This window comes from Allokutzneria multivorans (assembly GCF_039537405.1).
In the GTDB taxonomy this organism is placed as follows: Bacteria; Actinomycetota; Actinomycetes; order Mycobacteriales; family Pseudonocardiaceae; genus Allokutzneria; species Allokutzneria multivorans.
Map to the genome: position 1 here is coordinate 172,025 of NZ_BAABAL010000006.1, position 54,342 is coordinate 226,366.

Consider the following 54,342-nt stretch of genomic DNA (forward strand, 5'->3'; position numbering starts at 1 on the left):
CGTGGCTGCTGGACGGGTTCCGCTCATCACGGGCGCGCTGGGACGTGCTCGGACAGCAGGTGTTCTTCTCGCAGCTGGACTCCAAGCCCGGCGAGGGCGAGCTGAACAGCATGGACGCGTGGGACGGCTACGCGGCGAACCGGGACCGGATCGTGGACGGCTGGACATCGGCGGGAGTGCGCAACGCGATCGTGCTGACCGGTGACGTGCACGCCGCGTGGGGTGCGAACGTGCACCAGAGGTGGAACGACCCGGCATCGCCGTCCGTCGGCGTGGAGCTGGTGACCAGCTCGATCAGCAGCGGCGGCGACGGCTCGGAAACGCGCGCCGACACCGAAGCCGTATTCAAGGAGAACCCGCACATCCAATTCTTCAATAATCGGCGCGGATATGTGCGGACGCGGTTCACCCCGCACGAGGTACTCGTGGACTACCGCGCGGTGCAGAAGGTTTCCACGCCAGGCGAGCCCGTTCAGACAAAGGCCTCGTTTCGCATCGTCGACCGAATTCCGAAACTGTTCAGGCGCGTTTAGCCGAACGTCAGGGAATGCGGCCGACAGATCACTAGCTTCACGCGCAAACGATTCTGACCGGTTGGAGACCCCGTGAAAATCGGAAGAAGTCTCGGAATGGTCGTGCTTGCGCTGAGCACGGCGCTCGTCACGCCGCCAAGCGCGAGCGCGGCGAACAACCCCAAGCTGTCCTGCTACAAGAAGGTCGTCTGCCAGCTCGAGTTCGGCGGCTTCCCCGGGGGCACGTTGAGCGTCGACGCCGACGCTCTCAACGGCCCCAACAAGATCATCCTGCTGCGTGTGCAGACCGACACCGGGCAGCGGTGCGTCACCGAGTTCTGGGCCGCCGATCCACCTCGTTCCTGGGTGTGCCACAACCTCCCGTCGGGCAAGATCCGGGTCACGACGACCGAGGCGTACGTCAACGAGTACGACTTCCACGTGGGGGCACGATGGTAAAAGCAGGAAAATCTCTCGCAATCGCGGCGATCGCCGTCGCAATGGTGTTCGCCGCGACTCCCAGCGCATTCGCCGGGGGCAGCGGGAAGGACTGCGGACGCGACCACGTCTGCAAGCTCGAGGGTGCAGGCTTCCCCGGCGGCACGGTCGCCATCGACGTGGACGTGATCGGCGGCGCGAACAGGCTCATCGAGTGGCGGTACAAGGGCGACAACGGGTTCCGGTGCAGCGACAAGTTCTGGGTGAACGAGCCGCCCCGGACCTGGGTCTGCTACGGCGCGGACCCGGGCGGCTACCGGCTCATCGTCTCGGACACCGAGAACCACGACGGATACCGGCTCGGGATCCGCTGGTGAGCGGCGCGTTGAGGAAGTCCCTCGCCGCCGCGCTCGCGGTCGGAACCGCCCTCGTGACGGCGCCCGTCGCGAGCGCCGGGGGCCACGACAAGACCTGCACGTCGGACAGGGCCTGCCTGATCGAGGGCCACGACTTCCCCGGCGGAACGCTGAGCATCGACGCGGACGTCGTCGGCGGTCCGAACACGGTCGTGCACCTGCGCCACAAGGGTGACCACGGTGAGCGCTGCGTCGCCGACTTCTGGGTCAACGACCCGCCCCGCTCATGGACGTGCCCCAACGTGCGCCCGGGGCACTACCGCGTGGTCATCGACGCACCGGACCGGCACGACGCGCTCATGGTCGGCGTGCGCTGGTGAGGGCTCAGCTGCCGTAGACCAGCGGTAGCGAGGTGTCGGCGGCGAGGGTGGCGGGTGAGGGCTTGGCCCCGCTCGCCACCACGTGCGCGCCCAGCGCCGCGATCATCGCGCCGTTGTCGGTGCACAGCCTCGGCCGCGGGACCCGCAGCGTGATCCCGGCCTCGGCGCAGCGCTCGCGGGCCAGCTCGCCCAGCCGCGAGTTGGCCGCGACGCCGCCGGAGATGACCATCGTGTCGATCCCGTGCTCGCGCGCGGCGCGGATCGCCTTGGCGGTGAGCACGTCGGCGACGGCCTCCTGGAAGCTCGCGGCGATGTCGGCCAGCGGGAGCTCGGCCCCGGTCGCCTCGTGCTTCTCCACCCACCGCGCCACGGCGGTCTTCAGCCCGGAGAAGGAGAAGTCGAAGGGCGCGTCGCGCTGGCCGGTGAGCCCGCGCGGGAAGGCGATGGCGCGCGGGTTCCCCTGCCTGGCCAGCTTGTCGATGGGCGGACCACCCGGGTAGGGCAGGCCGAGGATCCTGGCGACCTTGTCGTAGGCCTCACCTGCGGCGTCGTCGATGGTGGCGCCGATCTCGGTGATCTTCTCGGTCAGCCCCTCGACCAGCAGCAGCTGGCTGTGGCCGCCGGAGACCAGCAGCGCGAGGCAGCGCGGCGGCAGCGGACCGTGCTCGATGGTGTCGGCGGCGACGTGGCCTGCGAGGTGGTTGACGCCGTAGAGCGGCTTGCCGGAGCCGGTCGCGTAGGCCTTGGCGGCGGCGATCCCGACCATCAGCGCACCGGAGAGCCCGGGGCCCGCGGTCACCGCGATCGCGTCCACAGCGGACAGTTCGAGTCCCGCGGTGTCCAGCGCCCTGCGCATGGTGGGCGCCATGGCCTGCAGGTGCGCGCGGCTGGCGATCTCGGGCACGACACCGCCGAAGCGGACGTGCTCCTCGACGCTGGAGGCCACCTCGTCGGCGAGCAGCTCCAGCGTGCCGTCGGCGGCGCGGCGGACGATGCCGACGCCGGTCTCATCGCAAGAGGTCTCGATGCCGAGCACGATCATGACGTCTTCTTCCCCTCGCGCTCGGTCAGCGACGGACGGCGCATCGTGTGCGCGTCCGCGCCCGAGGGCTGGTAGTAGCGCTTGCGCAGGCCGACGACCTCGAAGTCGTGGGCGGTGTAGAGGCCCTTCGCCGACTCGTTGTCGGTGCGGACCTCCAGGAAGGTCACGGCGTTGACGGCGTCGGCCCTGTCGAGCAGCTGCCGCAGCAGCGCCTTGCCGATGCCCTCGCCCTGCCGCTTCGGGTCCACGGCGATCGTGTGCACCTCGGCCTCGGCGTTGGGCGGAGAGCCGACCACCGCGAGCCCGGCGTAGCCGACGAGGTGGTCGTCCTCCTCGAAGGCGCCGATGTAGAAGGCGCCCGCCTCGATCTCGCTGACGAACATGGCAGGCGACCACGGGTCCTCGCCCGCGAAGATCTCCTGCTCCAGCTCGGCGCAGCGCGGCACGTCCTTGCGCAGCAAGGTGCCCAGCCGCACGGTCATGCCTGGCTCACCCGCTTGCGCGCGCCCGGCTCGACGGCGTCGGGCTGGCGGAGGTAGAGCGGGGTCAGCGGGGCGGGCTCGGCGCCCTCGCGGAGTTCGCGGGCGGCGGCGCCGACCAGGCCGACCGAGCTCGGGTAGGTCGTCGGCAGCACGGTCAGGCCGAAGAGCTCGGCGTGCTGCTCGGCGACGGGGCCGGAGACCTCGGTGACGCCGATGTCGGCCAGCTCGCCGGCGAGCTTCGCCGCGACCGCGTCCGGGCGGTCCACGTTCGGGCCCGCGACGCGCCAGCCCTGGTCGCAGTAGACCGACCAGTAGACCTCGCGGCGGCGCGCGTCGGTGACCACGAGCAGCGAGGTGTGGAACGGGGTCGCGACCGCGATGGCGTCCAAGGTGGACACCGGGTGCACGGGGATGTCCAGCACCTGGCCGAGCGCGGCGGCGGTGACCATGCCGACGCGCAGCCCGGTGAAGGGCCCCGGCCCGGAGCCGCAGACGATCGCGTCGAGCTGGTCGAGCCCGACCCCCGCCTCCTCCAGCGCGGCGGTGAGGTGCGGGGTGAGCAGCTCCGTGTGCGCTCGCGGGTCGACGGTCACCCGCTCGGCGAGCAGCTCCGGCAGGGCGTCACCGTCGAGGGCGACAACACCGGCCGTGACGGCGGGGGTTGCGGTGTCCAGCGCGAGCACGAGCACGACTGACGAGTCTACGACCGCACTGGTCAGCCGGTGAGGGCGGCCACCACGCGGGGCAGGCCGGTGAGGGAGACCTCGCGGACGTCGTCGGGGCGGCGGTCGATGCGGACCAGCAGGTGGTCCTCGGCGAGGCGCTCGGCGAAGCCCTCCCCCCACTCGATCACCACCACGGCGTCCTCGAGGTCGGTGTCCAGGTCGAGGTCGTCCAGCTCCAGGGCGTCGCCACCGAGCCGGTAGGCGTCCACGTGCACCAGGGTGCCGCGCTCGCCGGGGTGCACGCGCGAGATGACGAAGGTCGGCGAGCTGACCCGCCCCCGCACTCCGAGCCCTTCGGCGATGCCCTTGACCAGCACGGTCTTCCCGGCGCCGAGCGGGCCGGAGAGCAGCACCAGATCACCCCGGTCGAGCAGGGCGCCCAGCCGCCTGCCCAGGGCCACGGTGTCCTCGTGCTCGGCCAGTTCGGCCGTCCAGGTCGTCACGTCCACCGGGTTCACGCCCGCTTCCACCAGCGCTTCCTCTTCCCACTCCGACCGACACACCTGCCGAACAGCTCGGCGAGGCGTTCGCTGACCAGCACCGGCTGCTCCAGCATCAGCACGTGCCCCGCGCCCTCGGCGCGCACCAGCTCCGCGTCGGGCAGCTCGGCGGCGATCACCTCGGAGTGCGAGTACGGCGTGAGCCGGTCCGCGTCCGCGCCGATCACCAGCACGTGCGTGTGCCGGAGGCCCGCGAGCGCGGAGACCCGGTTGTGCGTGCCCAGGGTCTCCAGGAACTCCGTCAGCACCTGCACCGAGGTGCTGGAGATCATGTCATCGACGAGGTCGACCAGTGCCGGGCTGACCTTGCGGTCGCCGAAGGCCAACCTGCGGATGAGGCTCCAGACGATCTGCCCGCCCACCCCGCGCACGCGCTCGACGAGCCCGGGGGTCCAGCTCGCGAGCCTGCCGACGCCGAGGGTGACCGGGTTGTGCCGGGACAGCACCGGCCTCGGCAGCCCGGAGCGGCCGATCTCGCCCGCCGAGGTGCCGAGGAAGGCCACCCCGGCGACGCGGTCGCGGAACAGCTCGGGCCGCTGCTCGGCCAGCGCCATGATCGTCATGCCGCCCATCGAGTGGCCGACCAGCACCATCTGGCCCTTGGGCACCATCGCGCGCAGCACCGCGTCGAGGTCGTGGCCGAGCTGGTCGATCGTGGAGGTCTCGGGGGCTCCGCGCCCGGAGCGGCCGTGGCTGCGCTGGTCGTAGATCACCAGGCGCACGCGCGGATCGGTCAGCTGCGGCAGGTCGCGCCGCTGGAAGTGCCAGGTCCTGCGGTCCAGCGCGAAGCCGTGCACCAGCACCACGGTCAGCTCGGGCTTGCCGCCGTCCGCAGGGTTGACCTCCTCGACGTAGATCGGCACACCGTCGTCGGCGGCCACGGTCGAGGTGCGATCGGGCTTGAGCTCGCCGAGCGGCTCGTCGGCGTAGCGGTCGAGCAGGGCCGCACCCTCGCGGCGGTGCTTGATCTGGGAGCTCTTCGCGGCGGCGCCGACGGCGGTGCCCGCGACCGCCGCTCCGAGCACGCCACCGGCGACGCCGACGGCCTTCCAGACGCGGCTCATGCTCCTCCGACCGGGACGACCGTTCTGACGACGCGCGGGCGGGTCATGCCCGTGACGATCTCGTAGTGGATCGTGCCGAGGGTGTCGGCCCACTCCGTCGCGGTCGGCTCTCCCCTGGTCCCGGGGCCGAACAGGACGACCTCGTCGCCCTCGCGGACCACGTCGTCCCCGCAGTCGACCATGACCTGGTCCATGCAGACCCGGCCGACCACCGGGCGCCGCTTGCCGCCGAGGAGGACCTCCATCCGCCCGGACAGCGCGCGCGGCACGCCGTCGGCGTACCCGGCGGGGACCAGCGCGATGGTGGTCTCGTGCGGAGCCGTCCACGAGAGCCCGTAGGACACGCCCTCACCAGCGGTGATGCGTTTGACCAGCGCGACGCGGGCGCGGAAGGTCATGGCCGGGCGCAGCTCGTCGCCGCCGAAGCCGGGCGGCATCGGGTTCAGGCCGTACATCGCGATGCCCGTGCGGACCAGCTCGAAGTGCAGGTCGGGGCGGCTCAGCACGGCGGCGGAGTTGGCGATGTGCCGGATCGGCCGCAGGCCCGCGTCCACGGCGAGCGCGTGCGCCTCGGTGAGCCGCTTCGCTTGGGCGTCGATCGAGGGGTGGCCGGGTTCGTCGGCGCAGGCCAGGTGCGACCAGACGCCGATGACCTTGACCCAGCCCGTGCGCTGCGCGGCCTCGGCCGCCATGACCAGCTCCGGCCAGTCCTGCGGAGCGCAGCCGTTGCGGGAGAGGCCGGTGTCGATCTTGAGGTGGATCCGCGCGGTCTTCCCGGTGCGGTTCACCGCCACGATCACGGCATCGAGCGCGGCCAGGGAGGAGACCGACAGGTCGATCCCGGCGCTCACCGCCTCGGTGAAGTCCTCGTCCGGCACGTGCAGCCAGGAGAAGATCGGCGCGGTGATCCCGCCCGCTCGCAGCGCCAGCGCCTCTTCGAGGTGGCAGACGCCGACCCAGGAGGCTCCGGACTCCAGCGCGGTTCTGGCCACGTGCAGTGCTCCGTGCCCGTAACCGTCGGCCTTCACGACAGCCATCGTTTGTGCGCCGGAGGCCGCAGCGAGGCCGCTGAGCAGGGCGATGTTGTGCCGGAGGGCGTCGGTGTCGACGAGCACTTCGGCACGCGGCAGGTGCGGGTTCTGAGCAGCCATAACGGCGTTCATGGTGACACAGACGCCGCGGCGGCCCGTAGGACGCGGATCGCGTTCGGCACTTCCCGCAGCAAGGAGCCCGCGGGAATCGGCGCGCCGTCCGCCGCCAGCTCTCCGGCCAGCTCGTGCGCCGCCGCCGCGCAGCCCGCCGCGAGCACCGGGTCCATGCCTCCTGCCAGCAACGATCCGATCAGCCCTGCCAGCACGTCGCCGGAGCCCGCCGTCGCCGCCCACGAGGAGCGCGCCGGGTTGACCAGGACGCGGCCGTCCGGCGCGGCGACCACGGTGCTGTGTCCCTTGAGCAGCACCACCACGTCGTAGCGCTTCGCCGCTCGCAGCGCGGCGGCAACGCGGTCCTCGCCGACCTCCCCCGCGAGCCTGGCGAACTCCCGGTCGTGCGGGGTGATCACCATCGGCGTTCCGGGTTCGCGCAGGTCCCACAGGTCCTTGTGCTTGGCCAGCAACGTGATCGCGTCCGCGTCGGCGCACACGGCGACCCCGGCTTCGAGGACCTGGGCCAGCGCGTCCCGGCCGCTCGGGCCGATGCCCATGCCCGGCCCGACGACCCACGCCTGCACTCGGCCCGTGTCGCTGATCGAGGCCGTCGCGACCACCTCGGGCCAGCGCGAGCGGATCGCGTCGGCGGCCGGGCCGGTGTAGCGGACCATGCCGGAGGTCGCCAGCGTCGCGGCTCCGGCGGCCAGCACGGCGGCCCCCGGGTAGGTCGCCGAGCCCGCGGCCACGCCGGTGACGCCCTGCGTGTACTTGTCGTCGGTCGGCCCCGGCACCGGCCACAGGCGCCCCATGTCGGCGGGTTCGAGCACGGTGATGTCGGGCTCGCCCAGCTCCGGGCCAAGCCCGATGTCGACCAGGTGCACTTCGCCGCTGCGCTTGGCGCCCTCGCCCAGCACGTGCAGCGGCTTGTGGCAGCCGAAGGTGACCGTCGCGGTCGCCGTCACCGCCGGGCCGTTCACCACGCCGGTGTCCGGCTCCACCCCGCTGGGCAGATCCACGGCGAGCACGGGCGCGGTGATCAGCTCGACCAGCTCAGCGGCGGCCGGTCGCAGTGGTCCCCGCGCGGACAGGCCCACGATGCCGTCGACCACCAGGTCCGCGCGCTGAACCGCCTCGCGGCCGTCCGTCGTGACGCGTCCGCCTGTTTTTCGCAGCGCGGCAAGACCTTCGGCGTGCGCGCGCTCCGGCGACAGCAGCACGGCGGTCACCGCGACGCCGCGCCTGCGCAGGAAAGCCCCTGCCCACAACGCATCCCCGCCGTTGTTGCCCGCGCCGACGAGGAGCGTGACGCGGCGGCCGACGACGCCGGGGCCGAGCATCCGCAGCGCGACCGTGGCCAGGCCGAACGCCGCCTTGCGCATCAGCGAGCCGTCCGGAACCCGTGCCAGCAAGCGGTTCTCCGCCTCGCGCACGTGGTCGGTCGTCCACACGCCCTTCACGCTCAGCTCCTCCCGGATCGCTCGGCGACCACGAACGCGGCCGCGATGTCGGCGTCGTGGGTCAGCGAGAGGTGCCAGGAACCGACCCCGGCCCGCTCAGCGGCTCCGGCGAGCACGCCCGTGAGCCGCACGGAGGGCCGATTGTCCTGCGCGGCAACGACTTCGCATTCCAGCAACTGGTAGCCGTGCGGTGCGCCGAGCGCCTTCACCACGGCTTCCTTCGCCGCGTACCTGGCCGCCAGCGAGGCCGGGCGCCGCAGCTCTCCCTTGCGGGTGCGGCGTTCCGCCTCGGTGAACAGCCGGTCGAGCATGCGCGGGGTCCGGTCGAGCAGCCGCTCGAAGCGCCGCACGCCGACGATGTCGGTGCCAATGCCCACGATCACGCTGCACAGGCTCCCACGGTCAGCCCATCTCGACAGCCAGGAAGTTGTGCAGCGCCGCCACCAAGGTGTCCTTCTCCGCCCCGGCCTCCAGCTCGGTGACCGCGGAGGCCGACCACTCCCCCGTCACCGAGTGCCGCCACGGCCGCAGCGTCCACTTCAGCTCGACGTGCCCGCGCGAGTTCCACCTCGCGACCACGGAGACGTCGCGATCGGCGCTGTGCCAGTGCTTCTCGCCCTCCCAGCCCCGGAAGTCCAGCCCGCCGAGGAAGCACGGCAGCCCCATGCCGTCGGCCAGGTTCGTCACGCCCTCCAACCGCGCGACCAGCCCCGGCGCGACGATCTCCACCAGGAAGAACAGCCGCCCGTCGTTCGCGTCCTCCGCGAGGTGGCGCTCCGCGAAGCGCAGCGGCCCCACGCGGACCTCGGCGTCGTCCATGCAGCGCATCGCGACCTCGCGCCGCTGCCACCCGTGCTCGCACACTCCAGCCACAGCCGCACAGGGTATGGGCACGCCTGCCATCGCAGCTCGGCGGCCGATCCACTAACGTCTCGGCTCATGGCACTCACCGCCAAGCAGGCGTTCAAGGAGCTCTCTCGCCCCGGCCCGCACCGGGTGATGCGAGGGGACCTGGCGCTGGTGGGGCTCCCCGGCGCGGTGCTCACCCCGGAGTCCGGCAACGGCCTCCCGGCGGTGGTGTTCGGCCACGGCTGGCTCCAGCCGATCAAGCGCTACCACGGCTTCATGCGGCACCTGGCCTCGTGGGGCTTCGTCGTCGCAGCGCCCGCGACGCAGAACGGCCCGCTGCCCTCGCACCGGCTGTTCACCGCGGACATGCGCACGGCGCTGGACATCTGCTCGTCCGTGCGCCTCGGCGAGGGCCGGATCAGCGTGAACCCGGAGCAGCTCGGCACGGCCGGGCACTCCCTCGGCGGCGGCTGCGCGGTGCTGGCGGCGGCTGCGGACGAGCGCGTGCGCGCGGTCGGCACGATGGGGCTCTCGGAGACCCGGCCTTCCGCGCTCGACGCCGCGCGCGAGTGCACCATGCCCGCGCTGCACCTCTCCGGCGACGAGGACCTGATCTCCCCGCCCATCGGCCACGCCGAGCCGGTCACGCAGGCGTGGGCGGGCTCGGTCCAGCTGCGCGGCATCACCAAGGCCACGCACCTCGGCTTCACCGAGAACTGGCAGTGGACGGACATGCTGCTCGACGGCAAACCGCAGAGCAAGACGCAGAAGATCTCGCGCGTCCTGCTGACCGCTTTCTTCCTGCGCACGCTCACCGGCAACCGCGGCTACGACGCGCTGCTGGAGGGGGAGATCAAGGGCTGCTCGATCGACTACGCGCGCGGCCCCGCAGTGCCCAGCCTGGCCTGATTCCCTTTCAGCGCAACCAGGTCTGCGTCGAGAAGTCCTCGTCGTCGTCCATCGGCGACTGCTGCTTCGGCGGCGGCCAGCCGTTGTCGCGGCGGTCCTGGAGTCGCTCGACCACCCGGCCCGCGTGCTCGGCGATCTCCGTCGCGGTGCGCTCGGCCTCGGCAAGCGCGTCGTCGCGGCGCCTGGTCACGAGGTCCATCCGCTCGGCGTGCTCGCGCATCACCATGTCCAGCCGGTGCTGAGCCGCAACGACGTCGTTCACCTAGTTCTCCTCGTCATCGAGGCCGCCGAGCACCCTGGCCACCCTGCTGACCGCCTCCGCCGAGTCCTCCTCGACGACGTAGCCCTCGGTGCGCCAGTTGGTGCCGCTGCGCTCCTGATCACCGCCTGACTGCTGCGGCGCGGGCGGCACCATCATCCCCGTGCCCTGTGTTGGGGCGGCCGGAACCCGTTGTCCCTCACTGGGAATCGAGCCCAACCCGGCTTCCCCGGGCTGCGGCGCGGGCGGGCTCGGCAGGGGTTCCGCGACCTCTTCGACGGAGCCTTCGCCGCTCGCGAGCTCGACCTGTCCCCGGGTGAAGTCGATGTCGTAGGTCGTGGGCCTGCCGTCGGCTCCCGGCACCGTCACGCGCAGGTGCCCAGCATCGCCCGGCACGCGCTCAGCGACGATCGTGCAGTCCCCGTCGCGGATCGCGGCCTTGCCGTTCTCATCCGCCTTCGTGACCGGGTTCTCTTGCGGCACAACAGGTTGCGGAGCGTTCCCAGGCTGAACGGGGATGGCGCCCGGCTGCGGCCTCACCTCGGGCCCCGTCGGCCCGAAGTCCACCTCGTAGCTCTTCGGCTTGCCGTCCGGTCCCTCCACGGTGATCGTCACGTGGCCGTCGCGCGTGGGGCTGGTGACCGTGATCGTGCGCCCGGCGTCCTCGAAGCTCACCGACTCACGCGGATGTCCGCCTGGCACAGGGGTTCCGGGCTGTTGTGTTCCAGGCAGGCCTGAGGACTCCGTCCCGCCGCCCGGCACCTCGATCGGCGGCAGCGTGGGAGTCGGCAGGCTCGGCACGGGCGGCGCGATCGGCGGGATTCGTCCGCCACCACCGCCTCCTCCACCGCCACCGATCGGACCGCCGCCACCGCCACCGCCGCCGTTGGGTGGCGTGGAACCCCCACCCCCGGGCGGAGTGCCGTTGATCAACTCCTTGAACGGGTTGTCGTTGAGCCGGTTCAGGTGGTCGGTCAGCACCTTCCAGAGGTCGTTCACCGTCTTGCGGGTGTCGTCGCACATCTTCGCGAAGCTCACGAACAGCGCCTCGAACGCCTGGCAGAACGCCCGCGCCCACTTCAACGCCTCGGCCTCGACGAAGCGGCGGGTCTCGTCGTTGACCGCGCACTTGTCGCTCTCGGCCTGCTTCGCCGCCGCGCCACCGACCAGCGCGGCGGCCCTGCGGACGTCGGCGTCCCAGCGACCGTTGGCCATCTGCATGATCATCAGGCCTTCGGCGACGGTGCGGTCGGGCAACCGCTCGCGGTGCGTCCCGAGGGCGAACTCGGCCTTGGTCCGGCAGGCCTGAGCCACCTTGGTGGAGGTGCCGCGCATCAGCTCCGCCGACCCGCGCAACGACTCCGTGAGGTGGCCGACCTCCACCCGGAACCGGTCGGAGAAGACCCGCGAACGCTCAGCCGCCTTGCCGCTCCAGTGGCCGTAGAGCCCGGAAAGACTGCTGGAGGACTTGCTCGACGACGCCTCGACCGCCGACTTCGCGCCTTCCAAGGCCTGCGCGTGCGCTTCGATCTGGGAGAACTGGATGTCGCGCTGCTCGTCGTAGCGCTTGGTCGCCTCCGCGAACGCGTCGCCGGAGATCGCCCCGCTCCGGCAGCCCTGCGGCGCCGCCGCGTAGACCTGCCCGAAGCGCCGGAACACCTCAAGGCCGGGCTTGCCGATGTCCAGGATCTCGTTGGAGCTGCTGGGATTCCTGCGCTTCAGGTCCTCCAGCTTCTCCTTGCCGCCGCGCACACCGCCGTTGACGCGGTCCTCAACGGCCTTCTTGTAGCGCTTGTGCGTGTCCTCCAGGAGTGCAACACCGGATCCGAGGTGCGCGAGAGTGCTGGCGACGCGAGTGACCGTGCCCACGCCCAACTCCTGGGCATACCGCTCCATCGTGTCGTCGATGCCGACGAGGTTGACGCGCACGTACGCGAGGAACAGGTCCCGCTTCTCCGCCTGGTTGAGGTCGGGGCTGCCGAGCATCTCCACGAGCTCATCGCGGGTGGGCCCGGCCATCAGAGGCTCCCGACGGTGCCGGTGTTCTTGTTCTCCACCCACTGGTAGCCGCCCCTGGTCTTCTCCAGGCGCCCGGCGAAGTCGTTGGTGGCGGCCACGAAACCGCTCGCGGCGGTGACGAGCCTGCGCAGGCCGTCGGCGTAGGCCCTGGCCGATTCGGCGTGCGCCCTGCCGAGCTGAGCGCCCCCGCCCGCGGCGGCCTCGACGGCCTTGATCTTCGGCTCGGCCTCGCCGGCAGCGGCCCTCAGGACCCCGGCGACCTGCGCCATCTCATCGGTGTTGGTACCGAAACCCACCTGGTCGTCCCCCTCGCGCGTCCCCTAGGACCGCGCCGAGGCTATCGAGGGGCTCCCCCGCCCACGCGCGCCTCCACCGCGATCCACCCCATGGTGGACCAGCGGTGACGCGCGTGCGCGACGTTCGGGGGAAGTGTTCAGCGAATGCCGGAAACGACGCCCGCGAGGCGCTTGGCGGCCTGGGCGGCGGCGTCCTGACTGGGGGCCTCGACCATCACGCGGACCAGCTGCTCGGTGCCGGAGGGGCGCAGCAGCACCCGGCCGGAGCCTGCCAGTTCGGCCTCGACGGCGGCGACGGCCTCGGCGACCGACGGGGAGGCCGCGACCCTGGCCTTGTCGCTGACCTTGACGTTGACCAGGACCTGCGGCAGGCGGCGCATCACCCCGGCCAGCTCGGCCAGCGGGCGGCCGGTGGAGACCACGCGGGCCATCAGGCGCAGCGCGGTGAGCAGGCCGTCGCCGGTCGTGGCGTGCGTGGGCAGCACCACGTGCCCGGACTGCTCGCCGCCGAGGGAGAACCCCCCGGAGCGCAGCTCCTCCAGCACGTAGCGGTCGCCGACGGAGGTCGTGCGCACGGTGACGCCGTTCTCCCGCATGGCCAGGTGCAGCCCGAGGTTGCTCATCACGGTGGCCACGAGGGTGTCGTCGGCGAGCTCGCCGCCCTCCTTCATGGCCAGCGCGAGCACCGCGAGGATCTGGTCACCGTCCACCTCGGCACCGGTGTTGTCCACGGCCAGGCAGCGGTCGGCGTCACCGTCGTGGGCGATGCCCAGGTCGGCGCCGTGCTCGCGGACGGCGGCGCGCAGCACGTCGAGGTGGGTGGAGCCGCACCCGTCGTTGATGTTGATGCCGTCCGGCTCGGCGTGGATGGCGATCACGTCGGCACCCGCGCGGCGGTAGGCCTCGGGTGCTGCGGTGGAGGCGGAGCCGTTCGCGCAGTCCACGACCACGCGCAGGCCTTCGAGCGGCTGCGGGGTCGCGAGGAGCAGGTGGTCGACGTAGCTCTGCACGGCGTTGTCGAGGTCGCGGACGCGGCCGATGGCCCCGCCGGTCGGGCGCGCCCCGGCCGGGCCCTCGGCGATCAGCCGCTCGATCTCGTTCTCCACGACGTCGGTCAGCTTGTGGCCGTCGCCGGAGAACAGCTTGATCCCGTTGTCCGGCATCGGGTTGTGCGATGCCGAGATCATCACGCCGAACCCGGCGCCGAGGTCGCTGACCAGGTGCGCCACCGCGGGGGTCGGCACGACGCCCGCGCGGAGCACGTCGACGCCCGCCGAGGCCAGGCCCGCGGCGACGGCCGCCTCCAGCATCTCGCCGCTGGCCCTCGGGTCCCTGCCGACCACCGCGACCGGGCGGGCGGAGGAACCGTCGCGCTCGCCGAACACCCGTGCCGCCGCCACCGAGATGGACATGGCCAGTTCGGGGGTGAGGTCGGAGTTGGCGAGACCGCGCACACCATCGGTGCCGAAGAGGCGAGCCATGTCGAGAAGTCCTCCGTGTGACGGGTCCGGTCAGGGGGCCGGGCACAAGTGCTCCGGACGCGACTACGGGAGCAGACATCCGTAGGACGGACATCTGCTCCCGTAGGTTGTCTTGCCGCGTGCGGCCCAGGCAGGAGCGCCTGTGAGACCTAGCGCTTGCTGTACTGCGGGGCCTTGCGGGCCTTCTTGAGACCGTACTTCTTCCGCTCCTTGGCCCGCGGGTCACGGGTGAGGAAGCCGGCCTTCTTCAGCGCCGGGCGGTCGTCCGCGTCCAGCGTGATGAGCGCGCGGGCGATCGCGAGGCGCAGGGCACCGGCCTGGCCGGAGACGCCGCCACCGCTGAGGGTGCCGAACACGTCGAACTTGTCCAGCTTGTCCGTGGTGGTGAACGGGTCCCGGATCAGCTGCTGGTGCACCTTGTTCGGGAAGTACGCGTCGATGTCCTTGCCGTTGAGCAGGAACTTGCCGGTGCCGGGCACCAGGCGGACGCGGACGATGGCCTGCTTGCGGCGGCCGACGGTCTGGATCAGGCGACCGGTGCCCAGCGGCACGATCGGGGCGGCCTCCTCGGCGACCTCGTCAGAGGTGGCCTCGGCGACGACCTCGTCGGTGGCGGCCTCGTCGGCAACGACCTCGGTGGCCTCGGTGGCAACGGCCTCGTCGGCGACGACGGTCTCGTCGACGGCGGGGGTGGTCTCGTCAGCGGGAGTGGTCACGCGGTTTTCCTCTGAGTTCTGGTCGTCCGACACCGGCAGGGTCACTGGCTGACCCGGGGGAGCTCGAACGTCTGCGGCTGCTGGGCCGCGTGCGGGTGGTTCGGACCGGCGTAGACCTTGAGCTTCTTGCCCATGGCGTTGCCGAGCTTGTTCTTCGGCAGCATCCCCTTGATGGCCTTCTCGACCAGCTTGGTGGGGTACTTGTCCAGCATCTCGCCGAACGAGCGCTTCTTCAGTCCGCCCGGGTAGCCACTGTGCCGGTAGACGAACTCCTGGTCGCGCTTGTTGCCGGTCAGCGCGACCTTCTCGGCGTTGATGACGACGACGAAGTCACCGGTGTCGAGGTGCGGCGCGTACATGGGCTTGTGCTTCCCACGCAGCAGGGTGGCGGCGTGGGTCGCGAGGCGGCCGAGCACCAAGTCCTGGGCGTCGATGACGTGCCAGGCTCGCTTCACCTCGCTGGGCTTCGGGCTGTACGTGCGCACGGATCTACCTCGTCGTCACTCGCGTCTTGGGTGGCGTTGGGGCGGCAGAGTCCGGCACCTGCGGGAAACCTCCGCTTGCGCGGGGAAGCTCAGGGCGCGAAAACGCGCGGCCGACTTGGCGCCGCACGATATACCGCTTCAACAGCGATCGAGGTTACCTGTCGCTGCACGGCAGGGTCAAAACGCCCCCCGGTGACGAGCGCCATGTTCGCCATCATGCCAGGTCGCAGACTTGCGGAGGCTCCGCGACACGCCTCGTGGCACGCGAAGGGCCCCGGTCGCGGACGACCGGGGCCCCACATCGCGGGCGCGTGCTCACCAGAGGTCGGCGGCCTTGCGCTCCCCGTCCTGGTAGTTGTCGTTGGCGTGGCCGAGCGCGACGCCGACCTTGGCCAGGATCTCCTGGAGCGCCTTCGCGGCCTCGTCCCACTCGCGCTGCGCCCGCTTGTAGTTGTCGGAGGCCGCACCGGTCCAGGACGCGGCGAGCGGAGCCAGGTCGGACTTCAGCTCGCCGAGCTGGGTGCCCAGCTTGGTGGAGGTGGAGGCGATGTTGCCCTGCGCCTCGGCGAGGGATCCGAACTGAACCTTGATGTCCATGGTGATCAGAGTCCTTCCAGGCCGGCGCGGATGGTGGACATGCCCTCGGTCGCCTGCTGCTCGCGGCGGACGTAGGACTTGCCGGACTGGCCGAGCTGGTCGGAGATCACCCCGAGCGCGTTGTTGAGCTTGACGGTCTGCTCGCCCCAGTTGCGCATGAGGGTCTGGAAGGCCTTGGAGGCCTCGCCCTTCCACTGCGACTGCAGCGGCTCCAGCTGCCCCCTCAGGCCGTTGAGCTCGCGGACCAGCTGCTCCCGCACTTTGGCGACGTCACCGGAGGCCTTGCTCATGGCCTCCGCATTGACCTCGTACTGAGTCATCGAACGACTCCCCCTTCGATCGGTGCTACAGCCCAAGACCATGCCACGCGGCCTTCCGGAACCGCGACTTAATGCGGCAACTTGTTGCGCGTGTGAACGCGGTCCACCTGATTGGTGGGACGCCGCCGCAATCGAGTAGGGAAAGTCACTCTGGCATTTGCCCGTGAAATTACTCAGCCCGTGCCGGAGAGCGTGCCGACCACGCGCTCACACGCCCCGCGCACCGCTTCCCGGCCTTCCGGCGTGCTCTGGCAGCCCACGGTGAGCTGCATCGCCCCCTCGAAGACCACGTGCCACTCGACGACTGATCCGCGCAGCTCACGGCGGTACTGGGCGACGTCGCGACCACCGAAGCCGGTCGAGGCGACGAAACCCGAGTAGCCCTCCGCGCTCGCCCGCTCCACCACCGCGCGGAGTTCGCGGAGCGCGCGTTCTCGTTCCTCGGTCGCGTTGTAGGAGAGCGGGAGCTGTTCCACGCCGATGACGTCGTCGGTGTCCGGGCTCGCGGTTCTGCGCAGTTGGACCTTGCGTTTCGCGGGCTCCCCGCCGCTGTGTTCCCAGCCGTCGGGAACGCGGAATCGGTAGTTGTACTGCGCGAGTTCCTTGCCACCGCTTCCCATCGTGATCACAAATCCCGTGATCACCACCACTGCCACCGCGAGAACCGCGACCACGGCGATTCCCGCCTTTGACCGGCGCTTCGAAGGCGGTACGGGCGGCGGTGCGAGTGGCTGGACGGGAGGAGGCGGCGGGGGCACAGGCGCGACCGGGACCGCGCGCAGGGCTCCGCGCGCCACCACGGTCTCCGGCTGGTCGAGCGCGGTCGGCACCGTGCCGAGCCGGTCGTGCACCAGCCGCGCGAGCAGTGGAACCCGGCTGGAGCCGCCGACCAGGAAGACCCCGGCGACGTCGGTCCCGGACTCGCGCACGGTCGCCGCGAGCAGCTCCACAGCGCGCGTCAGCCGTCCGCGCACCAAGCGCTCCAGCTCCACGCGGGGCACGTGCGCGTCGGAGAACGGCGGCGGCATCGGGATGTCGGTGTACGCGTGCCTGGACAGGGTCTCCTTGGCGCTGCGGACGTCTTCGCGCAGCACGCGGCGACGGCGTCGGTCGGGCAGATCACGGCCCTCGACGAGCCGTCTCCACGCCTCCGGATCCTCGCCGGAGACCAGCGTGCCGACGTGCTCCAAGAGCGCTTGGTCGATGTCCGCGCCGCCGAAGCTCGGATCGCCGCGGCTCGCCAAGACCTCGAAGCCGGAGCCCGTGCGCCGCACCACGCTGGCGTCGACCGTCCCGCCACCGATGTCGAGCACGGCGAGAGCGGCACCGCCGAAGCCCGTGCTCGCAGCGTGGAACACCGCCGCCGCAACGGGTTCCGGCACCAGAACGACGCGGTTGGCGAGCCCGGCGGCAGCACGGGTGAGCACGCCGGCGCGGACCGAACCCCAGTCGGCGGGGTGGGTCAGCACGAGCACGTCGACCTGGGCGTCGCCCGCGATCCTGCGCGCCTCGGCGACCATCCGGGCGAGGACCGCGGTGACCACGCGAGCGACCGGGACGACGACGTTGCCCAGCAGCAGCTCGCCCTCGTCCATGCGGCGCTTGGGATGCGGCTCGAACCGCGCGGGATCGATCGCGGCCTGGCGCTCCGCTTCCCGGCCGACGAAGACCGTGCCGTCGACGGCGACGAACACCGCCGATGGTACGAGCGGGCTGCCGTCGACCAGCACCACCGAGGGTTCGGCGCCGTCGACCGACAACGCCGCGCACGTGCTGGAGGTGCCGAAGTCGACGGCGAGCCGGACCCGTTCCCGCACCGTCACTCGGGATCCAGCCAGGCGAGCTGCACGACCCGCTGGCCGGAACGACGGGTGACGAGCGTGCCGCGACCGGCTGGCATCGCGGAGGGCTTCACGGTGCCGACCAGCTGGCCCTCGTCCCGGTTGCCGCTCATCACGATGCCGGGCGCGGACTGCTCGCGGAGCTTGCCGAGCACCGGGTCGTACAGCGCCCTGCTGGCCCCGCCCGAGGCCCGCGCGACGACCAGGTGCAGGCCGATGTCCTTCGCCTGCGCGAGGAAATCGCCCAGCGGCGCGAGCGGGTTGTTGCCGGCGGTCGCCACCAGGTCGTAGTCGTCGACGACCAGGAAGAGCTCGGGGCCGGACCACCAGGACCGGTTCTTCAGCTGCTCCTGCGTGACGTCCGGGCCGGGCAGCCGCTTGGTCAGCGAGGCGTGGATGTCCTCGACCATGCCGGTGAACTGCTGCGATCCCGCCGCGTACGCCAGCAGGTGGTCGGAGGTGACGAAGCCCAGCATGGTGCGGCGGTAGTCGACCAGGATGATCCGCGCCTGCTTCGGCGTGAAGCGGTCCACGACGCCCCGGACGATCGTGCGCAGCAGGTTCGTCTTGCCCGCCTCCTGCTCGGCGAAGCAGACGAAGTGCGACTCGGACTCGAAGTCCAGGTACACCGGCTTGAGCTCGTCCTCGTCGATGCCGATCGGGATCGCGTGCCTGGGCAGCTCGGCGCTCGGCGCGGGCAATCTGCTGTAGGGGAAGGAATCCGGCAGCATGCGCACCGGCGGGGCGGAGCGCCCGCGCCAGGCAGCCGCGATCCTGGCGACGGCGTCGGCGATACCGGTGCCCGCGTCCTCGGCGGTCATCGGCACGCCGGAGGAGGCCTTGGCCGCGCCGTCGATCCTGGGCAGCGCGGTGAGGAAGTGGTACCGGTCCTTGGACACACCCCGTCCCGGCCGGTCTGCGGGCACGTTGACCGCGACTCGTCTGTCCACATCGGACTCACTGGGATCACCGAGCCGCAGTTCGAAGCGCGTGCCCAGCAAGTCCTTGAGCGAAGGGCGGATCTCGGCCCAGCGCGTCGCGGCGACCACGACGTGCACCCCGTAGGACAGGCCCTGCGCGGCGAGCTTCACCACGTCCTCTTCCAGCAGCTCGAACTCCTGCCGGAACGCCGCCCAGCCGTCCACGACCAGAAACGCGTCACCGAAGGCGTCGTCGACGATCTCGCCCCTGCGCTTGCGGGCGCGGAACTCCGCCATGGACTCGATGCCCAGCTCGCGGAAGCTCTCCTCGCGCTCGGCCAGCAACGTCTTCAGCTCGGCGACCATGCGCCGCACCAGGTCCGGCGAGAACCGGCCGCCGTAGCCGCCGACGTGCGGGAGGTTCTGCAACGACGCGAGCGTTCCGCCACCGAAGTCGAGGCAGTAGAACTGCGTCTCCTCGGCGGTGTGCGTCAACGCCATCGACATCACGATCGACCGCAGCAGCATGGACTTCCCGGCGCGCGGGGCCCCGACGACGGCCGCGTGACCGCCGCCCCCGGAGAAGTCCGCCCACAGGGTGTCCCTGCGCTGGTCGTACGGGCGGTCGACGATGCCGACCGGAGCGATCAGCTTGCCCGCGCCGAAGTAGTCCACAGGGGACAGTCCTCGGTCCTCGGTCGTGGAGAGGTTGGGCAGCAACAGGTCCAGCGAAGGCGGCTCGTTCAGCGGTGGCAGCCACACGGCGTGCGCCTCTGGTCCCTTGCGCTGCACGCGCCGGACCACGATGTCGAGCTCGCTCGGCTCGGTCGGCTGTTCCGGCTTCGCGGGTTCGTCCGCCGAGACGGGCAGCTCCGGCTCGATGTGCGTCTCGACGAAGTCGGGCACGAAGAGCTTCGGCCTGCGGTCGCCGGTGACCGGCGCGGTAGCCCTGACCGCCTGCATCCCCGGCGGCCGGTGCGGCCCGGAGACGTAGCAGGCTTTGAAGCGCACCAACGTGTTCGTGTCGAACTTCAGGTAACCCGAGCCCGGGACCGGGGGCAGCTCGAAGGCGTCCGGGACGCCGAGCACGGACCGCGATTCCGACGCGGAGAAGGTCTTCAGGCCGATGCGGTAGGACAGGTGCCCGTCCAGCCCGCGCAGCCGTCCTTCCTCAAGCTGTTGCGAGGCGAGGAGGAGGTGGATCTGGAGCGAACGCCCGAGTCGGCCGATCGCGACGAACAGTTCGATGAAGTCGGGCTTGGCGGACAACAGTTCGGAGAACTCGTCGACCACGATGAACAGGGCGGGCAAGGGATCCAGGTCCGCGCCGTTCTCGCGCGCCCGCTCGTACTCCCAGACGTTCTTGAAGTTCCCGCCGTCGCGCAACGCCTGCTGGCGCCGGTTCATCTCGCCCGCGATCGCGTCCTGCATGCGGTCGACCAGCGTCAGGTCGTCGGCGAGGTTGGTGATCACCGCGGCCACGTGCGGGGCGCCGTCGAGACCCGCGAAGGTCGCGCCGCCCTTGAAGTCCACCAGGATCAGGTTGAGCATCGCCGAGGAGTGCGTGGCGATCATGCCCAGCACCAGTGTGCGCAGGAACTCCGACTTGCCGGAGCCGGTCGCGCCGATGCACAGGCCGTGCGGGCCCATGCCGCCGACCGCGGCCTCCTTGATGTCCAGCTCCACCGGCTGGCCGTGCTCGCCGATGCCGAAGGCCACCTTGAAGCGGTCGCTGATCGGCCGCGGCCGCCACGCGTGCGCGATCTCGAAGCTCATCGGGTCACCGAGGCCGAGCAGCTCGAACAGCCCGGTGTCGGAGGTCAGCAACGGCTCGTCGACCAGCTCCGCGCCCGCGCCGGTGATCACCCGGTACGGCGAGATCCGCCTGGCCAGCGCCTCGGCCTCGACCACGGTCATCGCGTCCGGCCCGCCGAACCACTCCACGCCGCCGGTGCCGCTGAGCGCGCCGATCCGGTCGTCCTGGATGGTCAGCCGGATGCCGCGGCGCTTGGCCAGCGTGCCGGTGGAGTCCGACAGGTCCAGCAGCGTCACGCCGGAGAGGCCCTCGGTGAGCAGCACGTGCTCGTCGCCTGCGACCTCGCCGTCGTCGACGACGATCACGATGTGCGGCTGCTGCTCCTGCTGGCTCCCCTTGGTGAAGCGCGGGCGGTCCCGCATCTCCTCGGCCAGCCACGTCTCCACCTGCTTGAGCGAGCCGGTGATCATCCGCAGCGAGCCGATGCCGTCGGTGAGCCTGGGGTGCTGCGCGTGCGGCAGCCACTTCACCCACTCCCACTCCGCCCGCGCGTTCCCGGTGGCGACGACCGCGACCAGCACGTCGTCCGGCGCGTGGAAGGTGGCCAGCTGGGCGATCAGCGCGCGGGCCAGCGCCCTGGTCCGCGCCCGCTGCCCGTGCAGCGCGACGGCGGCGAAGGCGCGCAGCGTGAACACCGACGGCAGGTCGGGGACGATCGAGTGGGCTCGGATGAACTTGCGCAGGGCCAGCGTGGTGATCGGTTCCAGCTCGTCGACCGGCCCCGTCTCCGGTGGGCGGAGCCTGGTCTCCAGCCGTTGCGGCCCGCGCCCCATGCGGAGGTGGCAGAAGTCCGGGTCGCTGGCGCGGCGCTCCCACATCCGGCGGGTGGCCGCCAGCGACCACAGCGCCTGCGGGTCGGGGTGCACCCACTCGCGGGCCTCGCGCTGGTCGTGCCCGGCCTGACGAGCGCGTTCCCGCATCTGCCCGAGATACCGCAGGTAATCCTTGCGGTCCTCGTTCATCTCGGCCTTTTTCTTGCCGGTCCCGCCGAATCCTCCGCCCGCCATCATCCCAATGGTGGACAGCAGGAACATCCCGCCGAAGATCAGCGAGCTGGGATTCTGCCCACCGGTGATGAAGACCAGCGCCATCATCAGCACGGAAGCCACGATCATCACCGGCGGCAGCATCTTCATCAGGATGTTCGCCGGAATCACGCGGGGGACTTCCGGTGGCGCTTCCAGAAGCAGCTCACCACCTGGCATACGGGGCGGGCTCAGTCGCGCGGACCGCTTGAACTGAAGCGTGCTCACCGGAGAAGTACCTCTTAGCTCGTGTCAGGGTCGTCTCGTATTTCGGCGGTCCCCCAAGACTGCCCTACCTCCTTCTGGCGGATTCAGGAGAACCCGAAGTACCGCCCGAGGAGGCTTGGCCATACTAGGGGCGCTCATGATGACGTTCCGGTCGATTCGGTGAACGCCCACCGGGACGGGCTAACAAAGCACAGGGGGTGCTGGTGGCGACCGCGACGACGGTGTTCAGCAGGGTGACGGTGCTCGCGCCGCAGACACGGATCGACGTGGCGTTGCCCTCCGACGTCGCGGTGGCCGACCTGCTGCCGAAGCTGCTGAACCTGGCGGGCCAGGCGACGCAGGACGGCGGCGCGCGGCACGGCGGGTGGTGCCTGGCCAAGCTCGGCGAGCCCCCGCTCGACCTCAGCCGCACGCTGGCCTCGCTCGGCGTCGTCGACGGCGACCTGGTGCAGCTGCGCCGCCGCACCGAGAACCCGCCGCCCCCGCTCTACGACGACGTGGTCGACGCGATAGCCGACGCCGAACCGGGCGGGCTGCGGCCGTGGACCAGCGACACCGCGCGCAGGCTCGGCAACACCGCCTGCGGCCTGGCCCTGGTCACCGCGGCCGTCGCCGTGCACCTCGCCGGAGGGCGCTTCCCGCTCGCCGCCGCCATCACCGCCGGGGTCGCCGCGCTCGTGGCCATCGCGGCGGGCTCGACGATCACCCGCGCGCAGCGCGCCCCCGACTCCGGCGTCGTCGTCGCGGCCGCGGGCGCGCTGCCCATGGCTTTCGTCTGCGGCCTGCACGCGGTGCCCGGCGCGCTCAGCCCCGCGAGCCTCGTGCTGGCCTTCGCGGCGGCCGGGGTCGTCTCGGTGATCAGCCTGCTCGTGCTCGGCAACGGGATCACCGTTTTCGTTGCTGGAGCGGGAATCGGGAAGACCGGAGCCCTCGCGAGCCTCGTCGCGGCGTTCCTGCCCAACGCCGTTCCCGGCATCGCCGCGGGCACCGCGTCGATAGCGCTGGCCGCGCTGTCGGTGCTGCCGAGGCTGACCATCCAGCTCGCCAAGCTGCCGCTGCCGCACGTCCCCGGCAGCGCCGCCGAGCTCAAGGAGGACGACGAGTTCCCCGACTACGCCGTCATCGAGCGCCGCGCGGGCCTCGCCCACCAGTACATGACCGGCATGCTCATCGCCTCCGGCGTCGTGGCGGCAGCGGGCGCGGTGCTCGCGGCAGGCGGCCCCTCGTGGTTCGGCCCGCTCTTCGGCGGAGTCGTCGCGGCCGTGCTCCTGCTGCGCGCCCGCACCTACGCCAACGGCGGCCAGGCCATCGCGCTGCTCGCGACCGGTTTGCTCACCGCGACCGGGCTCATGGTCGGCTGGCTGCTCCGCGCGAGCCCACTGCACCAGCTGCTGTGGGTCTTCGGCCTGCTCGTGGTCCTCGCCGCGACCGCCATCACCCTCGGCGTCGTGTTCCCGAAGCAGCGGTTCTCCCCCGTGCTGCGCCGTTCCGTCGATGTGGCCGAGGCCGTGCTCATCGCGTCCGTTCTGCCCCTCGCGCTCGCCGTGATGGACCTCTACAGCGTCGTCAGGCACCTCTGATGCGCGCGCTCGCCACCATCGTCGGTGTCGTGGCGCTCGCCCAGCCCACCGCCGAGTTCACCCCCGTGCCGAGCTATCCCGCTCCCCCGCCCGTCACCTACGACATCGGGCAGCTGAAGGGGGACGCGAAGCCTGACGAGGTGTACGAGCAGGACAAGGTGTGCGTGGAAGGCCGGGCGAGCGGTGACCTCAGCGCCAAGCCATGGGGCCAAATGCACCTCAACTTCGAGCAGGCATGGCGGTTCGGTCGCGGTGACGGCCAGCTCGTCGCGGTGATCGACACCGGGGTGAACCGCCACCCACGCCTGGCCGGACGCCTGAGCGGTGGCGGTGACTACGTCGCGGGCAAGGACGGCACCGATGACTGCGACGGCCACGGCACGATGGTCGCGGGCATCATCGCCGCCGACGGCCCCGAGGGCGACCAGCCCAAGTCGGCGTTCAAGGGCGTCGCTCCCGGCGCTCGCATCCTGGCCATCCGCCAGTCCAGCAAGGCTTTCGGCAAGAAGGACAGCGGTTCGACCCGCGCGGGCACCCACTCCACGCTCGCGAAGGCGATCGTGCGGGCCGCGGACGCCGGAGCCGGGGTGATCAACATCTCCTCGGTGGTGTGCATGCCCGCCGGCTCCAACTGGCCCGATGTGCAGGCAGCGGCCCGCTACGCCCGGGAGAAGAACTCGGTGGTCGTCGCGGCGGCGGGCAACGTCACCACCGCCGAGGGCAGCAACTGCGGCAGGCCCAACCGGCCCGACTCGGTGCAGACCGTGCCCACCCCGGCCTGGCTGGACGCGGACGTGCTGACCGTCGGCGCGATCAGCGAAGGAGGTGGGCCCGCGACCTTCACGATGGGCGGCCCGTGGGTGGACGTGGCGGCGCCCGGCACGAACAACACCTCGCTCGACCCCGGAACGGGCGCCAGCGGGCTGGCGAACCGCTACGTCGAGGGCAACCAGCTCCACGACATCCAGGGCACGAGCTTCGCGGCGCCGTACGTGAGCGGGGTCGTCGCGCTGGTCCGCGCGAGGTACCCGCACCTCGACGCGACGCAGGTGATGGAGCGGATCAAGAAGACCGCGCGCCAGCCGCAGGGCAGGACGGGTCGGGACTTCCACATCGGCTACGGCATGGTCGACCCGGTCGCGGCGCTGACCGCCGTGCTCCCGGAGGAGCAGGGCATCAACCCGCGCCCACCGCTGCGGTCCACGGTGGACATCGCACCCGCGACGCCCGCCGACCACCGCCCCCTGACCGTGGCGCTGGTCGGCTCAGGCATCGCCCTGGGCCTGCTGGCACTGACGCACCTGGCCGTCCGGGCCCGCCGCCGCACCACCTGACCGGAATCCTCAGCCGCCCGCGCGCTCCTCGCGGGGGTCCTTGCGGCGCAGGATCTTCGAGTCGTCCAGCGGGACCGCGTCGAACACCCGCCGGGCCTCGCGCGGGTCGAGCCGAGGGCCTTCCGGCAGCAACCGCAGGATGCTCTCCGGCGCGGGCCAGTACGGCAGCGCGAGCCCGAGCCCCTCGGCCGTGCGCACGTCGGGGATGCCGAACTTCACGCCGCGGTCGGAGACGAGCTGGATCGGCCCGGTGCTGAAGTCGTTCTCGGAGGTGGCCGCGCGCACCACGGCACCTCGGCCGGGCGGAAGGTAGAAGCCGTCGAGCGCTTCGCCGGAGCCGTCGGCCTGTGCGAGCTGCACGGGCTTCACCGTCTGCCCGAGGTTGTCGCCGACGGTGACCGTCGAGGTCGCGCTGCCGTCCTTCGGCGTCCAGCTCAGGCAGGTCGTCGGCGCGCGCTCGATGCTCAGCACGGTCGGCGCGAATCTGGGGAAGTCCTTGACGTTCAAGGACTTCGCCGTCGTCCTGAGGTTGACCAGCTGCTGGGTCGCCATGTCCGGCCAGCCCGTCGTGGCCGTGGTGGCGCGGATCAGCTCGGCGACGGTCTCGGTGATCTCCTGCTTGCCGTCCTTGAGCAGCACGAAGAACTGGAAGTCGCCCCTGGCCCGCTCGGTGCGGACCACGGAGCCGACCTTGTGCTCGGTGCCGAACTCGGTGGCCTCACCGCGCTGCGGGATCTCCGGCGCGCGCAGCTCCGCGACCTCGGGGATGGCGTTGAGCAGGCCGCTGCTGACCTTGCGCGGCTTGTTCCCGGTCAGCCGGAAGGTCTCGCGGACCGCGGCGTTGCCCAGGTCCACCTTCGCCCGCACCGTCCCGGTCCCCTTCAGGCCCATGCCGTCGTCGGCGGAGAACACGAGGTAGCTCTGGCCGTTCGGCCCTGCCAGCAGCAGGCCCTCCCTCGGCCCCAGCCTGCGGCCCGGCGCGGCGGTCCCGGCGAGCACCGTGGTGTGCAGCCCCGGCCGCTCGTCCGGGTCCGGCAGGTCGAGCTTGCGGAAGAGCTCGTCGCACACGGCCCATTCGGGTGAAACTCTCAGGTCTTTGTCGGGAAGTAGCTCGGGAGCGCCCGGAATTCCGGTGAATGCCCCCCTCGGCACATCGGTGAGCTTCGATTCGTCGACCCGCGACGGAGTTCCGGTCGCACCGCCTCCGGTGGTCATCAGCAACAGCCGCGCCGAAGCCATGTTCGCCACCGGGATCAGCTGGCGCGGGTTCGAGGTCGCGACAAAAACCGCGCCGGTCTGCTCGCTGATCACGATGCCGTTATCCGGCAGGGTTCCTTTCGGCTTGATCAGGCCGTACACCAGGAATCCCAGAATGATCGAGACCGCGACGACGGCCCCGGCGGCGGTCGCCCGCATTTGGGTGCGCGCCGGTTCATGGACCATCACAGCGTCCTTGCGCACCAACGCGGACTCCATGCGGCGAACGACGAATCGATACGCCTGCACCTGTGACTTGGTCGTGGGAGTTGAGGGCATTCTCGTTTGCTGCTCTCCACTGCGCGGTAGCGTTACGGCCCGGTGCCTATTGGCCCGAGTGGCACCCTACTGGCAGCCAGCGCGGGGAGAGACCGAACCGGAATGTCCGTGACAACGAACCCCACCGCGCCCCCTGCCGTCCTCAGGGCGCGGCGGCGCACGGTGGGCGCGAGCCTGGGCGCGCTGCCCGTCGCCAACCTCGTCGTCTTCCAGGTCGGTGCCGGGCTCGGGCTGCTCCTGCTGACGGTGAACGGCGCGCTGCTGCCCGTGGCCGCCGGGATCGCGGTCCTCGGCCTGCTGGTGGCGGCCGCGCGGTGGAACGGCCGCTGGCTGACGCAGTGGATCGCGCTCACCGCCCGCTACTCCTTCCGCTCCCACCTGCGCACCGCGCGCCAGTCCGCGGACGCGCAGCCGGAGCCGGAGCGGACGACGCTGGGCGCGGAGGACCGCAGGGTCGCGCTGCTCCGGCTCGCCGTCCCGGACCTGGTGGTCGCACAGGCCACCGACCACGACCGCAACCCGATCGGCCTGGCGTGGCACGAGGGCACCTGGACCGCGGTCCTGCTCGTCGACCCTGCCCCCGGACTGATCACCAAGGTCGGCAGCACGCCCAACCTGCCGCTGTCCGCGCTCGTGCCGTGCCTGGAGGACCGGGGCGTCGTGCTCGACTCCATCCAGGTCATCTCCCACTGCTACCCGGGAAGCGCGGCGCTACCGGCGACCTCGCCCGCCCTGGCCTCTTACCTGGAAGTCCTCGGTCCGCTGCCGACCGCGGCGCGGCGCACCACCTGGGTGGCCGTGCGACTGGACCCGCAGCGCTGCCTCTCCGCGATCCGCGAGCGCGGCGGTGGCGTCGTCGGCGCCCACCGCGCGTTGCTCGGAGCGCTGTCGCGGGTGGGGAACGCCTTGGCCGCCAAGGGGGTTCAGACGCGCCCGCTGGACACCGACGAACTGCTGCGCGCCGGGATCTCCGCCGCCGAACTCACCACCTCCGTCGGCAACTCGGACCCGGTGCAGCTCCGCGAGCGCTGGACCGGGGTCACCGCCGCCGGAGTCGGCCACGCCAGCTACGCGGTCACCGGCTGGCCGAGCAAGGGCGGCCAGGCCAGCCTGAACGCGCTGACCGGTGTGCGCGCGCTGTCGGCGACCGTGTCCGTGGCGATCTCGCCGAGCGACGAGGACGGCAACGTGGGCCTGCGCGGCCTGGCTCGGGTCAGCGCCCGCACACCGAAGGAACTGGAACAGGCCGACGAGCGGCTGCAGACGATCAGTGAGCGGCTCGGCCTGTCGCTGACCCCGCTGCGCGGTGTGCAGCTCGCCGGGTTCGCCGCCTCGCTGCCGCTCGGAGGAAACACATGACCGCACGCGGCAGGATGCTGGAGAACAAGGCTGCCGACCTCGGCGTCGCCCCGGAGTTCACCGTGTCGCCGGAGATGCTCGACGCGATCAGCCCCTCCGGCGACCGCGGCGGCATGGTGCTCGGTTGCGGCGCGCAGGGCGAGCCACTGTCGGTTTCGGTGCTGCGCAACGCACCTACGCGCATCGCGCTCGTCGGCGGGCTGTACCTGGCGCGCCAAGTGGCGATGCGGGCGATGGCAACGGGAGCCTGGGTCGTCGTCGCCACCGGACGACCTGCCGCGTGGCACGCCCTGACGAGGGCCGCCGGCCAGGGCCCCGACGGGCGCCCGGTGCCGCTGGTGCAGATCCGCAGGCTCACGCCGGTCGAGCTGCCCCGAGGTTCCGAGGACGGCCCGCTGCTCGTCGTGCACGACGGCACCGCGGTCCCCCAGGAGCTGTTCCCGCCGCGTTCTCCTTGGCAGACAACGCTTTACGTGCTCCCCTACCTGCACCCGCAGGCGGCGTCCACGGTGACCGGAGCCGACCTGGCACTGATCCAGCGGCTCCCCGTCGGCCAGGCCCAGCTCGCCGGGCGGATGTGGAACCTGCCGCCGAACCTGGTCCAGCAGCTGACCGCCCTCGGCGACGACCGGGTGGTCGCGGTCGGCCCGAACCTGTGGCTGCCCATCCGGTTGATCACCACGCCCAGTGAGCAGCAGCTGCTCGGCCCCATCCGCAGGGGCGACTGACGTTTCAGGACCCGAACGGTTCCACCGCACTTCTCCAATTCTGTCAATCACCCCTTCAGACGAAGATCATCCGTTTCATCTCAGCGCAAACCCCCTTGCCCCTAGGGTCGCTCCCGTCATTGATCAACATTCTGAGGGGAATGACCTGATGCGCAAGATCCTCGGCCTGGCGCTGCCGCTGTTCGCGGTGCTGGGCATGACCGCCGTCGCCGCGCCGAGCGCGTCGGCCGCGCAGTGCGGCTGGTACACCGAAGGCCGTACCGGCTACCACAAGCACTGCGGCGGCACGTTCATCCTGGTGAAGGCGCGGTGGGACACCGGGTTCACCTACAACACCTGCCAGGGGCCGTGGAGCACGATCCCGTTCTACCCGGACGGTGACCACGTGCAGACCGGCGCGTGGTACGTGAAGACTCCGCCGAGGGTGCTCACCGATGTTGGCGGCAACAAGTTCTGCAGCGCTTCACAGCCGCAGGACTGATCACCGACCGAGGTCATCCGCCGAGGACGCGTACTCGGCGGGTGACCTCCGCGCGCTGCGCGAGCTGGTCATCGGCCGGATAGTCCACTGCCACGAGGGAAAGCCCGTGCGCGGGGGCCACGACGACCGAGCTCGCCCGCACGGTGGAGCTCAGCAGCGTCCCGGGCCACTCCGGCCCCTTGCGACCGTCCCCCACCGCGAGCAGCGCGCCGACGAGGCTGCGCACCATCGAATGGCAGAAGGCGTCGGCGGAGACGTGCGCGACGAGCTCTTCACCGTCAGCGAGCCACTCCAAGCGCTGTAGCTGACGCACGGTCGTCGCGCCGTCCCTGCGCTTGCAGAACGCCGCGAAGTCGTGCTCCCCCAACAACAACCGCGCCGCCTCGTTCATCGCGGCCACGTCGAGCCGACGCGGCCACGCGACCACCTCACGGGCGCGCAGCGGAGCGGCACCGTACTCGGCGGCGGTCACGCGGTACTCGTAGTGCCGCCGCAGCGCACCGAAGCGCGCGTCGAACTCCAGCGGCACCTCGCGGATCGAGTAGACCCGCACGTCCGGCGGCAGCAGCCGGGCCAGCCTGCGCACCAGACCGTCCACTTCGGACGGATCGGCGGAGTCGAAGTGGGCGACCTGGCCGGTGGCGTGCACGCCGGCGTCGGTCCGCCCCGCGACGGTGAGCTGGACGTCGCGCCGCGTCAGCAGCGACAGCGCGTCCTCCAGCACCCCGCACACGGTGCGCCTGCCGGGCTGCCGCGCCCAGCCTGAGAAATCGGTGCCGTCGTAGCCCAGGTCCAGCCGGAACCGGTGCGGCCCCTGGACGCGGACGAGCCCGCCGCCCTCCTGTGCGGAGGAAGCGGCGGGCTCGCCGGACTGGGAACCAGTCGTCACTTCTCGGTCTTGTCCTCGGCCTTGGCCTCGGTCTCGACGGTCTCGGTCTCGGCGACCTCGACGGCCTCAGCGGCCGGGGCCGCCTCGGTCTTCTTCTCGTCCTTGGCGAACTTGGTGCCGCGAGCGGCGTTCGCCTCGGCGGTGACGGTGCGCTCGGTGATGAGCTCGATCACGGCCATGGCCGCGTTGTCGCCCTTGCGAGGCATCGTCTTGGTGATGCGGGTGTAGCCGCCTGCGCGCTCGGCGAAGTGCGGGCCGATCTCCGCCATCAGCTTGTGCACGATGTCCTTGTCGCGGATCAGCTTCATGATCTCGCGACGGTTGTGCAGGTCACCGCGCTTGGCCTTGGTGATCAGGCGCTCGGCGTACGGCCGCAGCCTGCGGGCCTTCGCCTCGGTGGTGGTGATCCGACCGTGCTCGAACAGCGACGTGGCCAGGTTGGCCAGCATCAGCCGCTGGTGGGCCGGCGACCCACCGAGCCGGGCACCCTTGGTGGGCGTGGGCATGTCTTGCTCCTCTTGAGATCAAGCCGCGCGACGCCGCTGCGGGCGCTCGCGGTGAGCAGCTCTACAGCTGCTCGGTCTCGGCGTAGTCGTGGCCATCGTCGTTGCCGTGGTCGACCCCTGCGGACCAGCCCTCGGAGGCGTAGTCCGCCGCGGCGGCCGACGGGTCGAACCCGGGCGGGCTGTCCTTGAGCGCGAGCCCGAGGCCGGCCAGCTTCAGCTTGACCTCGTCGATCGACTTGGCGCCGAAGTTCCGGATGTCCAGCAGGTCAGCCTCGCTGCGCGACACGAGCTCACCCACGGTGTGGATGCCCTCGCGCTTGAGGCAGTTGTAGGACCGGACGGTGAGGTCCAGGTCCTCGATCGGCATCGCGAACGCGGCGATGGTGTCCGCCTCCGCGGGAGACGGGCCGATCTCGATGCCCTCGGCGTCCACGTTGAGCTCGCGGGCCAGCCCGAAGAGCTCGACGAGGGTCTTGCCCGCGGAGGCCACCGCGTCCCTCGGGGTGATCGAGGGCTTGGTCTCCACGTCCAGGATCAGCTTGTCGAAGTCCGTGCGCTGCTCGACACGGGTGGCCTCGACCTTGTACGTCACCTTCAGCACCGGCGAGTAGATCGAGTCGACCGGGATGCGGCCGATCTCGGCACCGGCCTGCTTGTTCTGCATCGCCGGGACGTAGCCGCGACCGCGCTCGACGACGAGCTCGATCTCCAGCTTGCCCTTCCCGTTGAGGGTGGCGATGTGCAGGTCGGGGTTGTGCACCGTCACGCCCGCGGGCGGGACGATGTCGCCGGCGGTGACCTCGCCGGGGCCCTGCTTGCGCAGGTACATCGTCACCGGCTCGTCCTCCTCGGAGCTGACGACCAGCTCCTTGAGGTTGAGGATGATGTCGGTGACGTCCTCCTTCACACCGGGGACCGTAGTGAACTCGTGCAGCACACCGTCGATGCGGATGCTGGTCACCGCGGCGCCCGGGATGGACGACAGGAGGGTCCTGCGCAGGGAGTTGCCGAGCGTGTAGCCGAAGCCCGGCTCCAGCGGCTCGATGACGAAGTGGGACCGCGTGTCGTTGACCGAGTCCTCGGCCAGCGACGGGCGCTGAGAGATAAGCACTGACTGTTCCCTTTCCTACCGGTGACCGCTATATGACACCGAGAGAAATGACGCACCGGGGACCAGGCGGACCTGGAGGACCGGCAGAGCGGCGGCACACCCTGTAGTGCCGCCACCGGGGTCGGACGCGGGTCCGGGGCGGCCGTCTGCGACGACCACCCCGGAACACGTCACTTCGAGTAGAGCTCGACGATGAGCTGCTCCTGGACCGGCACGTCGATCTGTGCGCGCTCCGGGAGCTGGTGCACGAGCACCCGCAGGTTCGACGGCACGACCTGCAGCCAGGCCGGGACCGGACGGTCGCCGAGGGCTTCCTTCGCGGCCAGGAACGGCAGCGTCGGCATGGACTTCGGCTTCACGTCGATGATGTCGTACTGCGAGACGCGGAAGCTGGGGATGTTCACCTTCTGGCCGTTGACCAGGAAGTGACCGTGCGCCACCAGCTGACGAGCCTGACGCCGCGTGCGGGCGAGCCCGGCGCGGTAGACCACGTTGTCCAGGCGCGACTCGAGGATGCGCAGCAGGTTCTCACCGGTCTTGCCGGGGAGACGCACGGCTTCCTCGTAGTAGCGGCGGAACTGGCGCTCCAGGACGTTGTAGGTGAAGCGAGCCTTCTGCTTCTCCTGCGTCTGAAGCAGGTACTCGCTCTCCTTGATCCGCGTACGGCCGTGCTGGCCGGGCGGATAGGGGCGACGCTCGAAGGCCTTGTCGCCTCCGATGAGGTCGACCTTGAGTCGGCGGGACTTGCGAGTCGCGGGACCGGTGTAGCGTGCCATGTCTTCTTACTCCTCTCCCGCGCTCAGACCCGACGCCGCTTGGGCGGGCGGCAACCGTTGTGCGGCTGCGGGGTCACGTCCTGGATGGTGCCGACCTCGAGGCCCGCGGCCTGGAGCGAACGGATCGCGGTCTCGCGGCCGGAGCCGGGACCCTTCACGAAGACGTCCACCTTGCGCATGCCGTGCTCGGCAGCCTTGCGGGCGGCGTTCTCGGCGGCCATCTGGGCCGCGAACGGGGTGGACTTCCTGGAGCCCTTGAAGCCGACGTGGCCGGCGGAGGCCCAGGCGATCACAGCGCCGTTCGGGTCCGTGATGGAGACGATGGTGTTGTTGAACGTGCTCTTGATGTGGGCGTGCCCATGAGAGACGTTCTTCTTTTCCTTACGCCGGATCTTCTTGACCCCGGCGCCCTGGCGGGTCTTGGGAGGCATTCTGCTCTTGATCTCCTAGCTAGGAACGCGAGGTCGGACTACTTCTTGCCGGCCTTCTTCTTGCCGGCGACCGTCTTCTTCGGGCCCTTACGAGTACGGGCGTTGGTCTTGGTCCGCTGACCACGCACGGGCAGGTTGCGGCGGTGCCGCAGGCCCTCGTAGCAGCCGATCTCGACCTTCCGACGAATGTCGGCCGCGACCTCGCGGCGAAGATCACCCTCGACCTTGAAGTGGTTCTCGATGTACTCCCGCAGCTGGACCAGCTGGTCGTCGCCGAGGTCCTTGGCGCGCAGGTCCGGGCTGACGCCCGTCGCGGCCAGGATCTCCTTGGAGCGGGTTCGGCCAATGCCGAAGATGTAGGTCAGCGCGATCTCCATCCGCTTCTCGCGGGGGAGATCAACGCCAGAAAGACGTGCCATACGGCTCTCTAGCTCCTGTGATCACTTCAGGTCTTCTCCCCGCCCGTCCCCGGACCAGTGGTCCAGGGCCCCGGCCTGAAGTCCGGGGGTGTGTCCCGCGCCGCGAACGGCGCGAACAGGTACGAGGAGGCTTGTGTTGTGTCGTCTAACCGCGACTGCGGGTGATCAGCCCTGACGCTGCTTGTGACGCAGGTTCTCGCAGATCACCATGACCCGGCCGTGACGGCGGATCACCTTGCACTTGTCGCAGATCTTCTTGACGCTCGGCTGGACCTTCACGGTCGTGCACTCCTGCTTGGCCGCGTGTCCGAATGGAATCCGGACACCGTGGAGGTCACTTGTAGCGGTAGACGATGCGGCCGCGGGACAGGTCGTAGGGCGAGAGCTCCACGACTACCCGGTCCTCGGGCAGGATACGGATGTAGTGCTGCCGCATCTTGCCGCTGATGTGTGCGAGAACCCTGTGGCCGTTCTCCAGCTCAACGCGGAACATCGCGTTGGGGAGAGGCTCGACCACGCGGCCCTCGACCTCAATGGCCCCGTCCTTCTTGCCCATGTCCTCCGCGTTTCGTGACGGTGACAGATCATCTGACATGCCCGGACACCGGCGCGAACCAGTAGCCGGGCGCGGACGTCCGCAACGTCAGGATCCTGTCGAGCCCGATCACGAGTGAGGGGTGAGAACCCAGCAACACCACTATGGAGTCAGGCGCAATAAGAGCCAGCGCGACGGACGCGCCGTCCCGATAGTGTAGGCGGCCTCGCGACAGCGGCCAAACCGGCCCCCGCTCAGGAGCGCTCGCGGTGGCGGTCCCCCGCCCAGGAAAGCACTTCCAGCGCGCCCCAGACGCTCACCGGCCAGACGAACCACGGATAGCCCAAACCCCCGGTGACCAGGCCGGTCACCGTCCAGACCGCGATCATCACCAGGCTGGCCCCCAACCAGGTGCGCATGGATTCGCCCACACCGTCGAGAGTTCCAGTTGGTGAAGGACACAGTCGTCATCCGCGATGTGTATTCGCGAACACGCCCGTGGGGGTAGCGATCTCAGCCCCGTGACACCGCCGCCCCCGGGCCGGGTTCGGCACGGGGGCGGCGGTCGGTGTTCGGGTGGTGCGGGGTGTCAGCTCTCTTCCGGGGCGGTGAGCACCCAGGGGCCGTCCTCGGTGACCGCGACGGTGTGCTCCCAGTGCGCGGCCCTGGTGCCGTCGGTGGTGATCACCGTCCAGCCGTCGGAGAGCTCCTCGGTGCGGTCGGTGCCCAGGGTGAGCATCGGCTCGACCGCGAGCGCCATGCCGACCCGCAGGCGAGGCCCCTTGCCGGGCTTGCCCATGTTCGGCAGGAACGGCTCCATGTGCATCTGCGAGCCGATGCCGTGCCCGCCGTAGCCGTCGACGATGCCGTAGGTGCGGCCGTCCTTCTCCTCGGAGGAGATGACCGAGCTCTCGATCGCGAAGGAGATGTCGGTCAGCCGGTTGTCCGCGCGGACCTGCTCGATGCCCGCCCACATCGAGGCGCGGGTGGCGTCGGAGAGCTCCTGCTCGGCCTGGGTGATCGCGCCGATGGCCAGCGTGACCGCGGAGTCGCCGTGCCAGCCCTCCAGGATCGCGCCGCAGTCCACCGAGAGCAGATCGCCCTCGGCGAGGACCTGGGCGCGGTTCGGGATGCCGTGCACGACCTGCTCGTTCACCGAGGCGCAGATGCTGCCGGGAAAGCCGTGGTAGCCCTTGAAGGAGGGCACCGCCTTCGCGTCCCTGATCGTCTGCTCGGCCAGCTCGTCGAGCTCCAGCGTGCTGACCCCCGGCCTGGCGGCGGCGCCGACCGCGGCGAGCGCCCGTGCCACCACGAGCCCCGCGGCGCGCATGGCTTCCAGCTCGCCGCGGGTCTTCAGCTCGATGCCGCGGCCGCGCTTGAGCACGCTCACGCGTCCGCGCGCAGTGCCTTGAGCGCGCGCTCGGAGATGTCCTCCACCGAACCCACGGCGTCGATGGTGATCAGGATGCCCCGGTAGTAGTCCAGCAGCGGGGCGGTCTCCGAGCGGTAGATCTGCTGCCGCCTGCGGATGATCTCCTCGGTGTCGTCGGCCCGGCCGCGCGCCAGCAGCCGCTCCACCACGATGTCCTCGGCGATGTCGAACTGCAGCACCGCGTCCAGCTTGGTGCCCTTCGCGGACAGCAGTCCGCTGAGCACGTCCGCCTGCACGGTGTTGCGGGGGAAGCCGTCGAGCAGGAAGCCGCCCGCGGCGTCCGGCTGCGCGAGCCGGTCCTCCACCATCGCGTTGGTGACCGAGTCCGGGACCAGCTCTCCGGTGTCCAGGTACCGCTTGGCCTCCTGGCCGAGCGGGGTGAGCTGGCCGATGTTCGCCCTGAACAGGTCTCCGGTGGAAATGTGGGGCACAGCGAGCTTCTGGCTCAGCACCGTGGCCTGTGTGCCCTTGCCCGCTCCGGGCGGGCCGACGAGGACGAGTCTCACTACCGGAGGAACCCTTCGTAGTTGCGCTGCATGAGCTGGCTCTCGATCTGCTTCACGGTGTCGAGGCCGACGCCCACCATGATCAGCACGGCCGTGCCGCCGAACGGGAAGTTCTGGTTGCTGCCCTCCTGCGTGACCGACAGGAAGAAGTTGGGCAGCACGGCGACGATGCCGAGGTAGAGCGAGCCGGGCAGCGTGATCCGGCCGAGCACGAAGCGCAGGTACTCGGCGGTCGGGCGCCCTGGGCGGATACCGGGGATGAAGCCGCCGAACTTCTTCATCTCGTCGGCGCGCTCGTCCGGGTTGAACGTGATCGCCACGTAGAAGTACGTGAAGAAGATGATCAGCACGAAGTACAGGCCGATGTGCACCGGGCTGGACTGCGGGACGATGTGCGTCGCCACGAACTGCTGCCACCAGCTGGGCTCGGTGGAGGAGCCCGAGGTCAGCTTCGAGATCAGGTCCGGCAGGTACAGCAGCGAGGACGCGAAGATCAGCGGGATGACACCGGCCTGGTTGACCTTCAGCGGCAGGTAGGTCGAGGTGCCGCCGTACATCCTGCGGCCGATCATGCGCTTGGCGTACTGCACCGGGATGCGGCGCTGGCCCTGCTCGACGAACACGACGCTGACGATGATCGCCAGTGCGAACACGCAGACGACCGGGAAGACGATGCCGCCGTCGGGCCGCTGCAGGATCGCGCCGCCCTCGGGGATGATCCTGGCCGCGATCGAGGTGAAGATCAGCAGCGACATGCCGTTGCCGACGCCGCGCTCGGTGATCAGCTCACCCAGCCACATGATGACGGCGGTGCCCGCGGTCATCGTGATGACGATGACGATCAGGTTGAAGATGCCCTGGTCCGGGATGACGTCGCGGTCGCAGTTCTGGAACAGCTGCCGCTGGACCGCGAGCGCGACGATGCCGGTGGACTGCAGGATGCCCAGCGCGATCGTGAGGTAGCGGGTGTACTGGGTCAGCTTGCCCTGACCCGACTGCCCTTCCTTCTTCAGCTGCTCGAACCGCGGGATGACCACGGTGAGCAGCTGCACGATGATGCTCGCGGTGATGTAGGGCATGATGCCCAGCGCGAAGATCGACAGCTTCAGGAGAGCGCCACCGCTGAAGAGGTTGATCAGCTGGTAGAAGCTCTGACCACCGGACCCCTCGGCCTGGCGGATGCACTCCTGGATGTTCACGTAGGACACGCCCGGAGCCGGCAGGGTGGCGCCCAGCCGGTACAGCGCAACGATTCCGAGAGTGAAAAGGATCTTGCGACGCAGGTCGGGCGTCGTAAGAGCCGAGCGGAAGGCGCTGAGCACCCGAGACCTCCTCGGCGTGGCCGGCGGGAACGCCGACTACTGGCTGGGGCCGACACGTCCTGTCGGCGGGATAGATTGCAGGCTTCATGCGCTCCGCAGCACGAGGCCGAAGCGTGCTGACGACTGTAACAGCAGCCTCTCAGGGGGCGGTGCCCCCGTCCGGCCTCCTTGTGGCGCTGGACAAATCCCGCGTTCAGCCAGGGGCGAACAGCCCACGTCCAGCCCGCGCGCGCACGTGCCGCAAGCACGGGCGATCAGGCGCTCGGTGACGATTTCCCCTTGCGCACCAAGTGATCCACCCCTTGGCCGTGGGAAGCGAGAGCGGCTGCTGCCGAGAGGACTGTGAAAGACACCGTCAGACCCGCGTCGAGCGGTTCGGAGTGCGGACAGACTTCGGGGCCGGGAAGCGGTTCGCTTCCCGGCCCCGAGGTCAGGCATCACGCGGTGGTGGTGGTGGTCCCACCAGCGGCGGTGATCTTCTCGACGGCGCTACCGGAGAACTTGTTCGCGGTGATGTCGAGCTTCACCCCGCCAAGGTCTCCGTCGCCGAGGACCTTGACCAGGCAGTTCTTGCGAACCGCACCGGACTGGACCAGCTCGACGATGCCGACCGTGCCGCCCTGCGGGAACAGCTTGGCCAGCGCGGACAGGTTGACGACCTGGTACTCCACGCGGAACGGGTTCTTGAACCCCTTCAGCTTGGGCAGCCGCATGTGGATCGGCATCTGCCCACCCTCGAAGGCGGCAGGCACGTTCTTGCGCGCCTTGGTGCCCTTGGTACCGCGGCCCGCGGTCTTGCCCTTGGAGCCCTCACCGCGACCGACACGGGTCTTCGCGGTCTTGGCGCCGGGGGCCGGACGCAGGTGATGAATCTTGATAGTCATGGTCAGTCGACCTCCTCGACCGCCACCAGGTGCCGCACGGTGTGGACCAGGCCACGGTTCTGCGGCGTGTCCTCACGGACGACTGACTGGCGGATCTTGCGCAGGCCGAGAGTCCGGAGGGACTCGCGGTGGTTGCGCTTCGTGCCAATCGTGCTGCGCAGCTGGGTGATCTTCAGGTTGGCCATCGGATCACACCCCCTGTCCAGCACGGGCGCGCAGCATGCCGGCGGGAGCGACGTCCTCGAGCGGCAGACCGCGACGGGCGGCGACCTCTTCCGGCCGCTGCAGCATCTTCAGCGCGGCAACGGTGGCGTGCACGATGTTGATGGCGTTGTCGCTGCCCAGCGACTTGCTCAGCACGTCGTGCACACCGGCGCACTCCAGCACCGCGCGCACCGGGCCACCGGCGATGACACCGGTACCGGGGCTGGCGGGACGCAGCAGGACGACGCCCGCAGCCTCTTCGCCCTGCACGGGGTGCGGGATGGTGCCGGCGATGCGCGGGACCTTGAAGAAGTGCTTCTTGGCCTCCTCGACACCCTTGGCGATGGCGGCCGGCACCTCCTTGGCCTTGCCGTAGCCGACGCCGACCATGCCGTCGCCGTCACCGACGATCACCAGGGCGGTGAAGCTGAAGCGACGACCACCCTTGACGACCTTGGCGACGCGGTTGATCGCGACGACGCGCTCGATGTGGGGAGTCTTCTCCTGGGCAGCCCCGCCGCGGCCGCTGTCGCGGCGGTCCCTACGGTCGCGACGCTCGCCGCGCTCGTTGCCACCACCGGCGTTGCCGCCGCCGGGGCCACCGCCGCCGAATTGCCGTGTACGTCCCGGCATCAGGCGTTCCTTCCGTTTCGACGAACCCAGATCTCGTTGTTCCGCATGATCAGAACTCCAGCCCACCCTCGCGGGCCGCGTCGGCCAGCGCGGCGATCCGGCCGTGGTAGTTGTGGCCACCACGGTCGAACACGACCTGTGCGATGCCCGCGTCCTTGGCCCTGGCGGCGACGAGCTCGCCCACCTTGGCGGCGCGAGCCTTCTTGTCGCCGTCCAGCGCGCGGACGTCGGCCTCCAGCGTGGAGGCCGAGGCCACGGTGCGGCCGGCCAGGTCGTCGATCACCTGCGCGACGATGTGCCGCGAGGAGCGGGTGACCACCAGGCGCGGACGCTCGGCGGTGCCGCTGATCTTCTTGCGGAGCCGGAAGTGCCGGCGTGCACGGGCAATGCGACGCACCGTGGAGACGTCCTTGCCCACCCGCTTGCGCTTCGTAGCAGTCTCGCTCATGCTCACTTACCCGTCTTTCCGACCTTGCGGCGAACGTTCTCGCCCGCGTACCGCACACCCTTGCCCTTGTACGGCTCAGGCTTGCGGATCTTGCGGATGTTGGCGGCGACCTCACCAACCTGCTGCTTGTCGATGCCCTGGACGGAGAACTTCGTGGGGCTCTCCACCGCGAAGGTGATTCCCGCGGGCGGAGCCACCTTCACCGGGTGGCTGAAGCCGAGCGAGAACTCCAGGTCCGAGCCCTTGGCCGCGACGCGGTAACCGACGCCGTGGATCTCGAGCTTCTTCTCGTACCCCTGGGTCACACCGACGATCATGTTGTTGACCAGGGTCCGGGACAGGCCGTGCAGCGAGCGGCTCTTGCGCTCGTCGTCGGGCCGCGCCACCTCGAGCGCGCCGTCCTCGGCGCGCGTCACGGTGATGGGCTCGGCGACCGTGTGGTTGAGGGTGCCCTTGGGCCCCTTCACCGTCACGAGCTGACCGTCGATGTTGACATCGACGCCAGCCGGAACGGAGACCGGCAACTTACCGATGCGTGACATGCCGTAATCCCCCTTCCGCTACCAGACGTAGGCGAGGACTTCCCCGCCCACTGCCTGCTTGGTGGCCTGTCGATCGGTCAGCAGACCGGACGACGTGGAAATGATCGCGACGCCGAGGCCACCGAGAACCTTGGGCAGGTTGGTGGACTTGGCGTAAACGCGAAGACCCGGCTTGGACACCCGGCGCACACCAGCGATGCTGCGCTCACGGTTCGGGCCGTACTTCAGCGTGACGATCAGGTTCTTGCACTTCTCACCCTGCTCATCGCGGAAGCCGGCGATGTAGCCCTCACGCTGCAGAATCTCAGCGATGCTGACCTTGAGCTTGGAGTGCGGCATCACGACCTCGTCGTGATAGGCCGAGTTCGCGTTACGCAGACGAGTGAGCATGTCTGCGATCGGGTCGGTCATCGTCATGGTGACCTTGTCAACCTTTCTCGCCCCGGTTCCCGGTCGGGCCTGTGGCGAAGTGGGAATCAGTGAGGCGTGAGCGAGGAGCCGGACTTACCAGCTGGACTTGCTCACACCAGGCAGTTCGCCGCGGTGCGCCATCTGCCGGAGGCAGATACGGCACAGACCGAACTTGCGGAAGACCGAGTGCGGTCGGCCGCAGCGGTTGCAGCGGGTGTAGCCGCGGACCTTGAACTTCGGCTTGCGCGCGGCCTTGTTGATCAGAGCCTTCTTGGCCATCGTCAGCTCTCCTTGAACGGGAAGCCCAGGTGCTTCAGCAGCGCCCGGCCCTCCTCGTCGGTCTGGGCAGTCGTGACGACGGTGATGTCCATGCCACGCTGGCGGTCGATCGAGTCGGGGTCGATCTCGTGGAACATCGACTGCTCGTTCAGACCAAAGGTGTAGTTGCCGTTGCCGTCGAACTGCTTCGGCGACAGACCGCGGAAGTCGCGGATACGCGGCAGCGCGATGGTCAGCAGCCGGTCCAGGAACTCCCACATCCGGTCGCCGCGCAGGGTCGCGCGGGCGCCGATCGGCATGCCCTCGCGGAGCTTGAACTGCGCGATGGACTTGCGGGCCTTGCGGACCTCGGGGCGCTGGCCGGTGATCGTGGACAGGTCGCGGACCGCGCCCTCGATCAGCTTGCCGTCGCGGGCGGCGTCGCCGACGCCCATGTTGACGACGATCTTCACGATGCCGGGGACCTGCATCGGGTTCGCGTAGGAGAAGTCGCTCTTGAGCTTGGCGACGATCTCCTCGCGGTACCTCGACTTCAGGCGCGGCAGAGTCTTCTCGGTGGTGGTCATGCTCAGATGTCCTTACCGTTCCGGCGCGACACGCGGACGCGGCGACCCTCGTCGGTCGTCCGGCTGCCGATGCGGGTCGGCTTGCCGTCGGAGTCGACGACCATCACGTTGCTCACGTGGATCGGCGCTTCCTGGGTGACGATGCCGCCGGAGGAGGCACCACGCTGGGTCTGCGAGACCTTGGTGTGCTTCTTGATCCGGTTGACACCCTCGACCAGGACGCGGTTGCGGTCCGGGTAGGACTGGATGACCTTGCCCTTGGCGCCCTTGTCCTTGCCGGCGATGACGACGACCGTGTCGCCCTTCTTGACCTTCATGGTCAGAGCACCTCCGGCGCGAGCGAGATGATCTTCATGAACTTCTTGTCGCGAAGCTCACGGCCGACCGGCCCGAAGATGCGGGTACCGCGGGGCTCGGTGTCGTTCTTGATCAGAACGGCGGCGTTCTCGTCGAAGCGGATGTAGGAACCATCCGGGCGACGACGCTCCTTGAGGGTGCGGACGATGACGGCCTTGACCACATCGCCCTTCTTCACGCCTGCGCCGGGCATCGCGTCCTTGACGGTGGCGACGATCACGTCGCCGATGCCGGCGTAGCGGCGACCGGAGCCACCGAGAACGCGGATGCAGAGGATTTCCTTCGCACCCGTGTTGTCGGCGACGCGCAGTCGCGACTCCTGCTGGATCACTTCTCTTTACTCCCTGACCCTGTGTGGCACACCAGATTTCCGACCTGATGCACGCGGTCTGATGTCCGACCAGTGCCCCGCACCCGGGATTCGGGTGCGGGGCCTGGGGAATCTACTTGGCCTTCTCGAGGATTTCCATGAGGCGCCAGCGCTTGGTCGCCGACAGCGGCCGGGTCTCCATCAGGAGGACGCGGTCGCCGACGCCGGCGGTGTTCTCCTCGTCGTGCGCCTTCACCTTGGTGGTGGAGCGCAGGACCTTGGAGTAGCGCGGGTGCTTCTTGCGGTCCTCGAGCGAGACGACGATGGTCTTGTCCATCTTGTCCGAGACCACGTAGCCCTCGCGGACCTTACGGTTGTTACGCACGGTGCTCTTCTCGTCGCTCATGCCGCACCCTCATCCTGAGAGGTCCCGTCCGGGGTGACCGACAGGCCGAGCTCGCGCTCGCGCATGACGGTGTAGATCCGGGCGATGTCGTGGCGGATGGCGCGAAGCCGACGGTTGTTGTCGAGCTGGCCGGTCGCCATCTGGAAGCGGAGGTTGAACAGCTCCTCCTTGGCTTCCCTCAGACGCAGCACGAGCTCCTCGTCGGTGAGCTCACGCAGCTCGGAAGCGGTGGTCGCCGCTGCCATCAGAACTCACCACCCTCTCGCGTAACGATGCGGCACTTCATCGGAAGCTTGTGGATCGCGCGGCGCAGTGCCTCGCGAGCCGTGGCCTCGTTGGGGTAGTTCATCTCGAACATGACCCGGCCGGGCTTGACGTTGGCCACCCAGTACTCGGGCGAACCCTTACCGGAACCCATGCGGGTCTCGGCAGGCTTCTTGGTGAGCGGGCGGTCCGGGAAGATGTTGATCCACACCTTGCCACCACGGCGGATGTGCCGGGTGATGGCGATACGCGCGGACTCGATCTGCCTGTTGGTGACGTAGGCCGGCTCCAGAGCCTGGATGCCGAACTCGCCGAAGACCACCCTGGTGCCACCCTTGGCAGCGCCCGAGCGACCCGGGTGGTGCTGCTTGCGGTGCTTGACCTTGCGTGGGATGAGCACGTCTCAGCCCTCACTCTTCTCGGCCGCGCTGCCGTTGTTCACCGGCGCGGTCGACTCGGTCGCGGTGGACGCCTTCGCCTCGGCGGCGGGCGCCTCAGCCGCGGCACGCCCGGCCTCGGTGCTCGTCGGCGTGGTGCCGGAGGCACCGGAACGACGGCGGGCCGGACGCTCACGACGCGGTGCGCGGGACTCGGGGGCGGCGGTGTCGCTCGGCCTGCGGCCGCCGACGACGTCACCCTTGTAGATCCACACCTTCACGCCGATGCGACCGAAGGTGGTGCGGGCCTCGAACAGGCCGTAGTCCACGTCCGCGCGCAGCGTGTGCAGCGGGACGCGACCCTCGCGGTAGAACTCCGAGCGAGACATCTCGGCACCGCCGAGACGACCCGAGCACTGCACCCGGATGCCCTTGACCTGCGGCGAGCGCATGGAGGACTGAATGCCCTTGCGCATCGCACGACGGAAGGACACGCGGTTGGACAGCTGCTCCGCGACGACCTGGGCGACGAGCTGGGCGTCGGCCTCGGGGTTCTTGACCTCGAGGATGTTCAGCTGGACCTGCTTCTTGGTCAGCTTCTCCAGCTCGGAACGGATGCGGTCGGCCTCCGCGCCGCGACGGCCGATGACGATGCCCGGCCGGGCGGTGTGGATGTCGACGCGAACCCGGTCACGGGTCCGCTCGATCTCCACCTTGGAGATACCGGCACGCTCCATGCCCTTGGAGAGCAGGCGGCGGATCTTCACATCCTCCGCGACGTACTCCGCGTACTGCTTGTCGGCATACCAGCGGGACTTCCAGTCAGTGGTGATCCCCAGCCGGAAGCCGTGCGGGTTGATTTTCTGACCCACTACCGGGCACTCCCCTTCGCGCTGGTCTTGCGGCCCGAAGCGGCCTTGACGGCCTTCGGACGCGACTCGACCTCGACGGTGATGTGGCTGGTGCGCTTCCGAATTCGGTACGCACGGCCCTGGGCCCGCGGACGGATCCGCTTGGCCGTCGGGCCCTCGTCCACGTACACCGTGCTCACCCAGAGGGTGTCAGGGTCGAGGTCGAGGTTGTTCTCGGCGTTGGCCATGGCACTGGCAAGCACCTTCGACACCGGACCGCTGGCGGCCTGCGGCGCGAACTGGAGCACTGCCAGGGCCTCCTGGGCGTTGCGGCCCCTGATCAGCTCGACCACACGCCGGACCTTCATCGGCGACATGTGGACGTAGCGGGCCCGCGCCACGGCGCGCGGGAATTCCTCCGCGCTAGCGGCATCGTTACCCATTGCTGCTACCCCTTGCTCTGCGTTCGGTCACTGGCCTAGCGGCGACGCGACTTGCGGTCGTCCTTGATGTGGCCCTTGAAGGTGCGGGTCGGGGCGAATTCGCCCAGCTTGTGCCCGACCATGGCCTCGGAGACGAACACCGGGACGTGCTTGCGGCCGTCGTGCACCGCGATGGTGTGCCCCAACATGTCTGGAATGATCGTCGAACGACGGGACCAGGTCTTGATCACCGTCTTCTTGCTCGCCTCGTTGAGCGCGTCCACCTTCTTGAGCAGGTGGTCGTCAACGAAGGGGCCCTTCTTCAGGCTGCGTGGCATCCTTCACTCCCTCCCTGCTCAGCGCTTCTTACCGGTGCGACGACGCCGGACGATGAGCTTGTCGCTGGGCTTGTTCCGACGGGTACGCCCTTCGGGCTTACCGGCGGGGTTGACCGGGTGGCGACCACCGGAGGTCTTGCCCTCACCACCACCGTGCGGGTGGTCGACGGGGTTCATGGCGACACCACGGACGGTCGGGCGCTTGCCCTTCCACCTCATGCGGCCGGCCTTGCCCCAGTTGATGTTGGCGTGCTCGGAGTTTCCGACCTCGCCGATGGTGGCGCGGCACCGCACGTCGACGTTGCGGATCTCGCCCGACGGCAGCCGGAGCTGCGCGTAGGGACCGTCCTTGGCGACCAGCTGAACGCTGGCGCCCGCCGAACGCGCCATCTTCGCGCCGCCACCGGGGCGGAGCTCGATGGCGTGCACCACGGTACCCACCGGGATGTTGCGCAGCGGCAGGTTGTTGCCCGGCTTGATGTCGGCCTTGGGGCCGTTCTCCACCATGTCGCCCTGGCGAAGCTTGCCCGGCGCCACGATGTAGCGCTTCTCGCCGTCGACGTAGTGCAGCAGGGCGATGCGGGCGGTGCGGTTGGGGTCGTACTCGATGTGAGCGACCTTGGCCGGGATGCCGTCCTTGTCGAATCGACGGAAGTCGATCAGACGGTAGGCACGCTTGTGGCCACCACCCTTGTGCCGCGTAGTGATCTTGCCCGACGCGTTACGGCCACCAGTGCCGTGCAGCGGGCGGATCAGCGACTTCTCCGGCGTCGACCGAGTGATCTCGGCGAAGTCGGACACGCTGGAGCCTCGACGGCCAGGCGTCGTCGGCTTGTACTTGCGAATGCCCATCTCGTCAGCAGTCCTCGTTCATCAGGCGGCCGGGCCGCCGAAGATCTCGATCGGCTTGCTCTCGGCGGACAGCGTCACGATGGCGCGCTTGGTGTCCTTGCGCTTGCCAAAACCGGTGCGGGTCCGCTTGCGCTTTCCCTGGCGGTTCAACGTGTTGACGCTGACGACCTTGACGCCGAAGACCTTCTCGACCGCGATCTTGATCTCGGTCTTGTTGGCGTCCGGACGCACCAAGAACGTGTACTTGTTCTCCTCGAGCAGTCCGTAGGACTTCTCGGAGATCACCGGGGCGACGAGGATGTCGCGCGGGTCGGGGATCACTTCGCGACCTCCTCGAGCTCACTGGAGCGCGCGACGGCCGTTGCCGACTTGCCCTTGATCGGGCCGGCGACGAAGACGTCGAACGCGTCCTTGGTGAACAGCACGTCGTCGTTGACCAGCACGTCGTAGGTGTTGAGCTGGTCGGGCGCGATGGCGTGCACGTTGGGCAGGTTGCGCAGGCTCAGCCAAGCCGCGTCGTCACCGCGCCCGACCACGACAAGGACCTTCTTGGAGGAGCTGGCCAGGGCCAGGACCTTCTTGGCGTCCTTGGTGGAGGGAGCGTCAGCGGCGACGATGCCGGTGAACACGTGCACCTTGTCGTTGCGGGCCCGGTCGGAGAGGGCACCGCGCAGGGCGGCGGCCTTCATCTTCTTGGGGGTCCGCTGGTCGTAGTCGCGCGGCTGCGGGCCGTGCGAGGCACCACCGCCGGAGAAGTGCGGCGCGCGGGTCGAGCCCTGACGGGCGCGGCCGGTGCCCTTCTGCCGGTACGGCTTCTTGCCACCACCGGAGACGTCGCCCCGGGTCTTGGTGGCGTGGGTGCCCTGACGGGCCGCGGCCTGCTGAGCGACGACGACCTGGTGCATCAGCGCGATGTTCGCCTGCACGTCGAAGATCTCAGCGGGGAGCTCGACGGTGCCGTCGGTCTTGCCGTCCGGGGTACGGACGTCGAGGGTCTTGCTCATCACGCACCACCCTTCGCGGCGCTCTTGACGAACACCAGGCCGCCCTTGGGACCGGGAACGGCGCCCTTGATGAGCAGCAGCCCGGCGTCGGAGTCGACCTTGTGCACGGTCACGTTCTGAGTGGTCACCCGCACGTGGCCCATCCGGCCGGCCATGCGAACGCCCTTGAACACGCGGCCCGGGGTGGCGCAGCCACCGATCGAGCCGGGCGAGCGGTGCACCTTCTCGGCACCGTGGCTCGCGCCGAGGCCCGAGAAGCCGTGCCGCTTCATGACGCCCGCGAAGCCCTTGCCCTTGCTGGTGCCGACCACGTCGACGACCGCGCCGGTCTCGAAGACCTCGGCGGTCAGCTCCTGGCCGACCTCGTAGGTGTCGGCATCGGCCGTGCGCAGCTCCACCAGGTGACGGCGCGGGGTCACGCCCGCCTTGGTGAAGTGGCCGCCACGGGGCTTGTTGACCTTACGAGGGTCAATAGCGCCGAAGGCGAGCTGCACGGCCTTGTAGCCGTCTTTCTCATCGGTGCGGACCTGGGTAACCACGCACGGCCCGGCCTTCACGACGGTCACCGGGACAACCCGGTTGTTCTCGTCGAAGACCTGGGTCATTCCGAGCTTGGTGCCCAGGATCCCCTTAACCTGCTTGTCAGACATGGGTCTCGTTACTCTCCGCCGCGCCTAGCTCACTGAATGTTGACGTCGACGCTGGCCGGCAGGTCGATGCGCATGAGCGCGTCCACCGTCTTCGGCGTGGGGTCGAGGATGTCGATCAGACGCTTGTGCGTACGCATCTCGAAGTGCTCGCGCGAGTCCTTGTACTTGTGCGGCGATCGGATGACGCAGTAAACGTTCTTCTCAGTGGGCAGCGGCACCGGCCCGACGACCCGAGCGCCGGTGCGCGTCACGGTCTCGACGATCTTGCGCGCGGACGCGTCGATCGCCTCGTGGTCGTAGGCCTTGAGCCGAATGCGGATCTTTTGTCCCGCCATGATGGCTTGCCGTTCCTCGTCTTCTCGTACCGCTGCTGCGGGTTCCTCGTTGCCCATCTGCCCTGGACTCTTGTCGCCCGGGAGGCATCAGGCCGCGGCTGCGCCCCTGTTCAGGTGTCACGGTGCCCGGTCCACGCGGTCGGGCGTGTTGCGCCCGGAAGCATGGATCGGCCCCACTGACAACGTCTGTGGGGGTGGCCCTTCGGCCTCAGCGCCCCCTGCTCCTCGTGGTGCAGGAGAGAACCAGGGCGCTAGGCGCTCGTGCGGAGGCGGCCGGATCGCAGATGTCCCCGACCGCCTCGCCGAGCAACCCAAACAGGATGCCACACGCGGACATGGGCTTCCAAATCGGGGCAGGCGTTCTGACGAACGCCGTGGGGGAGGTCACTGATGACCTCCCCCACCGGTACTACTTGATGACCTTGGTGACCTGGCCGGCGCCGACGGTCCGGCCACCCTCGCGGATGGCGAACTTGAGGCCCTCCTCCATGGCGATCGGCTGGATCAGCTGAACCGACATGACGGTGTTGTCGCCCGGCATGACCATCTCGGTGCCCTCGGGGAGGGTCACAACGCCGGTCACGTCCGTCGTCCGGAAGTAGAACTGGGGACGGTAGTTGTTGAAGAACGGCGTGTGACGGCCACCCTCGTCCTTGGACAGGATGTAGGCCTGGCCCTCGAACTCGGTGTGCGGGGTGACGCTGCCGGGCTTGCACAGCACCATGCCGCGCTCGACGTCCTCGCGCTTGATGCCACGAACCAGCAGGCCCACGTTGTCGCCGGCCTGGCCCTGGTCGAGCAGCTTGCGGAACATCTCAACGCCGGTGACGGTGGTCTTCATCGACTTCTCGCGGATGCCGATGATCTCGACCTCCTCGTTGACGTTGACGACGCCACGCTCGATGCGGCCGGTGACGACCGTGCCACGACCGGTGATCGTGAAGACGTCCTCGACGGGCATGAGGAAGGTCTTCTCGACGTCGCGGACCGGCTCGGGGATGTTCTCGTCCACCGCGGCCATGAGCTCGAGCAGCTTGCCGCCCCACTCCTTGTCGCCCTCGAGCGCCTTCAGCGCCGAGACGCGCACGACGGGGAGGTCGTCGCCCGGGTACTCCTGCGAGGACAGCAGCTCGCGGACCTCGAGCTCGACGAGCTCCAGGATCTCCTCGTCGTCCACCATGTCGGACTTGTTCAGCGCCACCACGATGTAGGGCACGCCGACCTGGCGGGCGAGCAGCACGTGCTCACGGGTCTGCGGCATCGGGCCGTCGGTCGCCGCGACCACCAGGATCGCGCCGTCCATCTGCGCGGCACCGGTGATCATGTTCTTGATGTAGTCGGCGTGACCGGGGCAGTCAACGTGCGCGTAGTGACGGTTCTCCGTCTGGTACTCGATGTGGGCGATCGAGATGGTGATACCGCGGGCCTTCTCCTCCGGCGCCTTGTCGATCTCGTCGAACGGCGTGAAGGGGTTCAGGTCCGGGAACGCGTCGTGCAGAACCTTGGAAATCGCCGCGGTCAGCGTCGTCTTTCCATGGTCGATGTGACCGATGGTTCCGATGTTGACGTGCGGCTTGGTCCGCTCGAACTTCGCCTTCGCCACTGGATTGTCCTCCTGGACTTAGTTCTTGAGTGTTCGCCGATCGATCGGCGTCCCTGTCAGGGTCGGTGCGTCGCGGGAGCCGGGGCCCCCGCGCGCGCCGAATGTGCGTTGCTCGGGGCTTACTCGCCCGTCGCCTTCGCGATGATCTCCTTCGCGACGCTCGCGGGAACCTCGGCGTAGGAGTCGAACTGCATCGAGTAGTTCGCACGTCCCTGGGTCCTGGACCGCAGGTCACCGACGTAACCGAACATCTCCGACAGCGGCACGAGCGCCTTGACGACGCGAGAGCCACTGCGCTCGTCCATGGACTGGATCTGCCCACGACGAGAGTTAAGGTCACCGATGACGTCGCCCATGTAGTCCTCGGGCGTGGTGACCTCAACGGCCATCATCGGCTCCAGGATCACCGGATCGGCCTTGCGGGCGGCCTCCTTGAGGGCCATCGATCCGGCGATCTTGAACGCCATTTCCGAGGAGTCAACCTCGTGGTAGGCGCCGTCCAGCAGGCTGACCTTCAAGCCCACCAGCGGGTAGCCGGCGAGCACGCCGTACTGCATGGCGTCCTGAGCACCGGCGTCGACCGACGGGATGTACTCCCGCGGGATGCGACCACCGGAAACCTTGTTCGCGAACTCGTACGTCGCACCGTCCTCGGACACGAGCGGCTCCAGCGCGATGATGACCCGCGCGAACTGACCGGAGCCACCGGTCTGCTTCTTGTGCGTGTACTCGTGCTTGTCCACCTTGCGGCGGATGGACTCGCGGTAGGCCACCTGGGGCTTACCGATGTTCGCCTCGACCTTGAACTCGCGGCGCATCCGGTCGACCAGGATGTCCAGGTGCAGCTCGCCCATGCCGGCGATGATGGTCTGCCCGGTCTCCTCGTCGAGGTTGACCCGGAACGTCGGGTCCTCCTCGGCGAGCTTCTGGATCGCGGTGCCCAGCTTCTCCTGGTCGGCCTTGGTCTTGGGCTCGATCGCCACCTGGATGACCGGCTCGGGGAAGGTCATGGACTCCAGCACGATGGGCGCCTGCGGGTCGCAGAGCGTCTCACCGGTGGTGGTGTCCTTGAGACCGATCACCGCGTAGATGTGGCCGACCGAGGCCTCATCGACCGGGTTCTCCTTGTTGGCGTGCATCTGGAAGATCTTCCCGATGCGCTCCTTGCGGTCCTTGGTCGAGTTGACGACCTGGGTGCCCGCGGCGACCTTGCCCGAGTAGACCCGGATGTAGGTCAGCTTGCCGAAGAACGGGTGCGCGGCGATCTTGAACGCCAGCGCTGCGAACGGCTCCTCGCTGGAGGGCTTGCGGAAGGCCGGGGTCTCCCCGTCCTTCAGCGTGCCCTCGACCGGCGGGAGGTCACCCGGCGCGGGCAGGTAGTCGATGACCGCGTCGAGCATGGGCTGGACGCCCTTGTTCTTGAACGCGGAGCCGCACATCACGGGGAAGCCGGAGCGGTCGCCCACGATCTTGCGGATACCGGTCTTGAGCTGCTCGACGGTCAGCTCCTCACCGCCGAGGTAGAGCTCCATGAGCTCGTCGTCGGTCTCGGCGACGGCCTCGACCAGCTTCTCCCGGTACTCGGCGACCACGTCGGCCATGTCGGCCGGGATCTCCTCGACCGTGTAGTCCTCGCCCTTCTGGACCTCACCGCGCCAGGTCAGCGCGCGCATCTCGACCAGGTCGACGAGGCCGATGAAGTCGGACTCGGAGCCGATCGGGAGCTGGATGACGACCGGCTTCGCGCCGAGGCGCTCGATGATCGTCTTCACGGTGAAGTAGAAGTCCGCGCCGAGCTTGTCCATCTTGTTGACGAAGCAGATGCGCGGCACGTCGTACTTGTCGGCCTGACGCCAGACCTGCTCGGACTGCGGCTCGACGCCTTCCTTGCCGTCGAACACGGCGACGGCGCCATCGAGCACGCGCAGGTTGCGCTCCACCTCGACGGTGAAGTCCACGTGGCCCGGGGTGTCGATGATGTTGATCTGGTGGTTCTTCCAGAAACAGGTCGTCGCGGCCGACGTGATCGTGATGCCGCGCTCCTGCTCCTGCTCCATCCAGTCCATCACGGCGGCGCCGTCGTGCACCTCGCCGATCTTGTAGCTGATCCCGGTGTAGAACAGGATCCGCTCGGTCGTGGTGGTCTTGCCCGCGTCGATGTGGGCCATGATCCCGATGTTGCGGACCTTGGCCAGGTCAGTCAGCACGTCGAGTGCCACGGGTCTCGTCCTCGTTTCGTCTTTGCTTAAGCGCGGTGGGGCGGGCGTTGATGTGAACTGAAAGGGTCCTGCAGGCAGGCCGCGCGGTGATTTGTCGCTCGACCTGCGAGCAGGCACCTGTCAGCCCGGCGCCCGGAGGCTCACCAGCGGTAGTGCGCGAAGGCCTTGTTGGACTCGGCCATCTTGTGCGTGTCCTCGCGGCGCTTGACGCTCGCGCCGAGGCCGTTGCTCGCGTCGAGCAGCTCGTTGGCCAGGCGGTCGATCATGGTCTTCTCGCGGCGGGCGCGGGAGTAGCTGACCAGCCAGCGCAGCGCCAGCGTGGTGGAGCGACCGGCCTTGACCTCGATCGGGACCTGGTACGTGGCGCCACCGACACGACGGCTCTTGACCTCGATGGTCGGCTTCACGTTGTCCAGCGCGCGCTTGAGGGTGACGACCGGGTCGGCCTGGTTCTTCTCCCGGCAGTTCTCCAGGGCGCCGTAGACGATGCGCTCGGCGATGGACCGCTTGCCGTCCACCAGCACCTTGTTCACCAGCTGGGTGACCAGCGGCGACTGGTACACGGGGTCGGCGATGAGCGGCCGCTTCGGGGCGGGGCCCTTGCGAGGCATTAGCTCTTCTCCTTCTTGGCGCCGTAGCGGCTGCGAGCCTGCTTACGGTTCTTGACGCCCTGGGTGTCCAGAGACCCACGGATGATCTTGTAGCGCACGCCCGGGAGGTCCTTCACACGACCGCCGCGCACGAGCACCATCGAGTGCTCCTGGAGGTTGTGGCCCTCACCGGGGATGTATGCGGTGACCTCGATGCCGCTGGTCAGCTTCACGCGAGCGACCTTGCGGAGCGCGGAGTTCGGCTTCTTGGGCGTGGTGGTGTAAACGCGGGTGCACACACCGCGCCGCTGCGGACACGCCTTGAGCGCCGCGGTCTTGGTCTTGGTGACCTTGTCCTGGCGGCCCTTGCGGACCAGCTGCTGGATCGTGGGCATGGACCGTCTTTCTGTAGCGTTCGCGTCTTCGGGCACCCAGCCGGGCGCCGCAGGCACTGTGTACTTGGGTTCCTCCGTACCCCGAGGTCGGGCGTGTCGCCCGCTCGTGGGTCCTCCTGGCGACCACGAAATCCATGGAGCGCCCATCAGAGATGAGAAGGAGTTCCGTGCTCTCGCCCCGGGTCCGGTGCACAGCACCTGCCCAGAGGCAGACGGAGCGGCCCGACGCTAGTCGGGCACGAGCAGCAAAGATACCTTCGCGTGCTCGCCCGGGTCAAAACGGGGGCCTGTTATCCGCGCGACGCGGCCGGTCAGGGGTGCTGAGCCAGCGTTGACGCCGCTGCGAACAGGGTATCGCGCCAGGTCCGGGCCTCGCGGACGGGGGTACCCCAACCCGGGGGTGTGACGAGAATGACGTCCGCGCCCACCCCCTCTCGCCAGCGCGAACCCGGATCTCCGCGCACGGTCGGCAAGGGTTCCGGCACCCAGCGCGAGCGCCCGGCGCTCCCCCGCCCCGCCGCGCCCCTGAGGGACGGACCGGAGGACGGGAGAAGCCCCCGGCACCGAGGTGCCAGGGGCTTCTCCGTCACGAACCAGAGCTTCAGCGGAAGTCGCGGCCGAAGTCGTAGTCGTCCAGCGGGACAGCCGCACCGGTGCCGGTGCCGAAGACGTCCGGCGTGTAGTAGCCGTCGTCGTAGGACGGGATGGCGTAGGCCGCGGCCCGTGCTTCCTCCGTCGGCTGGACCTGGATGTTGCGGTAGCGGTTGATGCCCGTACCCGCCGGGATCAACTTACCGATGATCACGTTCTCCTTCAGGCCGATCAGCTTGTCGCTCTTGCCGTTGATGGCGGCGTCGGTGAGGACTCGCGTGGTCTCCTGGAAGGAGGCCGCCGACAGCCACGACTCGGTGGCCAGCGACGCCTTGGTGATGCCCATCAGCACCGGGCGACCGGAGGCGGCCTCGCGGCCCTCCGCGACGACGCGGCGGTTCTCCGCCTCGAAGTCGGCCCGCTCGATCAGCGCGCCGGGGAGGAACTCCGCGGCACCCGAGTCGATGATCGTCACGCGGCGCAGCATCTGCCGCACGATGACCTCGATGTGCTTGTCGTGGATGGACACGCTCTGCGTCCGGTACACCTTCTGGACCTCGCGGACCAGGTGCAGCTGGGCCTCGCGCGGGCCCATCACGCGCAGCACCTCGTGCGGGTCGACAGCACCCTCGAGCAGCTGCTGGCCGACGGTGACGTGGTCGCCGTCCTGCAGCGGGCGCTCGGAGCCGTCCGCCTTGATCGTCGCGAGCCACTGCCTGCGCGACAGCTTCTCGTAGACGATCTCCTCGGAGCCGTCGTCCGGAGTGATGGTGATCTTCCGGAAGCGGTCGCCCTCTTCGATCTGCACGCGACCGTCGGTGTCGGCGATCGGCGCCTTGCCCTTGGGGACGCGGGCCTCGAAGAGCTCGGTGACACGGGGCAGACCGGTGGTGATGTCGTCGCCGGCCACACCGCCCTGGTGGAAGGTGCGCATCGTCAGCTGCGTGCCGGGCTCACCGATGGACTGCGCGGCCACGATGCCGACGGCCTCGCCGACGTCCACCAGCTGGCCGGTGGCCATCGAGCGGCCGTAGCAGGTCGCGCAGATACCGACCTTGGACTCACAGGTCAGGACGCTGCGGACCTTGACCTTGTGCACACCACCGGCGAAGAGCGCGTCGATGGCCGGGTCCCCGAGGTCGCCACCCCTGCCGACGAGCAGGTTGCCCTCGGCGTCGGTGATGTCCTCGGAGGCCGCACGGGCGTAGACGCTGGTCTGCACGTAGCGGTGCTTGATCGCGGTGCCGTCCGGGCCGGGCTCGGTCAGCGCCATGATGATGCCGCGCTCGGTGCCGCAGTCGGTCTCGCGCACGATGACGTCCTGCGAGACGTCCACCAGACGACGGGTCAGGTAACCCGAGTCGGCGGTGCGCAGCGCGGTGTCGGCGAGGCCCTTGCGGGCACCGTGGGTGGCGATGAAGTACTCGACCACGGACAGCCCCTCGCGGAAGCTGTTCTTGATCGGCCGAGGGATGTACTCACCCTTCGGGTTCGTCACCAGACCACGCATACCGGCCAGCGAGCGGACCTGCGTCATGTTGCCCGCCGCGCCGGACTTGACGATCACCTTGATCGGGTTGTTGTCCGGGAAGGCGTCTTCCATGATCGCCGCGACCTCGTTGGTCGCGTTGGTCCAGATCTTGACCAGCTCGTTGTTGCGCTCGGTGTAGGAGAGCAGACCACGCTGGTAGCGCTTCTCGACCTGGGCGGCCCTGTCCTCGTGCTCGTCCAGGATGCCCTGCTTGGCCTCCGGCACGATGACGTCCGAGATCGCGATGGTGACACCGGAGCGGGTGGCCCAGTGGAAACCCGCGTCCTTGAGCCGGTCCAGCGTCTGGGCGACCGTCACCATCGGGTAGCGCTCGGCCAGGTCGTTGACGATCTCCGACTGCCGCTTCTTCGGGAGCACCTCGTTGATGAACGGGTAGTCCGAGGGCAGCAGCTCGTTGAACAGCACCCGGCCCAGGGTGGTCTCGGCCAGCCACGGCTGACCGGGCTCCC

68 protein-coding genes (2 of these 68 only partly in view) are annotated in these 54,342 nt (G+C 69.5%); 10 read left to right on the plus strand and 58 right to left on the minus strand.

The genetic code is table 11. From position 1 onward, the window contains the following. From ABD798_RS10485 to ABD798_RS10500, 4 genes are all read left to right on the plus strand, one after another. Positions 1 to 533: the end of an alkaline phosphatase D family protein gene (locus tag ABD798_RS10485; protein ID WP_344873249.1), read on the plus strand. The gene continues 1,006 nt to the left of window position 1, outside the view; 533 of the gene's 1,539 nt are visible here — the last part of the coding sequence; its start codon lies off the left edge, out of view; its stop codon occupies positions 531 to 533. 96 nt (positions 534 to 629) lie between these two features. Beyond that, positions 630 to 971, plus strand: coding sequence for a hypothetical protein (locus ABD798_RS10490; protein ID WP_344873251.1), 342 nt, complete (start codon positions 630 to 632; stop codon positions 969 to 971). Beyond that, the gene (locus ABD798_RS10495; RefSeq protein ID WP_344873253.1) at positions 965 to 1,327 is read left to right on the plus strand and encodes a hypothetical protein; all 363 of its coding nucleotides are present in this window, start codon (positions 965 to 967) and stop codon (positions 1,325 to 1,327) included. Before ABD798_RS10490 ends, ABD798_RS10495 begins: the two co-directional genes overlap by 7 nt. Next, entirely contained in the window at positions 1,324 to 1,686 is a 363-nt protein-coding gene (locus ABD798_RS10500) for a peptidase associated/transthyretin-like domain-containing protein (RefSeq protein ID WP_344873255.1), read from the plus strand. Before ABD798_RS10495 ends, ABD798_RS10500 begins: the two co-directional genes overlap by 4 nt. A 4-nt stretch (positions 1,687 to 1,690) precedes the next feature. Here ABD798_RS10500 and tsaD read toward each other — a convergent pair whose 3' ends face one another. The 9 genes from tsaD to ABD798_RS10545 are packed head-to-tail and all read right to left on the minus strand — an operon-like array spanning position 1,691 to position 8,977. Further along, positions 1,691 to 2,728, minus strand: a complete 1,038-nt coding sequence (gene tsaD, locus ABD798_RS10505; RefSeq protein WP_344873257.1) for a tRNA (adenosine(37)-N6)-threonylcarbamoyltransferase complex transferase subunit TsaD — start codon at positions 2,726 to 2,728, stop codon at positions 1,691 to 1,693. Then, entirely contained in the window at positions 2,725 to 3,204 is a 480-nt protein-coding gene (gene rimI / locus ABD798_RS10510) for a ribosomal protein S18-alanine N-acetyltransferase (RefSeq protein ID WP_344873979.1), read from the minus strand. The genes tsaD and rimI overlap by 4 nt, the downstream gene beginning before the upstream one ends. 2 nt (positions 3,205 to 3,206) lie before the next feature. After that, the gene (gene tsaB, locus ABD798_RS10515) at positions 3,207 to 3,899 is read right to left on the minus strand and encodes a tRNA (adenosine(37)-N6)-threonylcarbamoyltransferase complex dimerization subunit type 1 TsaB (RefSeq protein WP_344873259.1); all 693 of its coding nucleotides are present in this window, start codon (positions 3,897 to 3,899) and stop codon (positions 3,207 to 3,209) included. Between the two features lie 26 nt (positions 3,900 to 3,925). Continuing rightward, positions 3,926 to 4,378, minus strand: a complete 453-nt coding sequence (gene tsaE / locus ABD798_RS10520) for a tRNA (adenosine(37)-N6)-threonylcarbamoyltransferase complex ATPase subunit type 1 TsaE (RefSeq protein ID WP_425549206.1) — start codon at positions 4,376 to 4,378, stop codon at positions 3,926 to 3,928. Between the two features lie 11 nt (positions 4,379 to 4,389). Further along, the gene (locus ABD798_RS10525; RefSeq protein WP_344873263.1) at positions 4,390 to 5,499 is read right to left on the minus strand and encodes an alpha/beta fold hydrolase; all 1,110 of its coding nucleotides are present in this window, start codon (positions 5,497 to 5,499) and stop codon (positions 4,390 to 4,392) included. Beyond that, positions 5,496 to 6,650 (minus strand): alanine racemase, encoded by a 1,155-nt coding sequence (alr, locus tag ABD798_RS10530; protein WP_344873264.1) that lies wholly within the window; start codon positions 6,648 to 6,650, stop codon positions 5,496 to 5,498. Before alr ends, ABD798_RS10525 begins: the two co-directional genes overlap by 4 nt. An 8-nt stretch (positions 6,651 to 6,658) precedes the next feature. After that, positions 6,659 to 8,104 carry an NAD(P)H-hydrate dehydratase gene (locus ABD798_RS10535; RefSeq protein ID WP_344873266.1) on the minus strand — a complete coding sequence of 482 codons (1,446 nt, stop codon included), beginning with the start codon at positions 8,102 to 8,104 and terminating at the stop codon, positions 6,659 to 6,661. 2 nt (positions 8,105 to 8,106) lie between these two features. Next, complete coding sequence (locus ABD798_RS10540; protein ID WP_344873268.1) at positions 8,107 to 8,487, minus strand: holo-ACP synthase; 381 nt, start codon at positions 8,485 to 8,487, stop codon at positions 8,107 to 8,109. A gap of 19 nt (positions 8,488 to 8,506) precedes the next feature. After that, entirely contained in the window at positions 8,507 to 8,977 is a 471-nt protein-coding gene (locus tag ABD798_RS10545) for a DUF6228 family protein (RefSeq protein WP_344873270.1), read from the minus strand. A gap of 66 nt (positions 8,978 to 9,043) precedes the next feature. Here ABD798_RS10545 and ABD798_RS10550 point away from each other — a divergent pair, with 66 nt between their 5' ends. Next, positions 9,044 to 9,862 (plus strand): dienelactone hydrolase family protein, encoded by an 819-nt coding sequence (locus ABD798_RS10550; protein WP_344873272.1) that lies wholly within the window; start codon positions 9,044 to 9,046, stop codon positions 9,860 to 9,862. A 7-nt stretch (positions 9,863 to 9,869) separates the two neighbouring features. Here the strand turns inward: ABD798_RS10550 and ABD798_RS10555 are convergent, their stop codons facing one another. From ABD798_RS10555 to eccCa, 10 genes are all read right to left on the minus strand, one after another. Then, positions 9,870 to 10,124 (minus strand): hypothetical protein, encoded by a 255-nt coding sequence (locus tag ABD798_RS10555; RefSeq protein WP_344873274.1) that lies wholly within the window; start codon positions 10,122 to 10,124, stop codon positions 9,870 to 9,872. Continuing rightward, complete coding sequence (locus ABD798_RS10560) at positions 10,125 to 12,140, minus strand: WXG100 family type VII secretion target (RefSeq protein ID WP_344873276.1); 2,016 nt, start codon at positions 12,138 to 12,140, stop codon at positions 10,125 to 10,127. Then, entirely contained in the window at positions 12,140 to 12,436 is a 297-nt protein-coding gene (locus ABD798_RS10565) for a hypothetical protein (protein ID WP_344873278.1), read from the minus strand. Before ABD798_RS10565 ends, ABD798_RS10560 begins: the two co-directional genes overlap by 1 nt. Positions 12,437 to 12,573: 137 nt before the next feature. Further along, a complete protein-coding gene (glmM, locus tag ABD798_RS10570) occupies positions 12,574 to 13,917 on the minus strand; it encodes a phosphoglucosamine mutase (RefSeq protein ID WP_344873280.1) in 1,344 nt (447 codons plus the stop codon). A gap of 149 nt (positions 13,918 to 14,066) precedes the next feature. Beyond that, positions 14,067 to 14,633: a 30S ribosomal protein S9 gene (rpsI, locus tag ABD798_RS10575; RefSeq protein ID WP_344873282.1), complete on the minus strand. Its 567-nt coding sequence runs from the start codon at positions 14,631 to 14,633 to the stop codon at positions 14,067 to 14,069. 41 nt (positions 14,634 to 14,674) lie between these two features. Then, positions 14,675 to 15,118 carry a 50S ribosomal protein L13 gene (gene rplM, locus ABD798_RS10580; RefSeq protein ID WP_344873284.1) on the minus strand — a complete coding sequence of 148 codons (444 nt, stop codon included), beginning with the start codon at positions 15,116 to 15,118 and terminating at the stop codon, positions 14,675 to 14,677. A gap of 315 nt (positions 15,119 to 15,433) precedes the next feature. Next, the gene (locus ABD798_RS10585; RefSeq protein ID WP_086822311.1) at positions 15,434 to 15,715 is read right to left on the minus strand and encodes a WXG100 family type VII secretion target; all 282 of its coding nucleotides are present in this window, start codon (positions 15,713 to 15,715) and stop codon (positions 15,434 to 15,436) included. 5 nt (positions 15,716 to 15,720) lie between these two features. After that, on the minus strand, positions 15,721 to 16,035 hold the full coding sequence (locus ABD798_RS10590; RefSeq protein WP_344873287.1) for a WXG100 family type VII secretion target: 315 nt from the start codon (positions 16,033 to 16,035) through the stop codon (positions 15,721 to 15,723). 173 nt (positions 16,036 to 16,208) lie between these two features. Then, the gene (locus ABD798_RS10595; RefSeq protein WP_344873289.1) at positions 16,209 to 17,858 is read right to left on the minus strand and encodes a type VII secretion-associated protein; all 1,650 of its coding nucleotides are present in this window, start codon (positions 17,856 to 17,858) and stop codon (positions 16,209 to 16,211) included. Further along, on the minus strand, positions 17,855 to 21,865 hold the full coding sequence (eccCa, locus tag ABD798_RS10600) for a type VII secretion protein EccCa (RefSeq protein WP_344873291.1): 4,011 nt from the start codon (positions 21,863 to 21,865) through the stop codon (positions 17,855 to 17,857). Before eccCa ends, ABD798_RS10595 begins: the two co-directional genes overlap by 4 nt. 203 nt (positions 21,866 to 22,068) lie before the next feature. Between eccCa and eccD the strand changes: the two genes are divergently transcribed. Together eccD and mycP are read left to right on the plus strand one after the other, a co-directional pair. Continuing rightward, positions 22,069 to 23,445 carry a type VII secretion integral membrane protein EccD gene (gene eccD, locus ABD798_RS10605; RefSeq protein ID WP_344873293.1) on the plus strand — a complete coding sequence of 459 codons (1,377 nt, stop codon included), beginning with the start codon at positions 22,069 to 22,071 and terminating at the stop codon, positions 23,443 to 23,445. Beyond that, positions 23,445 to 24,779 (plus strand): type VII secretion-associated serine protease mycosin, encoded by a 1,335-nt coding sequence (gene mycP / locus ABD798_RS10610; RefSeq protein ID WP_344873295.1) that lies wholly within the window; start codon positions 23,445 to 23,447, stop codon positions 24,777 to 24,779. Before eccD ends, mycP begins: the two co-directional genes overlap by 1 nt. A gap of 9 nt (positions 24,780 to 24,788) precedes the next feature. Here the strand turns inward: mycP and eccB are convergent, their stop codons facing one another. Further along, a complete protein-coding gene (eccB, locus tag ABD798_RS10615) occupies positions 24,789 to 26,315 on the minus strand; it encodes a type VII secretion protein EccB (protein ID WP_344873297.1) in 1,527 nt (508 codons plus the stop codon). Positions 26,316 to 26,417: 102 nt separating this feature from the next. On the opposite strand from eccB, the gene eccE reads away from it, so the two are divergent. The 3 genes from eccE to ABD798_RS10630 all read left to right on the plus strand — a co-directional run bounded on the left by eccE (position 26,418) and on the right by ABD798_RS10630 (position 28,883). Continuing rightward, entirely contained in the window at positions 26,418 to 27,674 is a 1,257-nt protein-coding gene (gene eccE / locus ABD798_RS10620; protein WP_344873299.1) for a type VII secretion protein EccE, read from the plus strand. After that, complete coding sequence (locus ABD798_RS10625; protein ID WP_344873301.1) at positions 27,671 to 28,402, plus strand: hypothetical protein; 732 nt, start codon at positions 27,671 to 27,673, stop codon at positions 28,400 to 28,402. Before eccE ends, ABD798_RS10625 begins: the two co-directional genes overlap by 4 nt. A 148-nt stretch (positions 28,403 to 28,550) precedes the next feature. Further along, on the plus strand, positions 28,551 to 28,883 hold the full coding sequence (locus ABD798_RS10630) for a DUF6355 family natural product biosynthesis protein (protein WP_344873303.1): 333 nt from the start codon (positions 28,551 to 28,553) through the stop codon (positions 28,881 to 28,883). Between the two features lie 13 nt (positions 28,884 to 28,896). Here ABD798_RS10630 and truA read toward each other — a convergent pair whose 3' ends face one another. The 38 genes from truA to ABD798_RS10820 all read right to left on the minus strand — a co-directional run. Continuing rightward, positions 28,897 to 29,772, minus strand: a complete 876-nt coding sequence (gene truA / locus ABD798_RS10635; protein WP_344873305.1) for a tRNA pseudouridine(38-40) synthase TruA — start codon at positions 29,770 to 29,772, stop codon at positions 28,897 to 28,899. Then, complete coding sequence (rplQ, locus tag ABD798_RS10640) at positions 29,769 to 30,278, minus strand: 50S ribosomal protein L17 (protein ID WP_344873307.1); 510 nt, start codon at positions 30,276 to 30,278, stop codon at positions 29,769 to 29,771. Before rplQ ends, truA begins: the two co-directional genes overlap by 4 nt. 61 nt (positions 30,279 to 30,339) lie before the next feature. Beyond that, positions 30,340 to 31,389: a DNA-directed RNA polymerase subunit alpha gene (locus ABD798_RS10645; protein ID WP_086827423.1), complete on the minus strand. Its 1,050-nt coding sequence runs from the start codon at positions 31,387 to 31,389 to the stop codon at positions 30,340 to 30,342. A gap of 170 nt (positions 31,390 to 31,559) precedes the next feature. Further along, positions 31,560 to 32,165 carry a 30S ribosomal protein S4 gene (rpsD, locus tag ABD798_RS10650; RefSeq protein WP_344873311.1) on the minus strand — a complete coding sequence of 202 codons (606 nt, stop codon included), beginning with the start codon at positions 32,163 to 32,165 and terminating at the stop codon, positions 31,560 to 31,562. 23 nt (positions 32,166 to 32,188) lie between these two features. Continuing rightward, positions 32,189 to 32,596 carry a 30S ribosomal protein S11 gene (rpsK, locus tag ABD798_RS10655; protein ID WP_086827427.1) on the minus strand — a complete coding sequence of 136 codons (408 nt, stop codon included), beginning with the start codon at positions 32,594 to 32,596 and terminating at the stop codon, positions 32,189 to 32,191. A 38-nt stretch (positions 32,597 to 32,634) separates the two neighbouring features. Next, positions 32,635 to 33,015, minus strand: coding sequence for a 30S ribosomal protein S13 (gene rpsM / locus ABD798_RS10660; protein WP_086827429.1), 381 nt, complete (start codon positions 33,013 to 33,015; stop codon positions 32,635 to 32,637). 165 nt (positions 33,016 to 33,180) lie between these two features. Then, on the minus strand, positions 33,181 to 33,294 hold the full coding sequence (gene rpmJ / locus ABD798_RS10665) for a 50S ribosomal protein L36 (RefSeq protein WP_010148647.1): 114 nt from the start codon (positions 33,292 to 33,294) through the stop codon (positions 33,181 to 33,183). Between the two features lie 55 nt (positions 33,295 to 33,349). Beyond that, entirely contained in the window at positions 33,350 to 33,571 is a 222-nt protein-coding gene (gene infA / locus ABD798_RS10670) for a translation initiation factor IF-1 (protein ID WP_029136093.1), read from the minus strand. Positions 33,572 to 33,804: 233 nt separating this feature from the next. Further along, positions 33,805 to 33,969: a hypothetical protein gene (locus tag ABD798_RS10675; protein ID WP_344873317.1), complete on the minus strand. Its 165-nt coding sequence runs from the start codon at positions 33,967 to 33,969 to the stop codon at positions 33,805 to 33,807. Positions 33,970 to 34,139: 170 nt separating this feature from the next. Beyond that, positions 34,140 to 34,934 carry a type I methionyl aminopeptidase gene (gene map, locus ABD798_RS10680; RefSeq protein WP_344873981.1) on the minus strand — a complete coding sequence of 265 codons (795 nt, stop codon included), beginning with the start codon at positions 34,932 to 34,934 and terminating at the stop codon, positions 34,140 to 34,142. Between the two features lie 2 nt (positions 34,935 to 34,936). Continuing rightward, positions 34,937 to 35,488: an adenylate kinase gene (locus ABD798_RS10685; protein WP_344873319.1), complete on the minus strand. Its 552-nt coding sequence runs from the start codon at positions 35,486 to 35,488 to the stop codon at positions 34,937 to 34,939. Further along, a complete protein-coding gene (gene secY, locus ABD798_RS10690; protein WP_344873321.1) occupies positions 35,488 to 36,810 on the minus strand; it encodes a preprotein translocase subunit SecY in 1,323 nt (440 codons plus the stop codon). Before secY ends, ABD798_RS10685 begins: the two co-directional genes overlap by 1 nt. Positions 36,811 to 37,247: 437 nt before the next feature. Continuing rightward, complete coding sequence (rplO, locus tag ABD798_RS10695; protein WP_344873323.1) at positions 37,248 to 37,694, minus strand: 50S ribosomal protein L15; 447 nt, start codon at positions 37,692 to 37,694, stop codon at positions 37,248 to 37,250. A gap of 2 nt (positions 37,695 to 37,696) precedes the next feature. Beyond that, positions 37,697 to 37,879 (minus strand): 50S ribosomal protein L30, encoded by a 183-nt coding sequence (rpmD, locus tag ABD798_RS10700; RefSeq protein ID WP_344873325.1) that lies wholly within the window; start codon positions 37,877 to 37,879, stop codon positions 37,697 to 37,699. Between the two features lie 4 nt (positions 37,880 to 37,883). Further along, positions 37,884 to 38,531, minus strand: a complete 648-nt coding sequence (gene rpsE, locus ABD798_RS10705; protein WP_086827440.1) for a 30S ribosomal protein S5 — start codon at positions 38,529 to 38,531, stop codon at positions 37,884 to 37,886. 49 nt (positions 38,532 to 38,580) lie between these two features. Continuing rightward, a complete protein-coding gene (gene rplR / locus ABD798_RS10710) occupies positions 38,581 to 38,985 on the minus strand; it encodes a 50S ribosomal protein L18 (RefSeq protein ID WP_344873328.1) in 405 nt (134 codons plus the stop codon). Then, on the minus strand, positions 38,982 to 39,521 hold the full coding sequence (rplF, locus tag ABD798_RS10715) for a 50S ribosomal protein L6 (protein WP_344873330.1): 540 nt from the start codon (positions 39,519 to 39,521) through the stop codon (positions 38,982 to 38,984). The genes rplR and rplF overlap by 4 nt, the downstream gene beginning before the upstream one ends. 18 nt (positions 39,522 to 39,539) lie before the next feature. Further along, complete coding sequence (gene rpsH / locus ABD798_RS10720; protein WP_344873332.1) at positions 39,540 to 39,938, minus strand: 30S ribosomal protein S8; 399 nt, start codon at positions 39,936 to 39,938, stop codon at positions 39,540 to 39,542. Positions 39,939 to 40,025: 87 nt separating this feature from the next. Continuing rightward, complete coding sequence (locus ABD798_RS10725; RefSeq protein ID WP_086827446.1) at positions 40,026 to 40,211, minus strand: type Z 30S ribosomal protein S14; 186 nt, start codon at positions 40,209 to 40,211, stop codon at positions 40,026 to 40,028. Positions 40,212 to 40,213: 2 nt separating this feature from the next. After that, on the minus strand, positions 40,214 to 40,777 hold the full coding sequence (gene rplE, locus ABD798_RS10730) for a 50S ribosomal protein L5 (RefSeq protein ID WP_344873335.1): 564 nt from the start codon (positions 40,775 to 40,777) through the stop codon (positions 40,214 to 40,216). A 2-nt stretch (positions 40,778 to 40,779) separates the two neighbouring features. Then, positions 40,780 to 41,094, minus strand: a complete 315-nt coding sequence (gene rplX, locus ABD798_RS10735) for a 50S ribosomal protein L24 (RefSeq protein WP_344873337.1) — start codon at positions 41,092 to 41,094, stop codon at positions 40,780 to 40,782. A 2-nt stretch (positions 41,095 to 41,096) separates the two neighbouring features. Next, positions 41,097 to 41,465 carry a 50S ribosomal protein L14 gene (gene rplN / locus ABD798_RS10740; protein WP_086827450.1) on the minus strand — a complete coding sequence of 123 codons (369 nt, stop codon included), beginning with the start codon at positions 41,463 to 41,465 and terminating at the stop codon, positions 41,097 to 41,099. Between the two features lie 112 nt (positions 41,466 to 41,577). Then, a complete protein-coding gene (gene rpsQ, locus ABD798_RS10745) occupies positions 41,578 to 41,850 on the minus strand; it encodes a 30S ribosomal protein S17 (protein ID WP_086827452.1) in 273 nt (90 codons plus the stop codon). Next, a complete protein-coding gene (gene rpmC, locus ABD798_RS10750) occupies positions 41,847 to 42,095 on the minus strand; it encodes a 50S ribosomal protein L29 (protein WP_344873341.1) in 249 nt (82 codons plus the stop codon). Before rpmC ends, rpsQ begins: the two co-directional genes overlap by 4 nt. Further along, complete coding sequence (rplP, locus tag ABD798_RS10755) at positions 42,095 to 42,514, minus strand: 50S ribosomal protein L16 (protein WP_344873343.1); 420 nt, start codon at positions 42,512 to 42,514, stop codon at positions 42,095 to 42,097. The genes rpmC and rplP overlap by 1 nt, the downstream gene beginning before the upstream one ends. A 3-nt stretch (positions 42,515 to 42,517) precedes the next feature. Further along, entirely contained in the window at positions 42,518 to 43,363 is an 846-nt protein-coding gene (gene rpsC, locus ABD798_RS10760) for a 30S ribosomal protein S3 (protein ID WP_344873345.1), read from the minus strand. Then, on the minus strand, positions 43,363 to 43,785 hold the full coding sequence (gene rplV, locus ABD798_RS10765) for a 50S ribosomal protein L22 (RefSeq protein ID WP_086827456.1): 423 nt from the start codon (positions 43,783 to 43,785) through the stop codon (positions 43,363 to 43,365). Before rplV ends, rpsC begins: the two co-directional genes overlap by 1 nt. Before the next feature lie 35 nt (positions 43,786 to 43,820). Continuing rightward, on the minus strand, positions 43,821 to 44,102 hold the full coding sequence (gene rpsS / locus ABD798_RS10770) for a 30S ribosomal protein S19 (RefSeq protein ID WP_086827458.1): 282 nt from the start codon (positions 44,100 to 44,102) through the stop codon (positions 43,821 to 43,823). 18 nt (positions 44,103 to 44,120) lie between these two features. Further along, positions 44,121 to 44,954, minus strand: coding sequence for a 50S ribosomal protein L2 (gene rplB, locus ABD798_RS10775; RefSeq protein ID WP_344873350.1), 834 nt, complete (start codon positions 44,952 to 44,954; stop codon positions 44,121 to 44,123). A gap of 21 nt (positions 44,955 to 44,975) precedes the next feature. After that, positions 44,976 to 45,275 (minus strand): 50S ribosomal protein L23, encoded by a 300-nt coding sequence (rplW, locus tag ABD798_RS10780; protein WP_030427394.1) that lies wholly within the window; start codon positions 45,273 to 45,275, stop codon positions 44,976 to 44,978. Further along, positions 45,272 to 45,958 (minus strand): 50S ribosomal protein L4, encoded by a 687-nt coding sequence (gene rplD / locus ABD798_RS10785; RefSeq protein WP_344873353.1) that lies wholly within the window; start codon positions 45,956 to 45,958, stop codon positions 45,272 to 45,274. Before rplD ends, rplW begins: the two co-directional genes overlap by 4 nt. Then, a complete protein-coding gene (gene rplC / locus ABD798_RS10790) occupies positions 45,958 to 46,608 on the minus strand; it encodes a 50S ribosomal protein L3 (RefSeq protein ID WP_254233923.1) in 651 nt (216 codons plus the stop codon). Before rplC ends, rplD begins: the two co-directional genes overlap by 1 nt. Positions 46,609 to 46,637: 29 nt before the next feature. Further along, entirely contained in the window at positions 46,638 to 46,943 is a 306-nt protein-coding gene (rpsJ, locus tag ABD798_RS10795; RefSeq protein WP_003938093.1) for a 30S ribosomal protein S10, read from the minus strand. Between the two features lie 409 nt (positions 46,944 to 47,352). Continuing rightward, complete coding sequence (gene tuf / locus ABD798_RS10800) at positions 47,353 to 48,546, minus strand: elongation factor Tu (RefSeq protein WP_086827466.1); 1,194 nt, start codon at positions 48,544 to 48,546, stop codon at positions 47,353 to 47,355. Between the two features lie 119 nt (positions 48,547 to 48,665). After that, positions 48,666 to 50,765, minus strand: a complete 2,100-nt coding sequence (gene fusA / locus ABD798_RS10805; RefSeq protein WP_344873359.1) for an elongation factor G — start codon at positions 50,763 to 50,765, stop codon at positions 48,666 to 48,668. A gap of 140 nt (positions 50,766 to 50,905) precedes the next feature. Next, a complete protein-coding gene (rpsG, locus tag ABD798_RS10810) occupies positions 50,906 to 51,376 on the minus strand; it encodes a 30S ribosomal protein S7 (RefSeq protein WP_086827470.1) in 471 nt (156 codons plus the stop codon). After that, entirely contained in the window at positions 51,376 to 51,750 is a 375-nt protein-coding gene (gene rpsL / locus ABD798_RS10815) for a 30S ribosomal protein S12 (RefSeq protein ID WP_030427388.1), read from the minus strand. The genes rpsG and rpsL overlap by 1 nt, the downstream gene beginning before the upstream one ends. A gap of 601 nt (positions 51,751 to 52,351) precedes the next feature. Further along, positions 52,352 to 54,342: the 3' portion of a DNA-directed RNA polymerase subunit beta' gene (locus tag ABD798_RS10820; protein WP_344873364.1), read on the minus strand. 1,921 nt of this gene lie beyond the right edge of the window; 1,991 of the gene's 3,912 nt are visible here — the last part of the coding sequence; its start codon lies off the right edge, out of view — the gene reads right to left on this strand; it ends in the stop codon at positions 52,352 to 52,354.

Excerpts from the sequence above, each read along its gene's own strand:
- ABD798_RS10630 (WP_344873303.1), top strand. The coding sequence starts at position 28,551 with ATGCGCAAGATCCTCGGCCTGGCGCTGCCGCTGTTCGCGGTGCTGGGC.
- rplE (WP_344873335.1), bottom strand. The coding sequence starts at position 40,777 with ATGACCACCACCGAGAAGACTCTGCCGCGCCTGAAGTCGAGGTACCGC.
- ABD798_RS10585 (WP_086822311.1), bottom strand. The coding sequence starts at position 15,715 with ATGGACATCAAGGTTCAGTTCGGATCCCTCGCCGAGGCGCAGGGCAAC.
- rpsE (WP_086827440.1), bottom strand. The coding sequence starts at position 38,531 with ATGCCGGGACGTACACGGCAATTCGGCGGCGGTGGCCCCGGCGGCGGC.
- rplX (WP_344873337.1), bottom strand. The coding sequence starts at position 41,094 with ATGAAGGTCAAGAAGGGCGACACGGTCGTCGTCATCGCCGGCAAGGAC.
- glmM (WP_344873280.1), bottom strand. The coding sequence starts at position 13,917 with ATGGCTCGCCTCTTCGGCACCGATGGTGTGCGCGGTCTCGCCAACTCC.
- eccB (WP_344873297.1), bottom strand. The coding sequence starts at position 26,315 with ATGCCCTCAACTCCCACGACCAAGTCACAGGTGCAGGCGTATCGATTC.
- ABD798_RS10560 (WP_344873276.1), bottom strand. The coding sequence starts at position 12,140 with ATGGCCGGGCCCACCCGCGATGAGCTCGTGGAGATGCTCGGCAGCCCC.
- eccE (WP_344873299.1), top strand. The coding sequence starts at position 26,418 with ATGTCCGTGACAACGAACCCCACCGCGCCCCCTGCCGTCCTCAGGGCG.
- ABD798_RS10490 (WP_344873251.1), top strand. The coding sequence starts at position 630 with ATGGTCGTGCTTGCGCTGAGCACGGCGCTCGTCACGCCGCCAAGCGCG.
- rplC (WP_254233923.1), bottom strand. The coding sequence starts at position 46,608 with ATGTCTGACAAGCAGGTTAAGGGGATCCTGGGCACCAAGCTCGGAATG.
- rpsG (WP_086827470.1), bottom strand. The coding sequence starts at position 51,376 with ATGCCTCGCAAGGGCCCCGCCCCGAAGCGGCCGCTCATCGCCGACCCC.
- ABD798_RS10675 (WP_344873317.1), bottom strand. The coding sequence starts at position 33,969 with ATGCGCACCTGGTTGGGGGCCAGCCTGGTGATGATCGCGGTCTGGACG.
- rpsH (WP_344873332.1), bottom strand. The coding sequence starts at position 39,938 with ATGACGATGACCGACCCGATCGCAGACATGCTCACTCGTCTGCGTAAC.
- rpsQ (WP_086827452.1), bottom strand. The coding sequence starts at position 41,850 with ATGAGCGACGAGAAGAGCACCGTGCGTAACAACCGTAAGGTCCGCGAG.
- mycP (WP_344873295.1), top strand. The coding sequence starts at position 23,445 with ATGCGCGCGCTCGCCACCATCGTCGGTGTCGTGGCGCTCGCCCAGCCC.
- rpsK (WP_086827427.1), bottom strand. The coding sequence starts at position 32,596 with ATGCCTCCCAAGACCCGCCAGGGCGCCGGGGTCAAGAAGATCCGGCGT.
- ABD798_RS10550 (WP_344873272.1), top strand. The coding sequence starts at position 9,044 with ATGGCACTCACCGCCAAGCAGGCGTTCAAGGAGCTCTCTCGCCCCGGC.
- rplQ (WP_344873307.1), bottom strand. The coding sequence starts at position 30,278 with ATGCCCACGCCCACCAAGGGTGCCCGGCTCGGTGGGTCGCCGGCCCAC.
- rpmD (WP_344873325.1), bottom strand. The coding sequence starts at position 37,879 with ATGGCCAACCTGAAGATCACCCAGCTGCGCAGCACGATTGGCACGAAG.
- rpmC (WP_344873341.1), bottom strand. The coding sequence starts at position 42,095 with ATGGCAGCGGCGACCACCGCTTCCGAGCTGCGTGAGCTCACCGACGAG.
- ABD798_RS10625 (WP_344873301.1), top strand. The coding sequence starts at position 27,671 with ATGACCGCACGCGGCAGGATGCTGGAGAACAAGGCTGCCGACCTCGGC.
- infA (WP_029136093.1), bottom strand. The coding sequence starts at position 33,571 with ATGGGCAAGAAGGACGGGGCCATTGAGGTCGAGGGCCGCGTGGTCGAG.
- rpsJ (WP_003938093.1), bottom strand. The coding sequence starts at position 46,943 with ATGGCGGGACAAAAGATCCGCATTCGGCTCAAGGCCTACGACCACGAG.
- tsaD (WP_344873257.1), bottom strand. The coding sequence starts at position 2,728 with ATGATCGTGCTCGGCATCGAGACCTCTTGCGATGAGACCGGCGTCGGC.
- ABD798_RS10590 (WP_344873287.1), bottom strand. The coding sequence starts at position 16,035 with ATGACTCAGTACGAGGTCAATGCGGAGGCCATGAGCAAGGCCTCCGGT.
- ABD798_RS10725 (WP_086827446.1), bottom strand. The coding sequence starts at position 40,211 with ATGGCCAAGAAGGCTCTGATCAACAAGGCCGCGCGCAAGCCGAAGTTC.
- alr (WP_344873264.1), bottom strand. The coding sequence starts at position 6,650 with ATGGCTGCTCAGAACCCGCACCTGCCGCGTGCCGAAGTGCTCGTCGAC.
- ABD798_RS10525 (WP_344873263.1), bottom strand. The coding sequence starts at position 5,499 with ATGAGCCGCGTCTGGAAGGCCGTCGGCGTCGCCGGTGGCGTGCTCGGA.
- ABD798_RS10495 (WP_344873253.1), top strand. The coding sequence starts at position 965 with ATGGTAAAAGCAGGAAAATCTCTCGCAATCGCGGCGATCGCCGTCGCA.
- rplB (WP_344873350.1), bottom strand. The coding sequence starts at position 44,954 with ATGGGCATTCGCAAGTACAAGCCGACGACGCCTGGCCGTCGAGGCTCC.
- rpsL (WP_030427388.1), bottom strand. The coding sequence starts at position 51,750 with ATGCCCACGATCCAGCAGCTGGTCCGCAAGGGCCGCCAGGACAAGGTC.
- rplO (WP_344873323.1), bottom strand. The coding sequence starts at position 37,694 with ATGACTATCAAGATTCATCACCTGCGTCCGGCCCCCGGCGCCAAGACC.
- rpsD (WP_344873311.1), bottom strand. The coding sequence starts at position 32,165 with ATGGCACGCTACACCGGTCCCGCGACTCGCAAGTCCCGCCGACTCAAG.
- rplF (WP_344873330.1), bottom strand. The coding sequence starts at position 39,521 with ATGTCACGCATCGGTAAGTTGCCGGTCTCCGTTCCGGCTGGCGTCGAT.
- rplD (WP_344873353.1), bottom strand. The coding sequence starts at position 45,958 with ATGAGCAAGACCCTCGACGTCCGTACCCCGGACGGCAAGACCGACGGC.
- rpsS (WP_086827458.1), bottom strand. The coding sequence starts at position 44,102 with ATGCCACGCAGCCTGAAGAAGGGCCCCTTCGTTGACGACCACCTGCTC.
- rpsM (WP_086827429.1), bottom strand. The coding sequence starts at position 33,015 with ATGGCACGTCTTTCTGGCGTTGATCTCCCCCGCGAGAAGCGGATGGAG.
- rplV (WP_086827456.1), bottom strand. The coding sequence starts at position 43,785 with ATGGGTAACGATGCCGCTAGCGCGGAGGAATTCCCGCGCGCCGTGGCG.